Source organism: Pollutimonas rozaliensis (genome assembly GCF_048751585.1).
GTDB lineage: Bacteria > Pseudomonadota > Gammaproteobacteria > Burkholderiales > Burkholderiaceae_B.
This window is the reverse complement of record NZ_JAZHOB010000003.1, coordinates 228,820-284,989: the sequence shown is the minus strand read 5'-3', so window position 1 is coordinate 284,989 and position 56,170 is coordinate 228,820. Positions and strand designations below refer to the sequence as shown.

The 56,170-nt window shown below is 61.4% G+C and carries 52 protein-coding genes (2 of these 52 running past the window's edge); 20 read left to right on the top strand and 32 right to left on the bottom strand.

The genetic code is table 11. The features are described from left to right. On the bottom strand, positions 1–1,009 hold the 5' portion of the coding sequence (locus V0R37_RS07280; protein WP_420373890.1) for a mechanosensitive ion channel family protein. The gene continues 299 nt to the left of window position 1, outside the view; 1,009 of the gene's 1,308 nt are visible here — the first part of the coding sequence; it begins with the start codon at positions 1,007–1,009; the stop codon falls past the left edge of the window. A 75-nt stretch (positions 1,010–1,084) separates the two neighbouring features. Between V0R37_RS07280 and argH the strand changes: the two genes are divergently transcribed. Further along, positions 1,085–2,509: an argininosuccinate lyase gene (gene argH / locus V0R37_RS07275; protein WP_420373889.1), complete on the top strand. Its 1,425-nt coding sequence runs from the start codon at positions 1,085–1,087 to the stop codon at positions 2,507–2,509. Between the two features lie 809 nt (positions 2,510–3,318). Here argH and rlmD read toward each other — a convergent pair. From rlmD to surE, 6 genes are all read right to left on the bottom strand, one after another. Then, positions 3,319–4,632, bottom strand: coding sequence for a 23S rRNA (uracil(1939)-C(5))-methyltransferase RlmD (gene rlmD / locus V0R37_RS07270; protein WP_420373888.1), 1,314 nt, complete (start codon positions 4,630–4,632; stop codon positions 3,319–3,321). 158 nt (positions 4,633–4,790) lie between these two features. After that, on the bottom strand, positions 4,791–5,408 hold the full coding sequence (locus tag V0R37_RS07265; RefSeq protein WP_420373887.1) for a hypothetical protein: 618 nt from the start codon (positions 5,406–5,408) through the stop codon (positions 4,791–4,793). A 111-nt stretch (positions 5,409–5,519) separates the two neighbouring features. After that, complete coding sequence (locus V0R37_RS07260) at positions 5,520–6,308, bottom strand: 3'-5' exonuclease (protein WP_420373886.1); 789 nt, start codon at positions 6,306–6,308, stop codon at positions 5,520–5,522. Next, positions 6,305–7,087, bottom strand: a complete 783-nt coding sequence (locus V0R37_RS07255; protein WP_420373885.1) for a peptidoglycan DD-metalloendopeptidase family protein — start codon at positions 7,085–7,087, stop codon at positions 6,305–6,307. Before V0R37_RS07255 ends, V0R37_RS07260 begins: the two co-directional genes overlap by 4 nt. Positions 7,088–7,104: 17 nt before the next feature. Further along, positions 7,105–7,923: a protein-L-isoaspartate(D-aspartate) O-methyltransferase gene (locus V0R37_RS07250; RefSeq protein ID WP_420373884.1), complete on the bottom strand. Its 819-nt coding sequence runs from the start codon at positions 7,921–7,923 to the stop codon at positions 7,105–7,107. Next, positions 7,908–8,666: a 5'/3'-nucleotidase SurE gene (gene surE / locus V0R37_RS07245; RefSeq protein WP_420373883.1), complete on the bottom strand. Its 759-nt coding sequence runs from the start codon at positions 8,664–8,666 to the stop codon at positions 7,908–7,910. The genes V0R37_RS07250 and surE overlap by 16 nt, the downstream gene beginning before the upstream one ends. Positions 8,667–8,774: 108 nt before the next feature. Between surE and plsY the strand changes: the two genes are divergently transcribed. Next, complete coding sequence (gene plsY / locus V0R37_RS07240; RefSeq protein WP_420373882.1) at positions 8,775–9,416, top strand: glycerol-3-phosphate 1-O-acyltransferase PlsY; 642 nt, start codon at positions 8,775–8,777, stop codon at positions 9,414–9,416. Here plsY and tsaD read toward each other — a convergent pair. Further along, the gene (tsaD, locus tag V0R37_RS07235) at positions 9,413–10,459 is read right to left on the bottom strand and encodes a tRNA (adenosine(37)-N6)-threonylcarbamoyltransferase complex transferase subunit TsaD (protein ID WP_420373881.1); all 1,047 of its coding nucleotides are present in this window, start codon (positions 10,457–10,459) and stop codon (positions 9,413–9,415) included. The genes plsY and tsaD overlap by 4 nt on opposite strands. 94 nt (positions 10,460–10,553) lie before the next feature. Here tsaD and V0R37_RS07230 point away from each other — a divergent pair, with 94 nt between their 5' ends. Together V0R37_RS07230 and trxA are read left to right on the top strand one after the other, a co-directional pair. Beyond that, entirely contained in the window at positions 10,554–11,846 is a 1,293-nt protein-coding gene (locus V0R37_RS07230; protein WP_420373880.1) for an NCS2 family permease, read from the top strand. A 281-nt stretch (positions 11,847–12,127) separates the two neighbouring features. Next, positions 12,128–12,499, top strand: a complete 372-nt coding sequence (trxA, locus tag V0R37_RS07225) for a thioredoxin (RefSeq protein WP_420373879.1) — start codon at positions 12,128–12,130, stop codon at positions 12,497–12,499. Between the two features lie 49 nt (positions 12,500–12,548). On the opposite strand, the gene V0R37_RS07220 is transcribed toward trxA, so the two are convergent. The 5 genes from V0R37_RS07220 to V0R37_RS07200 form a co-directional block, all read right to left on the bottom strand. After that, the gene (locus V0R37_RS07220; RefSeq protein ID WP_420373878.1) at positions 12,549–13,145 is read right to left on the bottom strand and encodes an IMPACT family protein; all 597 of its coding nucleotides are present in this window, start codon (positions 13,143–13,145) and stop codon (positions 12,549–12,551) included. Positions 13,146–13,157: 12 nt separating this feature from the next. Continuing rightward, complete coding sequence (locus V0R37_RS07215; RefSeq protein WP_420373877.1) at positions 13,158–14,759, bottom strand: ABC-F family ATPase; 1,602 nt, start codon at positions 14,757–14,759, stop codon at positions 13,158–13,160. Positions 14,760–14,816: 57 nt separating this feature from the next. Beyond that, positions 14,817–15,773, bottom strand: coding sequence for an LD-carboxypeptidase (locus V0R37_RS07210; RefSeq protein ID WP_420373876.1), 957 nt, complete (start codon positions 15,771–15,773; stop codon positions 14,817–14,819). A gap of 70 nt (positions 15,774–15,843) precedes the next feature. After that, positions 15,844–16,356: a tRNA adenosine(34) deaminase TadA gene (tadA, locus tag V0R37_RS07205; protein ID WP_420374041.1), complete on the bottom strand. Its 513-nt coding sequence runs from the start codon at positions 16,354–16,356 to the stop codon at positions 15,844–15,846. A gap of 16 nt (positions 16,357–16,372) precedes the next feature. After that, positions 16,373–17,221: an HAD family hydrolase gene (locus tag V0R37_RS07200; RefSeq protein WP_420373875.1), complete on the bottom strand. Its 849-nt coding sequence runs from the start codon at positions 17,219–17,221 to the stop codon at positions 16,373–16,375. 197 nt (positions 17,222–17,418) lie between these two features. On the opposite strand from V0R37_RS07200, the gene V0R37_RS07195 reads away from it, so the two are divergent. Then, positions 17,419–18,255 carry a universal stress protein gene (locus V0R37_RS07195; RefSeq protein ID WP_420373874.1) on the top strand — a complete coding sequence of 279 codons (837 nt, stop codon included), beginning with the start codon at positions 17,419–17,421 and terminating at the stop codon, positions 18,253–18,255. On the opposite strand, the gene V0R37_RS07190 is transcribed toward V0R37_RS07195, so the two are convergent. Next, on the bottom strand, positions 18,223–19,719 hold the full coding sequence (locus V0R37_RS07190; protein WP_420373873.1) for an NAD(P)H-hydrate dehydratase: 1,497 nt from the start codon (positions 19,717–19,719) through the stop codon (positions 18,223–18,225). The two genes, V0R37_RS07195 and V0R37_RS07190, sit on opposite strands and share 33 nt — an antisense overlap. A gap of 99 nt (positions 19,720–19,818) precedes the next feature. Here V0R37_RS07190 and V0R37_RS07185 point away from each other — a divergent pair, with 99 nt between their 5' ends. Further along, complete coding sequence (locus V0R37_RS07185; RefSeq protein WP_420373872.1) at positions 19,819–20,745, top strand: ABC transporter ATP-binding protein; 927 nt, start codon at positions 19,819–19,821, stop codon at positions 20,743–20,745. Next, on the top strand, positions 20,745–21,506 hold the full coding sequence (locus V0R37_RS07180) for an ABC transporter permease (protein ID WP_420373871.1): 762 nt from the start codon (positions 20,745–20,747) through the stop codon (positions 21,504–21,506). Before V0R37_RS07185 ends, V0R37_RS07180 begins: the two co-directional genes overlap by 1 nt. A gap of 59 nt (positions 21,507–21,565) precedes the next feature. Here the strand turns inward: V0R37_RS07180 and V0R37_RS07175 are convergent, their stop codons facing one another. The 4 genes from V0R37_RS07175 to V0R37_RS07160 all read right to left on the bottom strand — a co-directional run bounded on the left by V0R37_RS07175 (position 21,566) and on the right by V0R37_RS07160 (position 25,033). After that, positions 21,566–22,048, bottom strand: coding sequence for a YajQ family cyclic di-GMP-binding protein (locus tag V0R37_RS07175; RefSeq protein WP_420373870.1), 483 nt, complete (start codon positions 22,046–22,048; stop codon positions 21,566–21,568). A 92-nt stretch (positions 22,049–22,140) separates the two neighbouring features. Then, complete coding sequence (locus tag V0R37_RS07170) at positions 22,141–23,802, bottom strand: acyl-CoA synthetase (protein WP_420373869.1); 1,662 nt, start codon at positions 23,800–23,802, stop codon at positions 22,141–22,143. A gap of 155 nt (positions 23,803–23,957) precedes the next feature. Next, entirely contained in the window at positions 23,958–24,683 is a 726-nt protein-coding gene (locus V0R37_RS07165; protein WP_420373868.1) for an LrgB family protein, read from the bottom strand. Then, the gene (locus tag V0R37_RS07160; protein WP_420374040.1) at positions 24,680–25,033 is read right to left on the bottom strand and encodes a CidA/LrgA family protein; all 354 of its coding nucleotides are present in this window, start codon (positions 25,031–25,033) and stop codon (positions 24,680–24,682) included. The genes V0R37_RS07165 and V0R37_RS07160 overlap by 4 nt, the downstream gene beginning before the upstream one ends. A 136-nt stretch (positions 25,034–25,169) precedes the next feature. On the opposite strand from V0R37_RS07160, the gene V0R37_RS07155 reads away from it, so the two are divergent. After that, the gene (locus V0R37_RS07155) at positions 25,170–26,387 is read left to right on the top strand and encodes an MFS transporter (RefSeq protein WP_420373867.1); all 1,218 of its coding nucleotides are present in this window, start codon (positions 25,170–25,172) and stop codon (positions 26,385–26,387) included. Here the strand turns inward: V0R37_RS07155 and V0R37_RS07150 are convergent. Then, on the bottom strand, positions 26,292–27,272 hold the full coding sequence (locus V0R37_RS07150) for a DMT family transporter (protein ID WP_420373866.1): 981 nt from the start codon (positions 27,270–27,272) through the stop codon (positions 26,292–26,294). The genes V0R37_RS07155 and V0R37_RS07150 overlap by 96 nt on opposite strands. 133 nt (positions 27,273–27,405) lie before the next feature. Between V0R37_RS07150 and V0R37_RS07145 the strand changes: the two genes are divergently transcribed. Together V0R37_RS07145 and V0R37_RS07140 are read left to right on the top strand one after the other, a co-directional pair. Then, complete coding sequence (locus tag V0R37_RS07145; protein WP_420373865.1) at positions 27,406–27,858, top strand: Lrp/AsnC family transcriptional regulator; 453 nt, start codon at positions 27,406–27,408, stop codon at positions 27,856–27,858. Between the two features lie 155 nt (positions 27,859–28,013). After that, a complete protein-coding gene (locus V0R37_RS07140) occupies positions 28,014–28,745 on the top strand; it encodes a hypothetical protein (protein ID WP_420373864.1) in 732 nt (243 codons plus the stop codon). Positions 28,746–28,767: 22 nt separating this feature from the next. Here the strand turns inward: V0R37_RS07140 and V0R37_RS07135 are convergent, their stop codons facing one another. After that, the gene (locus V0R37_RS07135; protein WP_420373863.1) at positions 28,768–29,448 is read right to left on the bottom strand and encodes a type 1 glutamine amidotransferase domain-containing protein; all 681 of its coding nucleotides are present in this window, start codon (positions 29,446–29,448) and stop codon (positions 28,768–28,770) included. 119 nt (positions 29,449–29,567) lie between these two features. Here V0R37_RS07135 and V0R37_RS07130 point away from each other — a divergent pair, with 119 nt between their 5' ends. Together V0R37_RS07130 and V0R37_RS07125 are read left to right on the top strand one after the other, a co-directional pair. Then, complete coding sequence (locus V0R37_RS07130; protein ID WP_420373862.1) at positions 29,568–30,440, top strand: DUF72 domain-containing protein; 873 nt, start codon at positions 29,568–29,570, stop codon at positions 30,438–30,440. 72 nt (positions 30,441–30,512) lie between these two features. After that, on the top strand, positions 30,513–31,358 hold the full coding sequence (locus V0R37_RS07125; protein ID WP_420373861.1) for an aldo/keto reductase: 846 nt from the start codon (positions 30,513–30,515) through the stop codon (positions 31,356–31,358). Between the two features lie 6 nt (positions 31,359–31,364). Here V0R37_RS07125 and V0R37_RS07120 read toward each other — a convergent pair whose 3' ends face one another. The 6 genes from V0R37_RS07120 to V0R37_RS07095 all read right to left on the bottom strand — a co-directional run bounded on the left by V0R37_RS07120 (position 31,365) and on the right by V0R37_RS07095 (position 39,238). Then, entirely contained in the window at positions 31,365–32,834 is a 1,470-nt protein-coding gene (locus tag V0R37_RS07120) for a M20 family metallopeptidase (protein WP_420373860.1), read from the bottom strand. A 106-nt stretch (positions 32,835–32,940) separates the two neighbouring features. After that, positions 32,941–34,143, bottom strand: a complete 1,203-nt coding sequence (locus V0R37_RS07115; protein ID WP_420373859.1) for a PepSY-associated TM helix domain-containing protein — start codon at positions 34,141–34,143, stop codon at positions 32,941–32,943. A gap of 14 nt (positions 34,144–34,157) precedes the next feature. Beyond that, positions 34,158–36,647: a TonB-dependent siderophore receptor gene (locus tag V0R37_RS07110; RefSeq protein WP_420373858.1), complete on the bottom strand. Its 2,490-nt coding sequence runs from the start codon at positions 36,645–36,647 to the stop codon at positions 34,158–34,160. Between the two features lie 127 nt (positions 36,648–36,774). Beyond that, positions 36,775–37,752 carry a FecR domain-containing protein gene (locus tag V0R37_RS07105; protein ID WP_420373857.1) on the bottom strand — a complete coding sequence of 326 codons (978 nt, stop codon included), beginning with the start codon at positions 37,750–37,752 and terminating at the stop codon, positions 36,775–36,777. Then, the gene (locus tag V0R37_RS07100) at positions 37,749–38,276 is read right to left on the bottom strand and encodes a sigma-70 family RNA polymerase sigma factor (protein WP_420373856.1); all 528 of its coding nucleotides are present in this window, start codon (positions 38,274–38,276) and stop codon (positions 37,749–37,751) included. The genes V0R37_RS07105 and V0R37_RS07100 overlap by 4 nt, the downstream gene beginning before the upstream one ends. Before the next feature lie 185 nt (positions 38,277–38,461). Next, positions 38,462–39,238, bottom strand: coding sequence for a transporter substrate-binding domain-containing protein (locus tag V0R37_RS07095; protein ID WP_420373855.1), 777 nt, complete (start codon positions 39,236–39,238; stop codon positions 38,462–38,464). A gap of 334 nt (positions 39,239–39,572) precedes the next feature. Here V0R37_RS07095 and V0R37_RS07090 point away from each other — a divergent pair, with 334 nt between their 5' ends. The 3 genes from V0R37_RS07090 to V0R37_RS07080 all read left to right on the top strand — a co-directional run bounded on the left by V0R37_RS07090 (position 39,573) and on the right by V0R37_RS07080 (position 42,773). After that, positions 39,573–40,463 (top strand): NAD(P)-dependent oxidoreductase, encoded by an 891-nt coding sequence (locus V0R37_RS07090; protein ID WP_420373854.1) that lies wholly within the window; start codon positions 39,573–39,575, stop codon positions 40,461–40,463. A gap of 88 nt (positions 40,464–40,551) precedes the next feature. Beyond that, positions 40,552–41,517 (top strand): Bug family tripartite tricarboxylate transporter substrate binding protein, encoded by a 966-nt coding sequence (locus tag V0R37_RS07085; protein WP_420373853.1) that lies wholly within the window; start codon positions 40,552–40,554, stop codon positions 41,515–41,517. A 23-nt stretch (positions 41,518–41,540) separates the two neighbouring features. Further along, positions 41,541–42,773: an alpha-hydroxy acid oxidase gene (locus V0R37_RS07080; RefSeq protein ID WP_420373852.1), complete on the top strand. Its 1,233-nt coding sequence runs from the start codon at positions 41,541–41,543 to the stop codon at positions 42,771–42,773. 24 nt (positions 42,774–42,797) lie between these two features. Here the strand turns inward: V0R37_RS07080 and V0R37_RS07075 are convergent, their stop codons facing one another. From V0R37_RS07075 to V0R37_RS07050, 6 genes are all read right to left on the bottom strand, one after another. Further along, entirely contained in the window at positions 42,798–44,210 is a 1,413-nt protein-coding gene (locus V0R37_RS07075; RefSeq protein WP_420373851.1) for an FAD-binding oxidoreductase, read from the bottom strand. Positions 44,211–44,212: 2 nt separating this feature from the next. Next, positions 44,213–45,181, bottom strand: a complete 969-nt coding sequence (locus V0R37_RS07070; protein WP_420373850.1) for a 2-hydroxyacid dehydrogenase — start codon at positions 45,179–45,181, stop codon at positions 44,213–44,215. A gap of 2 nt (positions 45,182–45,183) precedes the next feature. After that, on the bottom strand, positions 45,184–45,846 hold the full coding sequence (locus V0R37_RS07065) for an RraA family protein (RefSeq protein WP_420373849.1): 663 nt from the start codon (positions 45,844–45,846) through the stop codon (positions 45,184–45,186). Between the two features lie 45 nt (positions 45,847–45,891). Continuing rightward, positions 45,892–46,860 carry a Bug family tripartite tricarboxylate transporter substrate binding protein gene (locus tag V0R37_RS07060; protein ID WP_420373848.1) on the bottom strand — a complete coding sequence of 323 codons (969 nt, stop codon included), beginning with the start codon at positions 46,858–46,860 and terminating at the stop codon, positions 45,892–45,894. A gap of 110 nt (positions 46,861–46,970) precedes the next feature. Then, positions 46,971–47,930, bottom strand: coding sequence for a tripartite tricarboxylate transporter substrate binding protein (locus tag V0R37_RS07055; protein WP_420373847.1), 960 nt, complete (start codon positions 47,928–47,930; stop codon positions 46,971–46,973). A 10-nt stretch (positions 47,931–47,940) separates the two neighbouring features. After that, positions 47,941–49,413, bottom strand: a complete 1,473-nt coding sequence (locus V0R37_RS07050) for an aldehyde dehydrogenase (protein WP_420373846.1) — start codon at positions 49,411–49,413, stop codon at positions 47,941–47,943. A gap of 104 nt (positions 49,414–49,517) precedes the next feature. Between V0R37_RS07050 and V0R37_RS07045 the strand changes: the two genes are divergently transcribed. From V0R37_RS07045 to V0R37_RS07025, 5 genes are all read left to right on the top strand, one after another. After that, positions 49,518–50,435, top strand: a complete 918-nt coding sequence (locus V0R37_RS07045; protein ID WP_420373845.1) for a LysR family transcriptional regulator — start codon at positions 49,518–49,520, stop codon at positions 50,433–50,435. A gap of 158 nt (positions 50,436–50,593) precedes the next feature. Beyond that, positions 50,594–52,702 carry a hydantoinase/oxoprolinase family protein gene (locus V0R37_RS07040; protein ID WP_420373844.1) on the top strand — a complete coding sequence of 703 codons (2,109 nt, stop codon included), beginning with the start codon at positions 50,594–50,596 and terminating at the stop codon, positions 52,700–52,702. A gap of 7 nt (positions 52,703–52,709) precedes the next feature. Beyond that, positions 52,710–54,368: a hydantoinase B/oxoprolinase family protein gene (locus tag V0R37_RS07035; RefSeq protein WP_420373843.1), complete on the top strand. Its 1,659-nt coding sequence runs from the start codon at positions 52,710–52,712 to the stop codon at positions 54,366–54,368. A 48-nt stretch (positions 54,369–54,416) separates the two neighbouring features. Next, positions 54,417–55,394 (top strand): Bug family tripartite tricarboxylate transporter substrate binding protein, encoded by a 978-nt coding sequence (locus V0R37_RS07030; RefSeq protein WP_420373842.1) that lies wholly within the window; start codon positions 54,417–54,419, stop codon positions 55,392–55,394. A 139-nt stretch (positions 55,395–55,533) separates the two neighbouring features. Continuing rightward, positions 55,534–56,170, top strand: the 5' portion of a protein-coding gene (locus tag V0R37_RS07025; protein ID WP_420373841.1) for a LysR family transcriptional regulator. Its footprint extends 335 nt past the window's final position; the window shows 637 of its 972 coding nt (coding positions 1–637); it begins with the start codon at positions 55,534–55,536; its stop codon lies beyond the right edge, outside the window.

Below are 56,170 nucleotides of genomic sequence, written 5' to 3'. Positions count from 1 at the left end.
AGGCCCTGAAAGTGCCCAGATTGGTCAGGCGCCTGCGGTTGCCCTCCAGATCGGCCAGCGGACCCAGGGCGCGATTGCTCTCGTCCAGTTCCTGCTGCTTGCCGTCCAGGTAATCCCTTAACAAGGCAAAGCGCCTTAACGAGGCGATTTCGTCCTCGCGCAGAAAGCGGACGGTACTGGCATCGATGCGCAAGGTGCGCTTGATGCGGCGCCCGCCCGATTCGAACATGTAGCGCCAGTTGCGGTAGCTCTCGGAAAACAGCTTGTAGGTGGGGACGGTCGTAACCGTCTTGTCCCAGTTCTGCACCTTGACCGTATGCAGGGCGATGTCGATGACGAAGCCGTCGGCCCCCGCCTGCGGCATTTCGATCCAGTCGCCGATGCGCAGCATGTCGTTGGAGGTCATTTGCGTGCTGGCCACCAGCGACAGCAAGGTGTCCTTGAACACCAACAGCAGCACGGCCGACAGCGCACCCAAGCCGGAGAGCATAAGCAGCGGCGAGCGATCGGCCAGTATCGATACGACCAGTATCAGGCAGATGGCCCAGAAAATGATCTTGCCCAGCTCCACATAACCCTTGATGGAGCGTGTTTGCGCGCGAACGCTTGCCGCGTGAATGTCCTGCCAGGCGGACAGCACGCCATTGAGCGCCATGAAAAAGAAAACGATGCCGCCTGACAGGAAGATGCGCGCCATCAGGCCGGCGTATCGTTCATCGATGGGAAGCAGGCCGATATTGGACATGATGACCAGCAAGGGAACCGCATAGCTCAGGTTGCGGAACACCCGCCGGCGCGACAGCGCCACCGACCAGTCGTCGTGCCCGACCGCCGTCAGGGTGCGCCGGGCAATGGTGGTCAGGACCCGCGATGTGACCCAGCCGGCCACGATTACCAGCGCGGCCAGGACGGCCAGACCCAGCGCCACTTGTCCCCAAAGGGTGTCGGGCAGGTGGTGGCCTATCCAGTTATCGCCCATCCATTGGGCCAGCAGAGTCGGTTCTTGCATCGGTCAAGCTTTACCTGTCGTGATTCCGGGGCCATCTAATATAACGTAAGCGTCCTCCTTTATAATCGTGCCACTATGCCTAAAAATACTTCTCCCGAACATCAGGACCAGTTTGCGAACAAGGCCCAGGCCTGGTCCGCCCGTTTTTCCGAGCCCGTGTCCGACCTGGTCAAGCGCTATACCGCGTCGGTCGATTTCGACCAGCGCATGGCCGTTTTCGACATCCAGGGCTCGTTGGCCCATGCCGATATGCTGGAATCCATAGGCATCATCAGCAACGATGACAGGACCGCCATCGAAAAGGGGATGGCGCGCATCCTGGAAGAAATCAGCGCGGGCGCATTCACTTGGTCGCTGGACCTTGAGGACGTGCACCTGAACATCGAAAAGCGCCTGGTGGAACTCATCGGCGACGCCGGCAAGCGGCTGCATACCGGCCGTTCGCGCAACGATCAGGTCGCAACCGACATCCGCCTGTGGCTGCGCAACGAGATCGACATCGCCGTCGATCTGCTGCGCCAGTTGCGGGCCAGGCTGGCCGAACTGGCGCTCGAGCACGCATCGACCATATTGCCGGGCTTCACCCACCTGCAGGTCGCGCAGCCCGTGACCTTCGGCCACCACCTGCTGGCTTATGCTGAAATGTTCGGCCGCGACGCCGAACGCCTTATTGACTGCCGCAAGCGTGTCAACCGCCTTCCCTTGGGCGCGGCCGCGCTGGCCGGCACGTCCTACCCGATCGATCGCGAGCGCGTGGCGCGCACGCTGGGCTTCGACGAGGTCTGCCGCAATTCGCTGGACGCCGTGTCCGACCGAGACTTCGCCATCGAATTCTGCGCGGCCGCGGCCCTGATCATGACGCATATCTCGCGCCTATCCGAAGAACTGGTGCTATGGATGAGCCCGCGCGTGGGCTTCATCGACCTGGCCGACCGCTTCTGCACCGGCAGTTCCATCATGCCGCAAAAGAAGAACCCCGACGTGCCGGAACTGGCGCGCGGAAAGACCGGCCGCGTCAACGGCCACCTGATCGCCCTGCTTACCCTGATGAAAGGCCAGCCCCTGGCCTACAACAAAGACAATCAGGAAGACAAGGAAGGCCTGTTCGATTCGGCCGACACCATACGCGACACCCTGACCATTTTCGTGGACATGGTGGGCGGCATACGCGTCAAGGCCGACGCCATGCGCGCCGCCGCATTGCAGGGCTTTGCCACCGCCACCGATCTGGCCGACTACCTGGTCAAAAAAGGCGTGCCCTTCCGCGATGCGCACGAAACCGTGGCTCATGCCGTGCGCGCCTGCGAAGGCCGCGGCTGCGACCTGGCCGACCTGTCGCTGGAAGACCTGAAAGGCTTTCATCCTTTGATCGAGCAGGATATCTACCAGGTGCTGACCCTGGAAGGCTCCGTGGCCGCCCGCAAGCATATAGGCGGAACGGCACCGGAGCGGGTCAAGCTGGAAGCCCAGCGGGTTCTGAACGACACGGCCGAAGGCTAGCGTATTTTCTATTTTCGGCTCAGGTGTTTGCTGGCTTCATGGTCTGTAGGCGTGTGGCTTTAGCTTGTACAACCGCTTATACAACCGACGCAGCCGGTGGGCCGGGGCCGTGCTCGGATCGCTGCGCCCCTTCGGGGTCCCCTTGCAGCCGCTTTGCGCCGGGGTCGGGCGCGAACTCGCCAGCCATCAGCCGCCTGGGGGCTGATGGCTGGCTCAAACATACGCGCCCTCTTACGCCCCCAGCGCAAAACGGCTGCGGCGGCTTGCTCAAACCTCGCCCAGCCCCGGCCCACCGGCTGCGCCTTGGCAGCATAGTTAATGATGAGCTCCGTCAGAGCTATAGACACTGTTGGAGATGAATCATCTGCTGAGATCGGAAGGTTTCGGCCCCGCGCGGCAGGCGCGCGGGGCCGGGACGGCGCAAGAGCCATTCCAGCAGCACAGAGCGCCGCATAAAAAGGCCAAGCACCCAAACCGCCCCGGCGGCGCCGCTAACGTAAAACACTGCAGCGGGTCGGGTGGCTGGGGCCGGACGCGGCGACTTTCGGGGCCGAGCAAGCCGTCGGCGAACGCAGCCCGAAGGGGCGCAGGAGCCAGGCGCAGCGGTGTTCGGCGCGCAGGGCGCCGAACCGGCCACGAGGAGCAAGGCCGGTTCACGCCACCCGGCACGCGTCAGAGAATACCTTACACAGAGCTTGTCCCATACCACACGGATCTTGAATCACCACTGGGTATCGCCCCGGCAGAACCAGCAAGCACGTAAGCACCTGAACCAAAAAGGCGCTAAGCGCCGCGCAAACCTGGCGTAATCAGGCATCAAACACGGCTATCGATTCCACATGCCCGGTATGCGGGAACATGTTGATCACCCCGGCGCTCAGCAGCTTATAGCCTCCCTCGTGCACCAGGATGCCGGCATCGCGCGCCAGCGTGGCCGGGCTGCAGGAAACGTAGACGATACGCTGCGGCCTTTCCGCCGGCGCCAGCGCCGCCAGCGCCCGCGCCACCGATTCGGCGCCTTCGCGCGGCGGATCGATCAGCACGCGATCAAAGCGCCCCAGATCGCGCAGCCATTGAACATCCACCTCGAACAGGTTCAGGGTGGCAAAGCGAGTCTTGTCCTGCAGGCCGTGCCGGCGGGCGGCCTCCATGGCCCTTTCGGTCAGTATGCCGCTGCCTTCTATGCCCACCACACTGGCGGCGTGGACGGCCAAGGGCAAGGTGAAATTTCCCAATCCGCAAAACAGATCGGCCACGCGATCGGCGGGCTGAACGTCCAGCAGGCCGATGGCCTTGGAAATCAGTGTGCGGTTGATGGCGTGATTGACCTGGGTAAAGTCGGTCGGGCGGTAAGGCATGCGCAAGCCGAACTCCGGCAAGGTGTAGGCCAAGGCATCCACGTCGGCGGCATCCAGCGGATGCACCGTTTCGGGACCCTTGGATTGCAGCCACCATGTCACATTATGATGGGCGCCGAATTCCCTTAGCAGTACGATGTCGGCCGGACTCAGCGCTTCCATGTGGCGCAGCAACAAGGCCGTGGTCCGGTCGCCGACCGCCACTTCTATCTGGGGAAACCGATCGGGACGCGAGAGCGAACCGATCAGCTCACGCAAAGGCAGCAGCATGTCCGAGACATGCGGCGGCAATACCTTGCATTCCTTGATGTCGGCCACATAGCTGCCTCGGCGCTCGCGAAAACCCACCAGGGCTCCGCCTTTTTTCGCGACGTAGCGTACCGACAGGCGGGCACGATAGCGATAGCCGAAGGCCGGGCCATGCAAAGGCGGCAGCACCATGGCGGGTTGAACCTTGCCGATATGCCCAAGCGCGTCCTCCAGGACCCGCTGTTTTACCGCCACCTGCGCGGACGGCTCCAGATGCTGCATGGCGCAGCCTCCGCATACCCCAAAATACGGACAGGGCGGCTCCACCCGCTGCGATGAAGGCTTGAGTATCCGCTCCATCCTGGCCGTATCGAAGCTGGCCTTTTGCTTCACGACACGGGCGAGCACCTTTTCGCCCGGCAGCGCCCCTTCAACAAACACCACCTTGCCCTCGCGCCGCGCGATGCCGCGCGCCTCAAGGTCGAGAGACTCTATATCGAATACTTCAAGCGTCATTATCCGGAAATCCAAGAAAGCAGGACCGAATTTTACCCGGATGCGCGCGCAGCGTCCTTGACCGTGAATAGCCTGGATCAGCGGGTGCCATCCCGCTCTGGCGGGGTGGCCGGAACAAGCAAAAAAACCGGCCCCAAGGCCGGCCGAACCGCTCTTGTTTATGAAGAAGCCTTTTCAACGGCGGGTGCCGCCTGTTCGCGATGCTGCTTGCGCTTCTCGGCGCGTTTGGCGAATTTTTCGGCGCGTTCGCTGAAATGGGCGGCCACTTTCTGTTGCTGCGAGGCATCGAGCGCATCCCACACAGCCAACCATTTTTCATCGATGCCGCGACGCTGCGCATGGGCTCGTTCCTGCCCTTCCTCGGTCTGCTTCAAGGCCGCGCGAGGATCGATCTTCCCGGCCTTGGCTTGCTCGGCCCTGGCCTTCATGGCCGACTTGAACGCGGCGCGCCGTTCGGCACGCGCCTGCTTCTGCCCGGCCTGCGCGGCTTCCAGCGCGGCGGTCTGTTTGTCGTTCAAGGCCAGCGATTGCACGAAATCCTTGCCCAGGGGGCCATAGCCGGGCACCCACATGGCCGCATCCCGCTGATGGCGATGCATAGACTTGTGATGCTTGCCCATATGAGCGCTTGGCGCCGCGGTCGAACTTTCCTGGGCGGCGGCGGCACCCGTCGCGGCTGGGGCGGAACCGGCGGCCGCATAGGATGCGCCGCAAACAGCCAGGGCGGCGCTTATGGCTGCCAGCTTCAGGGATACGGAGAGTTTCGAGGTTTGCATGAGGGAAGATTCCTTTAAAACTGTTAGGAGCCTTCATTGTGCGGGCGAACCCGTTTCCAGCCTATTTCAGCGCAACCCGATTCTTTTCAGTCGGTTTCAGAACGTTTGGCGCTACTGGGCGGTATCGTCCCAGGCGGCCATGTATTCCTTCCAATGCGCATCGGGGCTGGCCTGCAGGGTATCGCGCACCAGTTGCACCTCGGCGTCGTAGGCAATGCGGTCCAGCTCGCCTTTCAGGTAGCGGAAGCGGCAATACACCAGCCAGGTGTTCACCACGTCTGTTTCGCAGTAGGCGCGCACCTCGTCGGCCTTGCCCTCGGACCAGGCTTTCCATACCTGGCTGCCGTCCATGCCCAGCTTGCCCGGAAAACCGCAAAGCTTGGCAAGTTCGTCCAGCGGCGCATTGGCCCGGCCGTTGTACTTGGCCAGCAGGTCCATCAGATCGATATGGCGATTGTGATAGCGGCTGATGTAGTTGTTGTACTTGAAATCCCGGTCGTCTTCGCCGGTGTCCCAATAGCGCGGGGCCGGAACGGCGTGGATCAGGCTGCGGTAATGCAGCACGGGCAGGTCGAAGCCCGACCCGTTCCAGCTGACCAGCCTGGGCGTATAGCGTTCTATGGTCTTGAAGAAACCCGCCAGCAGCGCGGCCTCGGGATCGTCGGCGCTGCCCAGCGTCTTGACCCGAAAGCCCTGGTCGTCGCGGAACACGCAGCCCACAACCGCCACCTTGTGCAAATGCAGCGGAAGGAAATCGTTGCCGTGCGATTCCCGCCGGGCAGCCAGCGCGGCTTCAATGACCTGGGTATCGGACAGGCCCGCATCCCATTGGGGATTCAGCCGGCGCAAGCCCTGCGCATCGGGTATGGTCTCCAGGTCAAAGACCAGCGTGGGCGTCATCGGGCGGGCAGATAGGACAAGGGGTTGACCGGCGTGCCCCGGCGGCGGATTTCAAAGTGCAGGCGCGGCGAACTGGTGTCGGTCTGGCCGATAGCGGCAATCTTTGCGCCCTTTTTGATCTGCTCCCCGGTTTTCACCAGCAGGGTCTGATTGTGGGCATAGGCGGTGATGAAGCCGTCGCTGTGTCCCAGCAGAATAAGGTTGCCCAGTCCGCGAACGCCGTTGCCGGCGTACATGACCTTGCCGTCGGCCGCCGCGAGCACCGGATCGCCGGTTGCGCCGGCGATATCGATGCCCTTGGTATTGGCGTTGAAGCTCTGGATGATTTTTCCGGTGGCGGGCCAGGACCAGTTGATTACGTGAGCATCGCTGGCGCGGACATTGGTGGTCGGTTCGACCGGCTTGACCGGCGTGACGGGAACCGGCGTGGCGACCGCCGGCGCGGGCGCGGGTCCCGACGAATCCAGACGCAGCACCTGGCCGATGCGCAGTTGGCTGGGATCGCTGATGTTGTTCAGGCGGCTAAGCTCGGACACCTCGATATTGTTGGCCTGGGCGATTTTATAGAGCGTGTCGCCCGCCTTGACGACATAGGTGCCGCTGGCGGCCGGCGCAACGGCGCCGCCCGACATGTCGGTAACGGGCGCCTGCGTGGTCCTGGAGGCGCATCCAGCCAGAATGCTGGTCGCGATGACGGCGCCCAGCAACAAATACCGGGATGTGCGTTTAGGGTGTTCAAGTGTCAGAGTAGCGGTAGACCGAAACGTCCCTGCGTGCATGTGGCTCTCCTGAATGCTTAAGACTGGGTTCCTGGCCGGAGCGGGACAAAGCGGACCGATTCGAGCTCTTCGCGGTGCCATGTGGCCGCACCGGTACGCTCGATAAGAATCAGGCGCTGCGCCGTTGTCCCCTCCGGGGCGATCAAACGACCCCCAATGGCTAACTGTTCCAGCAAAGCCTGGGGAATTTTAATACCGGCCGCCGCGATGACAATTGCATCGAAAGGCGCTATTCCGGGCAATCCTGCCATGCCATCGCCAAAAGTCAGGCGGACACGGCCTATAAGCTTTTGCGCCCTGAGGTGCTCGCGCGCGAGCTCGTACAGTCCGCGTATACGCTCGACGGCGTGAACCTCCTTGATGAACTGGGCAAGCACCGCCGCCTGATAGCCGCAGCCGGCGCCAACTTCCAGTACTTTAACCGGAACACGATTTTCGCACACGGCGGAAATCATGCGGGCCACGACCCAGGGCTGGGAAATGGTCTGGCTATGCCCGATGGGCAGGGCCGCGTCTTCGTAGGCCCGGCTGGCAAGGCCTTCGTCGACGAACATATGCCGCGGCACGGCCATCATGGCATCCAGGACTCGTTCGTCCTGAATGCCCTGGTTGCGCAGGCGCTGGATCATCATGCCGCGCGAACGCTCGGAGTTCAAGCCCAAATTAACCGTTGTTGATCTATGGTGTCCAACCAGCGGCGCATTGGACGCGGGGTTGCCGGGACCAAAAACACGGGTGTTGCTGTTGGCCGCCGAAACCCCGCCTCCGAGGCTGGACCGGCCGAAGCGGTTGGTGGTGCCGCTGGCAAAAGGGAAAGGGGCTACCGGCTTGCGCATAGCGGCCCCGCCCAGTCCCTGACCTGGCTCAGTTGCTCGTGATGGGTCAAGTCGAACCGCAAAGGCGTGATCGATACCGCATGCTGCTCTATGGCGCCGAAGTCGGTGTCCGGCGCGGAATCGGATACCCTGCCCACCGGGCCTATCCAGTACACCGGATCGCCATAAGGCGTGCTGCTTTTGACGACAGGCTCGGAAGGATGCCGCTTGCCAAGCCGGGTGACACGCATTTCCTGTATGGTTTCAAACGGCACGGCCGGAATATTGACGTTCAGCAGGACCGGGCTGGCCAGCGGATTGAGCGTTTGCTGCTCGACGATGGTTCGCGCGATACGCGCGGCGGCATCGATATGCTGCCAGCCTTTTTCGGTCTGGGAGAAGGCGATGGCCGGTATCCCGAACAGATAGCCTTCGGTGGCGGCCGCGACCGTTCCCGAGTACAGGGTGTCCTCGCCCATGTTGGCCCCGTTGTTGATGCCCGAAATCACCAGGTCGGGGCGGAAATCCAGCAAGCCGGTCAGGGCTATGTGCACGCAATCGGATGGCGTCCCATTAACATAATAGAAACCGTTATTGGCCTGCCGCACCGACAGCGGACGATTCAGGGTAAGCGAATTCGATGAGCCGCTGCAGTTGGTTTCAGGGGCCACGACCGTGAGGTCGCCCAACCCCTTGACAGCCTGCACAAGGGCTTCCAGCCCAGGGGCGTTGTAGCCATCGTCGTTGGATACCAGTATGCGCATTGCCTTCCATGAAAATTCAACCGAACGTAGCGAATTGTACCCGGTCGTTTTGTTGTTTTGGGCGACACTGGGTAGAATCGCCGCACAAGCCATCGGAGTCATTGAATTATGTCAGTTGCCACCTCTATCGTCGCGTCTTTGGGCCTGGTGCTCGGATCCTACTTGCTGGGTTCCGTGCCGTTTGCCGTCGTCGTCAGCCGGGCCATGGGCCTGGCGGACCCGCGCAGCTTCGGCTCAAGGAATCCCGGCGCCACCAACGTGTTGCGCACCGGCAACAAGACGGCCGCCGCACTGACGCTGCTGGGCGATGCCGCCAAGGGCTGGCTGGCTGTCTTCGCCGCCGCCTACCTGGCGCAACGCATGGGTCTGCCCACCGGCGTGGTGGCGGCATGCGCCGTGGCCGCCTTCCTGGGCCATGTCTATCCTGTATTCCTGGGCTTCAAGGGCGGCAAGGGTGTCGCCACCGCCATGGGGGTGGTGCTGGCGGTGAATCCGTGGCTGGCCCTGGCAACCGTCGGCACCTGGCTGATCGTGGCCTATGCCTTCCGGTATTCATCCTTGGCATCCATCGTCGCCGCCATCTTCGCTCCGCTGTACTACCTGCTGGGCGGCAACGTGGCATGGGAACTGGACAAGGCCATGGCCTTGGCGATAGTAGTCATATCGGTCGTGCTGCTGTTCAGGCATCAAGCCAATATCAGCCGCCTCATGAGAGGCAAGGAAAGCCGCATCGGCGCCAAGAAAAGCTAGGCAGCAGGGGCGCAAACATCCTGCAGGTCCCAGCGCGGCTTGACCGTAAAGGCATGTCCGGTGTCGTTCAAGTCGGCCAGGCCGGCATTTACGCGCTGCGCGCCCGCATAGGCGATCATGGCGCCGTTGTCCGTGCACAGGTCCAGCGGCGGAAAGAAGACCTCGCCGCCCAGCTTGGCCATGGCTTGCAGCAGCCGTTCGCGCAGATGCCGGTTGGCGCCCACGCCGCCGGCCACCACCAGGCGTTTCAAGCCGGTCTGTTTCATGGCCTTGATGGCCTTGGCGGCCAGCACATCGACAATCGCCGCCTCGGTGGATGCGGCCAGGTCGGCGCGCTGGCTTTCGGTGATCCCTCCCGGCGCTTTCTCGAGCGCCTTCAAGCGTGTCAGCACTGCCGTCTTCAGGCCGCTGAAGCTGAAATCGAGATCGCGGCTGTGCAGCATGGGGCGCGGCAGGTCGAAGCCGGCGGGATCGCCCGATTCGGCCAGCCGGGACAGGGCCGGACCGCCCGGATAACCCAGGCCCATGAGCTTGGCGGTTTTATCGAAGGCCTCGCCCGCCGCGTCGTCCAGCGTCTCGCCCAATAGCCGGTAATCGCCCACGCCGCCCACGCGCATGATCTGGGTATGGCCGCCCGAAACCAGCAGGGCCACGAAAGGAAAATCGGGCTGCGGCGCAGCCAGCAGCGGCGACAGCAGATGCCCTTCAAGGTGATGGATGGCGATGGCGGGCAGGCCGCGCGCCCAGGCGAAGGACTGGGCAACGCTGGCTCCGACCAGCAAGGCGCCCGCCAGGCCGGGACCGGCCGTATACGCCACGGCGTCGATCTGTTCGATGGCCAGGCCGGCCTTGTCCAGGACTTCGCGCGTCAGCGGAAGAATGCGCCGGATATGATCGCGCGACGCCAGTTCGGGCACGACTCCGCCGTATTCCTGGTGCATGGCGATCTGGCTATGCAGGGCGTGGGCCAGCAAGCCCTTTTCAGTGCAGACCAGGGCCACGCCTGTTTCGTCGCAGGAACTTTCAAAACCAATAATAATCATGAGTGCTAGTTTACCGCCGGTAAACGGACTTAGAATTCAGGCTTCATTATCGTTTATCCGTCGAACTCGAACCATCACTCTCCTGGGGAAGGAAATGCTCGAACGATTATTCCAATTGCGCGAACACGGGACATCGGTCCGCAACGAAATCCTGGCCGGCATCACGACCTTTCTGACGATGTCCTACATTATTTTCGTCAATCCGGAAATCCTGTCGAGCACGGGCATGGACAAGAGCGCCGTTTTCGTCGCCACCTGCCTGGCGGCGGCTCTCGGTACGCTGATCATGGCTTTCATGGCCAACTGGCCGATAGGCCTGGCGCCCGGCATGGGCCTGAACGCCTTCTTCGCCTTCACCGTCGTAGGCGCCATGGGCTATAGCTGGCAGCAGGCATTGGGCGCCGTGTTCATTTCGGGCGTGATCTTCGTGGCGCTGACCCTTACCGGCATCCGCTCCTGGCTGATCGCAGGCATACCTCATTCGCTACGCTCGGCCATCGCCGCGGGCATAGGGCTCTTCCTGGCCATCATCGCGCTGGGCGGCTCCGGCATTGTGGTGGCCAACCCGGCCACCAAGGTGGCCCTGGGCGACCTGACATCCGCGCCCGCCCTGTTCGCGATACTGGGTTTCTTCATCATTGCCGCCCTGGACGCCTTGAAGGTCAGGGGCGCAATCCTGATCGGCATCCTGATCGTCACCGTCCTGTCCATGCTGACCGGCAATAGCCAGTTCTACGGCGTATTCTCGGTGCCGCCCAGCCTGGCGCCCACCTTTTTCCAACTGGACATCATGGGCGCCCTGCACACCGGCTTCATCCATGTCATCTTGGTGCTCGTTCTGGTCGAGGTCTTCGATGCCACCGGCACCATGATAGGCGTGGCCACCCGCGCCAATCTGATCCAGGAAGGCAAGCCGAACCGCCTGGGACGCGCCCTGCTGGCCGACAGCTCGGCCATCGTCGCCGGTTCCTTCCTGGGCACCAGCAGCACGACGGCCTATATCGAAAGCGCCGCCGGCGTGCAGGCGGGCGGACGCACCGGCCTGACCGCGCTGACCATAGCCGTGCTGTTCCTGCTGGCGCTGTTCCTGGCTCCGCTGGCTGGGTCGGTGCCGGCCTACGCCACCGCTCCGGCCCTGCTGTACGTGGCTGGATTGATGCTGCGCGAGATCACCCAGATCGACTGGAGCGACATCACCGAAGCCACCCCGGCCGCCCTGGCTGCGATGATCATGCCCTTCACCTATTCCATCGCCAACGGCCTGGCCTTCGGATTCATCAGCTATGTCGTGCTGAAAGCCATCACCGGCAAGTTCCGCCATATCCATCCGGCCACCCTGCTGGTGGCCGCCCTGTTCGTGATCAAGTACGCCTTCTTCCCTGAGTAGTGATGTTGCCCCCACGCCGCGCGGGCTCGCCCGCTTGCTGCCCCCAAGGGGACTCTTTTGCCTTGGGGCGGCCCGGCGGCAAAAAGGTTGCCCCCACGCCGCGCGGGCTCGCCCGCTTGCTGCCCCCCAAGGGGGCTCTTTTGCCTTGGGGCGGCCCGGCGGCAAAAGGTCGCCCCCACGTCCGCGCAAGCGGCCGGAAATGGCGTTACACTGGAATCTCGTCATCAACATTCAGTTAGAACAAGCGGCTGCCCTAGCCGCTTTTTTATTTAGGGGGTTCTATGAGCACCATCGATTTGAACAAAGATACCTTTCAGACGGCCATACAGGAAAGCAAGCCGCTGATCGTGGACTTTTGGGCGCCATGGTGCGGGCCATGCCGGAATTTCGCGCCCATCTTCGACGATGCGGCCGCGCAGCACGACGACGTGACCTTCGCCAAGGTGAATACCGAGGACGAGCAGGAGCTGGCCGCCGGACTGGGCATACGCTCCATCCCGACCCTGATGGTGTTCCGCGAGCGCGTGCTGCTGTTTTCCCAGCCCGGCGCGCTTTCCGCCAGTCAACTGCAGGAATTGATCACACAGGTCAAGGAAGTCGACATGGAGCAGGTCCACGCCGAAATCGCGGCCCAGCAGAACGGCCAGGCCTAGGCCGGTCGGTTCAAGGCGGGACGCCTGTCCCGCCCCGCCGCGCCTGGCTTCAATCGGATGCCGACGAAGGCGCCCATAGCGCCTGCCCGCGCGTCAGGTCGGTAACCAGCGCGGCCAATTCCCGTTCGCGGCTTCTGGGCAGGGCCAGGCGCCAGGTCACCCCCACGCCATCGAAGGATTCGGCGACGATGCGCACATCGAACGCGGCAAAGCGGGACTGCACCAAAGCCAGGTCCGTGAAGCCGCAGCGGCATTCCACAAACACTTCGTCCACCCATTCCGTCTTGTCAGCCAGCCGCAGACACTGCGCCGCCACGCCGCCGTAGGCGCGGATAAGGCCGCCGGGTCCCAGCTTGATGCCGCCGAACCAGCGCAGCACCAGCACCGCGACACAGTCGCAGCGCTGGCCTTCGATAGCCTGGAGTATGGGGCGCCCCGCGGTACCGCCGGGTTCGCCGTCGTCATTGAAACGGTACTCGCTACCTATTCGGTAGGCCCAGCAGTTGTGCGTGGCATCGGGCGAGCTGTTCCCGGCAAAAAACCGCAAGGCCTCGTCAGGATTCCGGACGGGAGCGGCCAGGGCCGAGAACCGGCTTTTCCTGATGTCCTCCTGGTAGGATGCCGGACCCGTCAAGACAAAAGACATGGCTCCCGTAGATCAGGCTTCTATGCCGCGCGACGACAAGTAATCGTCGTAATTGCCTTGGTAGTCCAGGATTTCGCCATCGGGCATGATTTCGATCACCCGCGTGGCCAGGCCCGATACGAATTCGCGGTCATGCGACACGAAGATCAAGGTGCCGGCATACAGTTCCAGGGCGAACTGCAAGGACTCGATGGATTCCATGTCCAGGTGGTTGGTGGGCTCGTCCAGCAGCATCACGTTGTGGCGGCCCAGCATCAGGCGGCCGAAACTCATGCGGTTCTTTTCACCGCCCGACAGCACCCGTACTTCCTTGCCGATGTCGTCGCCCGAAAACAGCAGCCGCCCCAGCACCGACCGCATGGCCTGGTCGTCGTCGCCGGCCTGGCGATAATCGGCCAGCCAGTCGAACAGGTTCTTGTCCGATTGGAACTGCTCGGAGACGTCCTGCGGCATATAGCCCAGATCGGCGCTGTCGGACCATTTGACCGTTCCCGTATCGGGCGCCAGATCGCCGGCCAGCATGCGCAATAGCGTCGTTTTACCCACGCCGTTCGCGCCGATGATCGCCACTTTCTGGCCGGCCTCTATCATGGCCGAGAAAGGCTTGATGACCGGCCTGTCGAAGGATTTGCTGATCGACTCGATGGTGACGGCCAGACGGTGCAAGACCTTGTTCTGCTCGAAGCGAATGTAGGGATTCACGCGGGAAGAAGGCTTGACTTCGACGGCGCCGGCCTTGATGCGATCGATCTGCTTCAGGCGCGAGGTTGCCTGGCGGGCCTTGGACTTGTTGGCCGCGAAGCGGCGCACGAAGTCCTGCAGCTCGGCAACCCTTTCCTTGGCCTTGGCGTTGGCCGCGCTCTGGCGCTCGCGCGCCTGGGTGGAGGCCAGCATGTAGTCGTCGTAATTACCCGGATAGACGCGCAATTCGCGGTAATCCAGGTCGGCCATATGGGTGCACACCTGATTCAGGAAGTGCCGGTCGTGGCTGATGATGATCATCGTGCTTTGGTAGCTGTTAAGCACATCCTCGAGCCAGCGTATGGTGTTGATGTCCAGGTTGTTGGTGGGCTCGTCCAGCAGCAGCACGTCGGGATTGGAAAACAGGGCCTGGGCCAGCAACACGCGCAACTTCCAGCCCGGTGCGATCTCCCGCATGGGCAATTGGTGCTGCTCGACGGGAATTTCCAGTCCCAGCAGCAGCTCGCCCGCGCGGGCCTCGGCGGTATAGCCGTCGTACTCCGAGAACTTGGCTTCCAGGTTGGCCGCATGCATGTAGTCGTCTTCGGTGGCGTCCGGGTTTGCATAGATGGCATCCCTTTCCGACATCACCTGCCACATTTCCTCGTGGCCCATCATGACGACATCCAGCACGCGGATGTCTTCATATGCAAACTGGTCCTGGCGCAGTTTTCCCAGGCGCACGCCTGGATCCAGCGACACATTGCCGGCGCTCGACTCGAGGTCGCCGCCGATGATCTTCATGAAGGTCGATTTGCCCGAGCCGTTGGCCCCTATTAGGCCATATCGGTTGCCGTCGCCGAACTTGACGCTGACATTCTCGAATAGAGGCTTGGCGCCGAACTGGATAGTTAAATTTGCGGTGGAGATCACTGGGTGGTTTTCGCGTAGTAATTAGTGAGAACAACCCAGTAGTTTAACAAGCCGGACTCAAAAATGCTCTTCAAGCACCAAGTGCGCCATGCCCTGCTCCGTGGCAATCCCCACTTTCCTGCCCACGGGCAGCGTGGCCTTCACCTTGACGTGGCCATAAGGCAGGCCGGTCACCACCGGCACCTTCACGTGGGCGCGCAGCCAGGCCACGACACTGGGCAGGTCGTAGCCATTGTCGTTCTTGCCCAGCCTATAGTCGGTAAAGCGCCCCAGCACGATGGCCTTTTGGCGGGCCAGGATGCCGGCATGCCACAACTGGGTCAGCATGCGCTCGATGCGGAAGGGATGCTCGGCAACGTCTTCCAGGAACAGGATGCCGCCTCTGACCTTGGGCATGTAGGGAGTTCCCACCAGCGAGGCGACCATAGCCAGGTTGCCCCCCCACAGCACGCCGCGCGCATCGACGGCATCGCAATCGGCCGACTCGAAGCTGAGTATCTCCAGTTCGCCGCGCATGCTTTCGGCGAACAGCGCCGCCGTCAGGTCGTCCATCTTGGCTGCGCCGAAATCGAATACCGCCGTCGGGCCGGCGTAACTGCAAGCCCCTGTTTGCGCCAGCAGCGCCAGGTTGAATGCGGTGAAATCGCTTTGCCCGATAAATGTCTTGCCGCTGTCGGCCACCGCCCGCCAATCAATGAAAGGCAGCAGGCGGCTAAGGCCGTAGCCTCCGCGTGTCGCCATGACGATGGGGTGCTTTTGCTTGAGGGCGCGGGTAATGGCGGCCAGGCGCTGTTTGTCGGTTCCGGCGAAACGCTCGTGCACCGCCAGCGCCGTGCGATCGATGGCGGTCTTGAAGCCCAACTCGGCCAACCGGACGGTGGCCCGCTCCAGTGCTTGCGGATCAGCCACGGCGCCCGATGGCGAGATCAGGTAAATGCCGCCAGGCGCCGCCTGCCCATGGCTCGCATGAGGGTGGTCGTGATCGTGATCGTGGTCGTGCGCGGCCTGCGTCATGGTTTTGCCTGTGGTCGATGGAATGAATAAGAAAAATTGACGGATATAGTAATACAAGCGCCCCGGCGCCTTAGCCCGCGCTTTTCGCCTTGGCGCGCCGCTCGCGAAAGAATCGGCGCAGCATGTCGCCGCACTCATCGGCCAGAACCCCGCCCGTAACCGTAGTCCTGTGGTTCAGTTGCGGGCTGGCGTGAACGCTCAGCACGCTGCCGCAAGCGCCGGTCTTGGGATCGGTCGCGCCATAGACCACCCGATCCAGACGCGCATGCAGCATGGCGCCCATGCACATGGCGCAAGGCTCCAGGGTAACGAACAGGCTTGCGCCGGGCAGCCGGTAATTCTTCATGAAGGCGGCGGCCTGCCGCAAGGTGACGATTTCGGCGTGGCTGCTGGGGTCATGGTCGGTGATGCTGCGGTTGTAACCCAGGCCTATCACCCGCCCTCCCGCATCCAGGACCACGGCGCCCACCGGAACTTCGCCGGCCGCATAGGCCAGTTCCGCCTGCTGCAGCGCCAGCCGCATGGCCGCCTCGTCGGACAGGGAGGCCTGCGCTAAGGGCGCTGTTGAGCCCTGTTTTTCCATCCCGCTCATGGCCGCCTTACCCCCGATAAATACGGTTGTTCAGGGAAATGCGGCCCGCCAGGCTCTCGACGGCCTCCTCCAGCCATTGGTAGAGCTCCGCCTGCTCGTCGTAGCGCGCCTGGTTCAAGTTGGATACCCGTCCTTCCTGGATAAAGCCCCAGGCCCGGCTGCGCTTATCCCGATGCTTGGGATCCCATACGCCGAATGCCACGCCGCCTGAACGCCGTATCAGCGAAAAACAGGGAATGTCGGTATAGCCGTCGCCCACGAATATCATCTGCTCGAACGGCACGCGCAGTTTTTCCTGGGGTATTTTTTTATTGACTTCAAAGGGCTTGTTGCGCGAGGAGGTCCCGACGATGCCTTTCTGTATATGGAACAGATAGCGCGTCTTATCGGTGAAGCTGACCACCCGTTTCGGGAAATGGATGCCGCCGGCGGCGTCGTAAATGAACTCCGAAGCCCAGATATCGGTAAATTCCTGTGCAATCGGGGTATGCCGCACGACGTCGCCTATACCGCTGGAAATCAGATAGAACTCCAATTGCACCTGCGGATGCTGCTCCTTGACCATGGCGCGCAAGCGGCTGAATAAAGTATTCACCCCATCGTGCAGCGGCAGGCGGCCGCCCCATTGCTCCAGGCGTTCGCGCGTGATGGCGCCGTGCATGCCCGACTTGGACAGCTCTATCATCTGGTACAGGTAGGCCGGCACGGGGTCCCAATCATGCTGGAACAGCAAGGGTCCAACCTGGTCCTTCCAGAACCGCTCGACGTCGACGCCAATGTCGGCGAGAAAGCCGGTGGTGCTGTCAGGCGCCAGCGTATCGTCGAAATCGAATATCAGGGCAATAACATCGGACATGCAAGGTTCTCGCGGCATGGGCCGAAAGTCATCGTCCATCCGGCCCTGTAATGAACATCGGGAGTTTAACGCGATTAAGCCATTTCACCGGCCGCAAGCAGCCGGCCGGGCTATTCAATTGCACATCAACCCGCGTATCATGCATGTAGCGGAGTCTTGCAAGCAGTAACCGGCCCACTCTCCCCAGGAGGTTCATCATGCTTGGACGCATCGCCATCCATCTCGGCCACGACGACGGCCTGCCGCGCCGCCTGCGCGCCGCCCTGCAACTGGCCGCCGAACACAAGGCCGAGCTCATCGGCGTCTATCCCCCCGAAACCGGGCCGCATTATTACTCCGAGACATCCGCCCTGCCCGATGAAATGAAAAGGCTGGCGGACAACCGGTTTGCGCAAGAGCGAGAATCGGTAAAAAAGACGTTTCTCGAGCAAACCGCCACTGCGGGCGTACGCGGGCAATGGCGCGCGCCCCAAGGCAGCCCCGAGGAAATCCTGGCCCTGCATGCGCGCTATTGCGATCTGATGATCATGAGCAAGGCCGACAACAAAGACTCCACGGCCTCGCTCATGCCCAATCTGGCCGAGGCCGTCATCATGGCCGCCGGCAAACCCGTGCTGATGATACCGGCGGTGGGCGAAGTACACCCCATAGGCCGGCGGGTGCTATTTTGCTGGGATCATCGCCGCGAAGCCGCAAGGGCGTTCTCGGATGCCGCTCCGCTCTTGCGTGCCTGTTCCCGGTTGACGGTACTGACTGTGGATCCGCGTTCCGACTACCTTCGCGGCAAAGACGTACGCGAAAACGACTTGGCCGACTACTGCGCGGCGCTGGGCTACCCCAAGCCGCGTGCCATCATCAAGGAAAGCGAAGACTACGGCGTGGGAAACATCATCCTGAACACCGCCACCGACGAGGACAGCGACCTGATCGTCATGGGCGCCTACGGCCATAGCCGCATGCGGCAATGGATCATGGGAGGCGCCTCGCGCACTTTGCTCAATTCAATGACGGTGCCTGTCCTGATGTCTCATTAGCCCTTGCAGGCGCCTTAGCACCCGGGGCACTTTATGCTGCAGGTCCTCGGACACCAGCCCCGGCCCGAACAAGGCGGCGGCTTCGCCGTGCACCCACACCGCGGCCGCGGCCGCATCGAAGGCATCCATGCCCTGGGCCAATAGGCCCGCGATCAGGCCGGCCAGTACATCGCCGGTGCCTCCCGTGGCCAATTGCGGCGGCGCGTTGCTATTGATGATCGCCCGGCCATCGGCTGCGGCAATGACGGTGTCGGCTCCCTTCAGCACCACCACTGCCCCGCTTTGCGCCGCCGCATGGCGGGCGCGCTGAAGCTTGTCGCCGCCGGCCGAAAAGATGCGGTTGAACTCGCCATCGTGGGGAGTAAGCACGCAAGGCCCCTGTATGGCATCGAACATGGACTGCGGATCGGACCCGAAAACGCTGATGGCGTCGGCATCGAGCACCACGGCACGCTTGCTGGCCAGCGCCTGAAGGGCATGCCGCTGGGTCACATCGGAAACCCCCGCGCCCGGCCCCACGACGACCGCATTGATGCGGGCATCGGCCAGGATGTCATCCAGCGCACCCGACTCGCGCATAGGGTGGACCATCACACTGGTCAATGCGGCGGCATATATATGCCAGACAGTGGCGGGGGCCGCCACTGTCACCAGCCCCGCCCCCATGCGCGCGCAAGCCTGAGCGGTAAGGCGCGCCGCGCCGGTCATGATGCGGCCGCCCACCACCAGCGCATGTCCGCGCAGATACTTGTGTCCATCCAGGCTGGGCCAGGGAAAGGAATGCAGCCATAGATCAGGCGCATTCTCGAAGGTATCGGGACCGATCCGGTCGAGCACTGCGGCCGGTATGCCGATATCGGCCACCAGCACGTGGCCGCACAGGCTTTTGCCCGGCATCAGGATGTGCCCAGGCTTTTTCCTGAAGAAGGTCACTGTCAGCTCGGCGGTCGCGGCATGGCCCAGGATGGCTCCGCTGGCGCCGTCCAGGCCGCTGGGCATGTCAATGGCGCAAACGGGGATGTCGCTGTGCTTGACGGCGGCGATGAATTCGGCGGCCGAGCCGTCCAGCGGCCGCGACAGGCCCGCGCCAAACAGGGCATCCACCACCAATCCGGCGCCTTCCAGCAGGCTGACGGACAAAGGCTCGAACGGACCATCCCACAGCCCGGCATGGTAGGCGGCATCGCCCGTAGAGGGCTCCTTGCCGTCCAGCACGGCCACCGTAACCGGCCACCCGGCGCCACGCAAATGACGTGCCGCAACAAAACCGTCGCCGCCGTTATTGCCCGGCCCGCAGGCGATCAGCACCGGACGCTTGCTCCAGCGCGCCGCGACGGCGTTGGCCACGGCGGCGCCGGCCGCTTCCATCAGCGCAGTGCCGGTAATGCCGCCTTGGATCGCCGCCTGATCGGCCAAGGCCATCTGGCCGGGCGTCAATAATGCCGTGTATCCGATGAAGCTCATGTCGTGGCTGCCTTTTTGGAACACATTTGGTTGCGCAACACGGCTACAAGCCGTGTTTATGATTATGGTATTGTGCCGCAGTGACGTTGGAAAATCATCATGCCCCCCATTATTTCCGTATCGAAGCTGGACAAGATTTACCCCTCGGGCTTCCAGGCGCTGAAGAATATCAACCTGGATATTCACCGGGGCGAAATATTCGCCCTGCTGGGCCCTAACGGCGCCGGCAAGACAACGCTGATCAGCATCATCTGCGGCCTGGTCAGACCCAGCGCCGGAACGGTCATGGCCGACGGCCACGACATCGTTCGGGACTATCGCGCGGCCCGGTCCAAAATAGGGCTGGTGCCGCAAGAATTGACGACTGACGCCTTCGAAACCGTATGGGCGACAGTCAGTTTCAGCCGCGGCCTGTTCGGCAAGCCCGCCAATCCGGCGCATATCGAACGGATACTGCGGGCGCTGTCGCTCTGGAACAAGAAAGACAACAAGCTCATCACGCTCTCGGGCGGCATGAAACGGCGCGTACTGATCGCCAAGGCGCTGTCCCACGAGCCGCAAATCCTTTTCCTTGACGAACCCACCGCGGGTGTGGACGTGTCCTTGCGCAAAGAGATGTGGCAGGTGGTCAGGTCGCTGCGCGACACCGGCGTCACCGTTATCCTGACCACCCACTACATCGAAGAGGCGGAGGAAATGGCCGACCGCGTCGGCGTGATCAACAACGGCGAAATCATCCTGATCGAGAACAAGGCCGAGTTGATGCGCAAGCTGGGCAAGAAGCAGCTGACGCTGCAACTGCTGCAGCCTTTGCAGGCGCTCCCGCCGATTCTTGAACCATACCAGTTGGAGCTCTCGAGCGAAGGCGATGAAATCGTCTACACCTACGACACCCAGCGCCGCCACAACGACATTACCGATCTGTTCACAGACCTGGGCCGTGCCGGCATTGCCTTCAAGGATTTGCAGACCAAGCAAAGCTCGCTGGAAGAAATTTTCGTAAAGCTGGTACGGAGCCCCACTTGATGAACATCCATGCAATCCGCGCGATCTATGCATTCGAAATGGCCCGCACCTGGCGCACCCTGCTGCAAAGCATTATCGCCCCGGTCATTTCAACTTCGCTGTATTTCGTCGTGTTCGGCGCCGCCATCGGGCATCGCATAACGGAGATCGACGGCATCAGCTACGGCGCCTTCATCGTGCCGGGCCTGATCATGCTGTCCCTGCTCACGCAAAGCATCTCCAATGCCTCATTCGGCATCTATTTTCCGAAGTTCACCGGAACCATCTACGAATTGCTGTCGGCTCCGGTTTCGTACTTCGAGATCACCCTGAGCTATGTGGGAGCCGCCGCGACCAAATCGATAATACTGGCGGCCATCATTCTGCTGACCGCCGGCTTCTTCGTTCCGCTGCAAATCGACCATCCCGGGTGGATGCTGCTTTTCCTGGTGCTGACCTCGGTCACGTTCAGCCTGTTCGGCTTCATCATCGGTATTTGGGCCGACGGCTTCGAAAAGCTGCAACTGGTGCCACTGCTTATCGTGACGCCCCTGACTTTCCTGGGCGGAAGCTTCTATTCCATCAACATGCTGCCGCCCTTCTGGCAGACGGTCACGCTGTTCAATCCGGTGGTCTATCTGATCAGCGGCTTCCGCTGGAGCTTCTACGGCATCGCCGATGTCAACGTATACATCAGCCTGGGCATGACGCTGTTCTTCCTGGCGCTATGCCTGGTCATCGTCGCGTGGATATTCAAGTCGGGATACCGGCTGAAGAACTAAGGCGGCCTAGCGCCGCCCGTTTCGCAGATACGGGGAACGTGCGCAGGCCCGCTTGACCGCTAATCGCGGAAGTTGTCGAACTGCAGCGGCAGATCGACTTCGGTCTTGCGCAGCAAGGCTATGGCCGCCTGCAGGTCGTCGCGCTTCTTGCCGCTGATGCGCAGCTTCTCGCCATTGATCTGCGCCTCGACTTTCATCTTGGCCGCCTTGAGCTCGGCGATCAGTTTCTTGGACACCGCCTGTTCTATGCCCTGCTTGATGGTAACTTTGCGGCGCGCGCCGCCCAGGTTCTCCAGCGGGTCGCCGACATCCATGCAGCGGACATCGATGCTGCGGGCCGACAGGCGGCCGCGCAGGATGTCCAGCATCTGGTTCAGTTGAAAAACGCTGGGCGCCGATTGCGTCACCACAAAACCATCGAGTTCGAACTTGGCATCGCTGCCCTTGAAATCGAAGCGGGTGGACAATTCGCGATTGGCCTGGTCGACCGCATTGCTCAGTTCATGCTTGTCGACTTCGGAAACGACATCGAAAGAAGGCATACAACAAATCCTGTTAGTGAATCTACCGCAAGTGTACTAAAAGCGGGCTGGCGGGAACATCGCAGGCCCGCCCGCCCATGGCGGACAAGACGTCAGCTTGCCGTGGCCGTTTCCAGCGCCTCGGCCTGCTTGCGCAGCTCGAATTTCTGGATCTTGCCCGTTGATGTCTTGGGCAATTCGCAAAATATCACCGTACGGGGAATCTTGAAGCCCGCCATGTGCTTTTTGCAATGCTCGATGATCGAATCCGCCGTAACCTCGGCACCGTCCTTGAGTTCGACAAAAGCGCAGGGAGTTTCGCCCCAGCGGGCGTCGGGCCGCGCCACCACGGCGGCCGCCAGGATGGCCGGATGGCGATACAGGACGTCCTCCACCTCGATGGACGATATGTTCTCGCCACCCGAAATAATGATGTCCTTGCTGCGATCCTTGATCTTTATATAACCGTCGGGGTCCATGACGGCCAGGTCGCCGCTATGGAACCAGCCGCCGGCCAGCGCCTCTTGCGTGGCCTTGGGATTCTTCAGGTAACCCTTCATGGTGATGTTGCCGCGGAACATGATTTCGCCCATGGTCTGGCCGTCGGCCGGCACCGGCTGCATGGTTTCCGGATCCATGACACTGATGCCGCGCTCCAGATGATACGTGACGCCCTGTCGCGCGTTCAGCCGGGCGCGCTCGCCGATATCCAGCTCGTCCCAGGCATCGTGCTTGGCGCAGACCGTGGCCGGGCCGTAGACTTCGGTCAGGCCGTATACGTGAAGCAGGTCGAAACCCATGCGCTCCATTCCTTCTATCATGGACGCGGGCGGCGCGGCGCCGGCCACCATGGCTTTTACGCCCGGCGGCACGCCTTGCTTCATGCCGTCGGGAGCATTGACCAGAAGGCTGTGCACGATGGGCGCGCCGCAATAATGCGTGACGCCATGCTCGCGTATGAAGTCGAAGATGGTTTGCGCATCGACCTTGCGCAGGCAGACGTTGACACCCGCGCGCGCCGCCACCGCCCAGGGAAAGCACCAGCCGTTGCAATGAAACATGGGCAAGGTCCATAAATAGACGGCATGCTTGGGCATGTCCCATTCCAGAATGTTGGAAATGGCGGCCGCCGCGGCTCCGCGGTGGTGATACACCACGCCTTTGGGATTGCCCGTCGTGCCGCTGGTGTAGTTCAGCGCGATGGCGTCCCACTCGTCGGCGGGAAGATCCCAGTCGAATTCAGGATCGCCCCCGGCCAGGAAGTCTTCGTAACCTTGCTCGCCTATGGGCTGATTGGCGCCGGTATAAAGGGGGTCGGCCACATCGATGACCCGAATGGGCGCCGTGGATTTGCGCAAGGCCAGGGCGCGATCCATGATCGGGGCGAATTCGGTATCGACAATCACCACTTTGGCTTCGCCATGATCCAGCATGAAGGCGACCATCTGCGGGTCCAGGCGCGTATTCAGGGCGTTAAGAACCGCGCCCAGCATGGGAATGCCGAAATGCGCCTCGACCATCGGCGGCGTATTGGGCAGCATGACGGCCACGGTGTCGCCTTTGCGGATGCCGCTGCGCGCCAGCGCGCTGGCAAGCCGGCGGCAGCGGCTGTAAAGCTCGCTCCAGCTGCGCCGCAGGGCTTGCGGTCCCGAACCGTGGACGACCGCCAGACGTTGCGGATACACCTGGGCGGAACGCTCTATAAAAGAAAGCGGCGACATGGCTGCGTAATTGGCCGGCGTCTGCGGCAGATCGTGGTCGTAAATACTGGACATGCTGGTCTCCTTTGATTATTTTTTCGCGCTGCCATCAAGACGATGATACAACCGCCCGCGGCCCCTTGCCGGCCTGGCCTGTCGGCGCGGCCGCGCGTAAACGCCGGCGCAACAGGCGGGCCGGCGTTTCCTGTAACAAAATCATAGCCCTAGGCTTAAAAAAGCGCCAGCAGCGCAAACAGCAATGGCACGACGATTGCCGTGGCGATGCCATTCAGGCCCATGCCCAGCGCGGCAAAGGCGCCCGCTGTTTCATTGATCTGGAATGCGCGCGCCACTCCGATGGCATGCGCGCTCAAGCCCAACGCAAAACCCTGGACAGCGGGGTCGTTCACGCGCAAGGCCCTGAGCAAAAAGCCGGCCATAATGGCGCCAGCGATTCCTGTGATGGCCACCGCTATCGTCGTCAGGGAAGGCAAGCCGCCATTCAACCCGGCCACTTCCATGGCTATCGGCATGGTGGCGGACTTTGGGGCGACCGATGCCTGCGTGGCGAAGGAGGCGCCCAACGCCCACGCTATGCCGACGGCCGACACCACCGCCGTGGCGCATCCGGCCAGCAAGGCCACAGCCACGGGAAGCAGCATGCGCTTGAGGCGGCCCAGCTGGCCATATAGCGGAATGGCCAGGGCCACGGTGGCCGGTCCAATCAGGAACTGTAAAAACCAGGTATGCCTGGCATAGACCGGATACGGCGTGCCGGTCGCGGCCAGGAAGGCGACGACCGCGATGACCGCCGTCAGCACCGGCAGCAGCAAGGGATGGCCGCCGGCGCGCTGATGGATCGTGACGGCCAGAAGGTAGGCCAGCAATGTGAAGCAGAGCCAGAACAGGGGGGAATCGGCCAGATGCGCCCATATCGCCAGAAGATTCGCGCTCATGAACCCGACGCCTTTGCGCGTTTCAGCATCCACCGAAATGTCAATGCCGTCACGGCAAGGGTCAGCGCCACACCGGCAACGCAGGCCAGCAGGAAAGGAATCCATTCCCGTTCCAGCGTGCCGAAATATACCGTGATGCCCGCCACCGCCGGAATGAAAAGCAGCATCAGGTGCTTGAGCATGTGATGGCAGGCATCGCGCAGGCCCGCGGGAACCCGGCCGTATGCCATCAGGGCGGCCAGCATCAGCAGCATGCCCAGCAAAGGTCCGGGCAGCGGCAAGCCGGTCAGGCGGGCCAGCGCCTCGCCGGCGATCTGCATAAGGAAAAGCACGGCAACGGCAAGCAACACAGGCATAAGGGCAGCAAGACAAGAGGTTAAGCCGGCGATAAAGGGCGCTTATCGCTAAAGGGCCCCGGAACACTAGCATACGGGAATGCCAATAGCCAAATTTCGATTATTATCGCCATAAAAAACCAGGAACCTTATGCGGATCGATCGGCGCGCAGTCACCGTTACCAGCTTGGGCCTTACCCAGACGCTAGCCTGGGCTTCTTCCTACTACCTGCCCGCCATGCTTGCCGGCTCCATGGCCCACGAACTCGACCTGTCCGTCCAGACCGTATTCGCCGCTTTTTCAGCCGCTCTGGTCCTGGCCGCGCTGCTTGGCCCCCTGGCCGGACGCTGCATCGACCACTACGGCGGCCGTCCCGTCCTGCTGGCCAGCAACCTTATCTTCGCCGCCGGACTGTCATGCCTGGCCTGGTCCCCCAACCTTCCCCTGTTTTTTGCCGGATGGCTGCTGATAGGCGCGGGCATGGGTATCGGCTTGTACGAAGCGGCCTTTTCCACGGTGGTCAAGCTCTATGGCGAACAGGCGCGCAATGCCATAACCGGGATCACGCTGTTTGCGGGTTTCGCCAGCACCGTGGGCTGGCCGCTTTCGGCCTGGCTGGAAGTCGAATTCGGCTGGAGGACGGCCTGCCTGGTCTGGGCGGCGCTGCATCTTTTCGCAGGCATGCCGCTCAATGCCTCGTTGCCGAAGGCGGCCGAAGATCGGCCGGAACCCGAGCCGGCCGTTTCCAGCCGGGCCGATACCGGCATGCGGCCCGGCTCAGCCCCCAGCCGGCCCGAGCCGCCGCGGCATGCCAGCCTGCTGCTTGCCCTGGTCTTTGCCATAACCTGGTTCATCAGCACGGCCATGGCGGCGCACTTGCCGCAACTGCTGCAGGCCAGCGGCCTGACTCTTGCGGCGGCCGTGGCCGTATCGGCATTAGTGGGGCCTGCCCAAGTCGCGGCGCGCCTGATGGAATTCGGCCTGCTGCGCAAAATGCATCCGCTGATTTCCGCTCAATTGGCCGCACTTGCGCATCCGGCCGGGGCAGCCTGCCTGATGATAGCCGGAGCGCCCGCCGCCGCCCTGTTTACGGTGCTGCATGGCGCAGGCAACGGTATTCTTACCATTGCCAAAGGCACCCTGCCTTTGGTCATATTCGGGCCGCTGGGCTATGGATTGCGCCAGGGGCTGCTGATGGTGCCCGCCCGCATCGCGCAAGCGTCGGCGCCTTTTCTGTTCGGCATACTGATAGACCGCTGGGGCGTGGCCTCTTTATGGATGTCCAGCCTGTTGGGATTGATCGCTTGCCTGGCCCTGCTGGGGCTGGGCCGCGGCATGCGCGCCGCGCAGCGGCCGGCATCCAGTTGATCGCAAGGATGGCAGGGTCCAGCCCTGCTGCATGGCAGCCGCGGCCAGCAGGATTGCCGCCACACCCAGCCACTGCAGCCATTCAAGCCGGTGCCCGAACGCGAACCAGTCCACCATGATGGCGACAATGGGATAAATGAAGGACAAGGCGCCGGTTATGGCTGTCGGCAGCTTTTGAATGGCTCCATAAAGCAGGACGTACATCATTCCAGTATGCACCACGCCCAGCGTCGACAGGGTCAACCAGACCGGTGGGGCCTGCTGCGCCACGGCGGCCACATGCGCAAAGGGGGCCAGCAGTGCCACGCCGGTGCACACCTGTATAAGCGCGATCAAATGCGGCGGCGTTCCGGTAAGCCGTTTGACCAGCAATGCGGCGATGGCATAAAGGAAAGCGGCGCCCAGTGCCAGGACAATTCCAAGCAGGTAGGCGTCGCCGCTGCCATACGCCGGCGCGCCATGCTGCTGCGTGATGGCCAGCATCCCCGCAAAAGCCAGGACCAGCCATACCATCTTGTCCAGGCTTATGCGTTCGCCCAGAAACAATGCGCCCAGCGCCACAAGCATGAAAGGCTGGGTGTTGTAGACCGCGGTGGCTATGCCTATGGAGGCGCGCGAATAGGCGGCGAACAGCAATACCCAGTTTCCCACGATGGCCACTCCGCTGATCACCGCCCAGCCGAAGCGTGTCCATGTCAGCAAGCCCGGGCGCAGGAAGCCCATGAGCGCGCAGATCGCCAGCAACGTGGCCGCGCCGATCGCGCAACGCCAGAACACGACGTCCAGCACCGGCTGCCCCGATACCAGAACGAACCAGCCTATGGTTCCCGAAATGAGCATGGCGCCAGCCATCTCCAGGGAACCGCGTTTCACTTGATTATCCATTTGCCGAACTCCTGTTTCGCATGGGTCAAATTGTGACGTTTTCCGCTGCTATCCACCATGGAAAAAAGAAGGCAAAATATACTGGTTCCCTATTTTTTGAAGGGACATAAAAATACTTTCCTGATTAAAAGCCATGCCAGACGAAATCGACCGTATCCTGATCAATGCCCTAATGGAAGACTCCCGCCTCTCGCTGAAAGCGCTGTCGCGCGCCAGCGGGCTGTCCTCGCCCAGTGTCGCCGAAAGGCTGCGCCGCCTGGAGGAGCGCGGGGTGCTCACCGGCTACACCGTGAATGTCGACCCGAAATCGTTCGGCTATATGCTGCAAGCGATCGTGCGGGTGCGCCCTCTTCCGGGCCAGATGCATGCCATAGAGCGCCTGATACAAGGCACCCCGGAATTCACTGAATGCGACAAGGTGACCGGCGAGGATTGTTTCGTGGCACGCCTGAATGTCCAATCCATGGAACAGTTGGACGCCATCCTGGACAAGCTGGCCGACCAGGCCGAAACCAATACCGCCATTGTCAAGGCAAGTCCCGTGAAGCGGCGCCTTCCGCCGCTGATATTGGCCGGCCAATCATAGGTGCGCCGGCATGCGGACGCATGGCGTCGTCCCCGCGGCCAGCCGCTCCGGAGCGGACGTTGCGGTAAAGATTATCTGATAAAGTCTAGGTCGGGAGGAGGCCCGGAACCGCTGGGGCGCCGCAATACAAAACCAAGAAAACGGATAACGATGGAATGAACGGCGCTCGTAGGGCAAGCATAATTCTCGTGGCCTGCATGGCTGGCGCGGCGCTCATGGGCTGTGTCTCGATGGGCGGTACGGAAGGCGCCCGGCCGCGCACAGAAGAAATGTCCTTCGACCAACTGGCGCAAACCGACTTCAATCGCACGGTGACCATCGCCATGCGCGACAACCTGGACAGCCTGTCGCGCCTGCTCGAAAAGTTGTATCGGCGCAATCCGGCCGAATGGCGCAAGACCGGGGCGATCAGCCTGGAAGCCGCCGTGCAGCAGGGGCGGCAAGCCATACAAACCGGTCAGGCGCCCGCGGAACTTGCTTCATTGCATGACGTGGAAATACTGGCGGTCGCCCTTGATCCGGCCTATCGCGGCGATCGCGTGGGCGCCTTCATTTTCGGCATGGCCAACATGATTATCGGCGCCCATGGCGGCAAGACGCGCTTTTACGTATCGGACGCGCTGGATGCCCAATATGTGTACAACGCCGCCCGCAATGTCGAAGTGGCCGCCTGGCTGCTGGCCAGCCGACGCGATGCGGCGGGCCAGCCCCTGCTGCTCGCCAACGAAATGTCCAGCGTAGCCGCCAACCTGAGTTTCGAACGCGAGTTCGGACAACTGGTCGGCCGCCTGGACCTGGTGGCCAACCTGCTGGACGAGAATTTGCGGCGCGTGGGCATCAATTACATGCAAGGCCTGCTGTTCTTCAACTTCCTTCCGGTGCGCTAAGGGCCGGACCGGGCAAACCCGTTCAGTCCCGCAACAGCCGGACCAGGGCCTTGGCCGCCGCCTCGGACGAGGCGGGATTCTGGCCAGTGACAAGGCGGCCATCGATCACTACGTAGCTATCCCAATCGGGCCCTTTCTCGTAGATGCCGCCCAGACGGCGGAACTCGTCCTCGATGGAAAACGGCACCACGGCGCTGAGCTTGACGGCGGCCTCCTCGGTATTGCTGAATCCGGTAACGCTGCGGCCCTGGACCAGGGGAGTGCCGTCCTCGCCTCGCGCATGGCGCAAGGCGGCCGGACCATGACACACCAGGCCCATAGGCTTGGCGGCGCGCTCAAAGGCCTCCAGCAGGGAAATCGAATTGCCGTCCTCGGCCAGATCCCACAGCGGCCCGTGGCCGCCCGGAAAAAAAACGGCATCGAAATCGGCTTCATGCATATCGGCCAGGACCCTGGTATGCGCCAGCGCCCGCCTTGCCTGCTCATCGCTGTGGAAGCGCCGGGTCGATGCCGTCTGGGCGTCCGGCGCCTCGCTTTTGGGATCGAGGGGCGGCTGCCCTCCCTTGGGGGAGGCAAGAGTCACCGTAGCGCCCGCATCCTTGAATATATAGTACGGAGCGGCAAATTCCTCCAGCCAGAAACCGGTCTTCTCGCCGGTATTGCCGAGGCGGTCGTGCGAAGTCAGCACCATCAGGATGTTCATGTAAATACTCCGTGTCGTTGGGGCCGCAATACGCCGGGCCTGGATATTGCTATCCGAGTGCCGGCAGCTTCATTTCTTTTAGCATAGCTTCGTGACACCCGCACAACGGCATGTAACCTATGGCTCATATTCGTATCGGCATCTCGGGCTGGCGCTATGCGGGATGGCGCAAGGTCTTTTATCCCGACAAGCTGGCGCAGTCGCGCGAACTGGAGTTCGCCTCCCGGCGCATGCAGACCATCGAGGTCAATGGCTCGCATTACGCCCTGCAAACCCCGCATAGCTATGCCAATTGGTACGAGGCCACGCCCAAGGATTTCGTCTTCAGCGTCAAAAGTCCGCGCTACCTGACTCATATGTTGCGCTTCCGGGATGAAAAAAAGAGCACGATCGCCCTGGCCAACTTCTTCGCCTCGGGGATTTTCCGGCTGCGTGAAAAACTGGGACCCATTCTGTGGCAGTTTCCGCCCAGTTTCAAGTTCGACGCCGCAGCCTTCGAGATCATTCTGGCCGCCTTGCCGCCGGACACGCATCAGGCGGCGGCGCTGGCCCGCAAGCATGACAGGCATGTAAAGGAAACAGATCTGGAGCCGGGCAGGAAAAGGCGCTTGCGGCACGCCATCGAAATACGCCACCCAAGTTTTTGCGATGCGGCCTTCATCAAGCTGCTGCGCCGGTACCGCGCGGCCCTGGTGGTATCGGACTCTGTCGCCGATTGGCCCTATGCGGAAGATGTGACATCCGATTTCGTTTACCTGCGTCTGCACGGCACTGAAACCCTGTATGGCGGCGAATATAAAGACGCGGCCCTGGACCGATGGGCAAAGCGGATCGCCGCATGGGCGTCCGGACGCGAGCCGGATGATGCCCGGCGCATCCATACCAGGTCCCGGCCTCGCGCCGGACGCGATGTATTCTGCTACTTTGACAACGATCAGAAGGTCCAGGCTCCCGTCGATGCTCGCCGGCTTATGCAACGGCTTGAGCGATAATGGGCCGGGCGGAAGGCGATGTTCGGACGGCGAAAACCGAGGCTGGGATAGTACACAAAAAGGACGGGCACCATGAAGAAGAACATCTTCGGCGCGACGAGACGCAACGTCGCCGCCATCGGCCAGGGAAGCTGGTACATCGACATTGCCGATCGCAGGCTTGCCGTGGACGCCTTGCAACTCGGGCTGGATCTTGGCATGGACCACATCGATACGGCCGAGATGTATGGCTCCGGCGCTGCGGAGAAGGTTATCGGCGAAGCCATACGGGGCCGGCGCGACCAGGTATTCCTGGTGTCAAAAGTGCTGCCCGGAAATGCGTCGCGGCGCGGCACGATCAGCGCCTGCGAGCGATCGCTCCGGCATCTTGGCACCGACAGGCTGGACTGCTATCTGCTCCATTGGCGCGGATCCTATCCCTTGGAGGAAACCTTCGCCGCCTTCGAGCAATTGCAGCGCGACGGCAAGATACTTTCATACGGGGTCAGCAACTTCGACGCCGACGACCTGCAGGACGCGCTGGACGCGGCGGGGCCGGGCCGCCTGGCTTGCAACCAGGTGCTTTATCATCTGAACGAGCGCGCCATAGAGCATTCGGTCCTGCCGTTTTGCCGGCAGCACGATATGGCTCTGGTCGCCTACAGCCCTTTCGGGCACGACGATTTCCCCAAGCCCGGTACGGACGGACGGCGCGTTCTGGACAGCATCGCGCAGGCGCACGATGCCACGGCACACCAGATCGCCCTGGCTTTCCTTACCCGCGATGCGTCGGTATTCGCCATCCCCAAATCGGCCCGGGCCGCCCATGCTCAGGCCAATGCGCAGGCGGGAAGCATCGTGCTGGCGGATGAAGAGATCGCGCGCATCGATGCCGCATTCCCCCGTGGCGCGGAACCGCGTCATTTGCCGGTGATCTGAACGATACTAGACCGGCAGGGCCGCGATGGTCTGGGCAACCGCCGCGGTCAGCTTCTTGCCGTAGGGCACATGCAGAAACTCGTTGGGGCCGTGCGCATTCGATTGCGGACCCAGCACGCCGCACACCATGAATTGCGATCGCGGAAATCCCTGCTGCAGCAGGCTCATCAGCGGTATGGTCCCGCCCTGCCCGATATAGCCGCAAGGAGCGTCATAGTATTGCCGGGAAGCATCATCCAGCGCCTGGCTCAACCAGCCGGCCGACTCCGGCGCGTTCCATCCCGTGGCCGCGCCCTGGTCGGGCTTGAAAACCACCTTGGCGTTGTAGGGCGCGTCGGCTTCCAGCAACGCTTTGAGCTCCCGCGCGGCGGCCGCCGCATCGATAAGCGGCGGCAAGCGCAGGGAGAGCTTGAAGGCCGTGCGCGGACGCAGGACATTGCCGGCGCTGGTCAGGGGCGGCAGACCTTCCGCGCCGGTCACCGACAGCGTCGGCCGCCAAGTGCGGTTCAACAGGGCTTCCTGGGGCTCCGTCGTCATGGGCAACACAAAGCCCCCGTCCGCGCCGCAACTCCAGGGAAAACGGCGCCAGACCTCGTCACCCAGGATGCGCGCGGTCGCCCGGACCTGTTCGACGCGATCCGCCGGAATCTCGCAGTGAAAGCTTTGCGGCAGCAGCCGGCCCGTGGCGCTGTCCTCCAGGCGGTCCAGCACATGCCGCAAGATACGGAAGCTGGACGGCACCACCCCGCTGGAGTCGCCGGAGTGAACGCCCTCGTCCAGCACCTGCACCTCCAGCGTACCGGCCACCAGGCCACGCAAGGACGTCGTCATCCATAGCTGATCGTAATTGCCGGCGCCGGAATCCAGGCAGACCACCAGTGCCACCCTGCCCATGCGATCGCGCAGGGCGTCCACATAAGGCAGCAAATCGTAGCTGCCCGATTCCTCGCAGGTTTCTATCAAACCCACGCAGCGCGGCCTGGGAATGCCCTGCTTGTCCAGCGCCATGATCGCGGTCAGCGAGGCATAGACGGCATAGCCGTCATCGGCTCCGCCGCGGCCATAGAGCTTGCCGTTCTCATACTTCGGCGTCCAGGGTCCCAGGTCGGAGCGCCAGCCCGAGAATTCAGGCTGCTTGTCCAGGTGGCCGTACATCAGCACTGTATCGCCGCTGTCCTTGCGTGTGGCCGGCGCCTCGAAATAGATGACCGGAGTGCGCCCCGGCAGGCGCACCACCTCCAGGATCAGCCCCTTCACCTTTTGCGACTCCACCCATAGCGCGGCATCGCGCACCACCCGGTCGATATGGCCGTTCTCGGCCCAATCGGCATCGAAGGCCGGGCTCTTGGCGGGCACCGCGATGTAGTCGGTCAGCGCCGGAATGATCTCGCGATCCCATTTTTCATCCACGAAGGCCCGCAAAGCTTCGGGATCCAGGGCGGGCGGCAGCGCATCATCGGGTATACGGGCGTTCATGGCAGGTCCTCCATAAAGAGTATCCCGAAGATTTTACGCTTTAAGATGGAAGCTTCGCCGTAAGCCCGCATCACGCATATTGGCTGTGCCCTTAAGCCCGCCGCTTTCATCGGCGTCTTGCCCATAGATATACGCCTGCGCCGCACAGCAAAGCAATGCCCAAACCCGACAGGCACACCCAAATGCGTCCAAGCGTGCTCAGAACCTTGCCCGAGTGTATCGGGTACTGCCAGATAAGGAAACGATCCGCCGAGCTGCCGCTGTGATATCCGTACAGGCTGCGTGGCGCGCCCGACTGGTCATCGATATAGACCTGCTCGTAACGCAGCCGTCCGGCACGCTCGCGAAATTCCCGCTCTTTGAACGCCACCCGATAGACGCCCAACCGGGACACATGGCCGATGTACCACGGTTCGAATGAGCTTGCCGCTCTCGGCAAGGCGGCTCGGGCGAGTCGCAAGGCGTCCTTGGCCGACAAGATTGGCTGTTCAGCAACCTTGATGGCCTCGGGCAGCATGGCCAAAGGATGTGGCGTTACCGGACTGAACAAGCCGACCAGCGGTTTGACGACCTCGTTGCTCAGGCTCAGCGACACCCCGGTACATCCGAGGAATATCGCCGCGGCCGCCGTCCACAATCCCGTTGCGCGATGCAGGTCGAAGGCCAGACGCGCACCCCGCACTCCCCGCTTGATGCGCCAGGAGGGCCACCAACGCCTCCCAAAACGGCTGGACGTATGCCTGGCAACCCCGCTTCCGTCCACACGCACGCCTCCCCGGGCGGGCAAGCTCAAATAAATCCCCATTAACGACAACGCTAGCCATCCAAGCGCCACGCTGCCCAGCAGCCAACTGCCCCATCGCCCAGGCAGGAGCATCGTACGATGCAGCCGGTTAAGCATAGGCAAAAGATGCTTTCGGTCCAAACGCGTCTCGCCCCACTGACGCCGGCCTAATACCCGGCCTGTCGTCGGGTCTATGAACAGCCGATCGAAACCCAGCGAACGGTCCGCCTGTATATCGGTCCGATCGCGACGCTGCGCCACCTGGACCTCGATCGATCGCCCCGGCCGGGCATCGAGGGGCAGCAAGGTCACGCGCAGCCGCGGATCGTCCTTCTCAATGCCCGAAACAAGCCGATCCGGAGCAAGCGCCTTGCCATCCGAGCCCGTATTGAACAGCTCCGGATTCAGCCACGCATCGAGCTCATGCTCGAACGCGATGACACTACCGCTTAGCGAAATGACGAACAGAAACAGGGCGAGCGACAACCCCAACCAACGATGTAGGCGGCGCCAGAGGCTCCTCACTTACCGAGTCCCATTTACCAGCGATGGGTATAGCTGATGCTCAATACGGCGCCGGCAGCCGGCAGCCGGCTGGTGTTGTTGCTGTTGCGCAGCAATTGGCTGTACAGCGGATAATAGGATCGATTTAAAAGGTTCTGGATCCCAAACACAACATTGTTCTTCTTGTTGATTTTCCAACGACTGATCACATCGACAGTGGTATAGCCAGTGGTGTTCCGCCGGCCGAAGCCGGTCACGCCGTCCAGGCGGTAGTCTTTCGATGCAAAATACGTGGCCTGCACACGATGGCTCCATCGCTGACTAGGTTTATATTCGGCATAAGCGGTCAGTTTCAGAGGCGGAATACGGAACCCGGTCATGTCCCGGTAATCGCTATTGCTCTGCAGCTTTTCCTGGCCTTTCATCCAAGTGAAGGTGCCGCCCAGCGCCCACTCTTCGTTGTCGCTGAAATAGTCCACTCCGCCTTCTATGCCGTAAATGCGCTCCTTGGTGCGCAGGAGGCTCAGGCCGTTGTTCAAGCTCTGCACCGCTCCCAAATCAGACTGAGACTGGAACACACTCAGGTTCGCCGAGATATTGGAAAAATCGCCGCGCCAGCCGAGCTCGACCGTATCGGTCTTGATGGGCTGTAAATTGGAGCTGGAAATATTGAAGGCCGGCGTGGCGTTGCGTACCTGAACCCCCACATCGGGCAATTCGAAACCTTGGCTGTACGAAGCGTAGATCTCATGATTCTTGGTGGGCGAAAAGACCACTCCTGCATTATAGGTCCATGCCCCATAGCGCACCGTGCCACCCGCCACATCCCGCGGAACGGCCGCACGCAGTTGTGACAGAGGCGTAAAATCATCGAAGCTGGCGTTCGCGCGATCATAGCGCACGCCCCCGTTGACGGCCCATTGTTCGTTGAAACGATGCTCCAACTGAGCAAAGGCGCCAGCGCTGCGAGTGGTGACCGGCGGCATATAGATCAATGTGCCGCTCTTGCGGAAGCGCAGGCCGCCGCTTGCATCATATTCATTGGGATCAAAAACATCCAACGGCATCTCAGTACGCTCCTGATTGACGTCGACGCCCCAGGTCAGTTGGGTATTTTTGTCGGAACTCAACGGTGTCTTGATGGTCAGACGCCCACCCAGCACCTTCGACTTTTGCATCACTTGATCCACGTTGGCGCCGCGAACGGAGACGCCGCGCGCATCGAAAGGCGCAAAGCGGGTGAAGAAATCACGATAGTAGAGCTGCGCGATCAAGGTGCTACCCGCCACATCACGATTCTGGTAATCCAGATTGAACAAGGAGTTCTTTACACGATTTTGTTCGTCCAGATCCAGGCCCCTGATAGGCCGTGCAGCGGCACTGCCCGGTGCCAGCCTGGCTACCGACGGATCCGATCCGTAATCCGTGTCCTGCTTGGCGTCATAATGGCTCGCAGAAAATTGCAGCCTTTGGTCAGCGTCGATTTGCAGGCCAATCTTGCCCGATACGTTATAGATATTTGAATCGAACAGATCGCCCTGGCTGGGCTCGGGCGCGATACGATCTCCATGTCCATCGAATGAGCCGCCTACATGGCGCGCCCCCAGGCTAAACGAGTAATCGATCTTCTCGCCGCCGCCAGATAGATAATGCTGTATCTCGCCGCCCAATCCCGAGGCGCCCAAGCGAGACAACGGCGTCAGAGCCGAGACCGTGGTTTCTGCGCGCGCTTCCCCATCAGGCTGACGGGTACGGATGGATACAATGCCGCCAGCCGCCCCGCTTCCGTATATAGCGCTGCTGCCACGCAATACTTCGATCTGTTCGATATCAGCGGGATTGATATTGGCAAGATTGCGCGACGAGTCGCGATTGGTGTTGAGCGGGATGCCATCCACCAGCACCAGCATGTTGCGGCCACGCAAAGTCTGGCCGTAGTCGGTAATCGTATGACTGGAATCAGCCATGCCCGGCACGACCTTGCTCAAAAGTGTCGCGACGCTGTCCGATCCCGTACGCAATGTGTCCAATTGCTCATGCTCGAGGGTCGTGATCTGTTGCGTAGGCGACATCAAATTGCTTTCCGTGCGGGCCGCCACCGTGATCGCGGACAATTCCGCCACAGCGGAAGGAGCCGTGTCCAGCGTGAAGCCGCCGTCACGAAGTCTCCGAATGCGCAGGCCGCTACCGGCGAGCAAGCGATCGAATCCCTCTTCCACGGAAAACGTACCGGCCAGGCCTTGCGTCGCCAGGCCGCGCGTTGCGTTCATATCCATGCTCAGATTGACCCCGGCTTGGCCAGCAAAGCTCAAAAGAGCCGGCCCTAATGGTCCCGCGGCCACGCTGTAAGCCTTGCGCTCCTGGGCGCCCGCAACGACATCGCTTGCCCAAGCCTGCGGTCCGGTAAGGCCGGCAGCGGCCAAGCTTACTACGCACAAGATGCCCCTTAAAGCGCGCGCTGCTTGGCGCCGCGAGCCCTCCGGTCGCGGAAGAATTTGGTGTGGGACGGATATCCGGTCGGTCATTGGGGAGTTCCTTGTCGCTAGTCAGTCAGTTGAGGCTTAACCTATATGACAGGCGAGACGCAAAAACCGGACATGGGCGGGTAAAAATAATTTCCAGCACAAAGATTGGCGGATGGGGTCGTTTCGCTTACTTGGCGGTGATGGTTACCCAGTAACGGCTACGGTAATCAATCCGTAACGGCAATGTTTGCGCAAGTACATCAAGAACGCGATCTGTATCGTGAAGCTGGAACGAGCCCGACACGAGGATATCAGCCGCGGAAGGATCGTATCTGAGCACGCCGAGGCGATAACGCGCCAGTTCAGCGACGAAGTCGGCCAGGCTCATTTGCTGGGCATACAGGACGCCGCGCACCCACTCGCCCTCGCCGGCTCGAGCCGGCTCCCGGACCCCGATAGAGCTGGAAGTGAAAGCAATCCGCTGCCCGGCAGGCACCGTAAGCATTGCCTCGGGCGTCCGCATGGGTCTGGCCTGAACCGCGCCAGCCAATACCGTCAGGCTGGTCATCCTGTCATCCAGGCGCACAATGAACCGGGTACCCAGCGCCTGTAGACTGCCCTGCGCGGTCTGAATGATGAAGGGACGGCTGCGGCCCGGCTGGGGGTCGGGTGCGGTCTGGACCAGGATCTCGCCGGAGCGCTGCCAAATCACACGCTGCGAGGCATTGAACACGACATCGACCGCGGTCGCGGTATTCATGCTCAATTGGCTGCCATCGGCAAGTTTGATCTCTCGCCGCTCGCCGGTTCCCGTGCGGTACCGGGCGCCCAGCATTTGCCATGGCACCGCGCGATAGCCTAGCAAGACGGCCGAAGGCGTCACGATCATAGCGGCAAGCGTTTTAAACAATGCACGGCGATTTCCCACTACACGGCGCCGATCGAGTACCGGCATGCCCAGCGCCGGCGGCACCGAACCGAACTTGAGACTCAGTTGCTCCGCGCTTTGCCATACACGTTGATGCTCGGGGCTTTGACTGCGCCAGTGTTCGCAACGTTGCGCGTCAGCCTCTGTGAAGTTACCCGAATGCATCAGGACAAGCCACTGCGCGGCTTCGTCCACCAAACGGGGATCGGCTGGAGCACAGGCTTGCGGAATGCTCATGCCGCCTGCGCCAGCATCAATTTCAGGCACTGCGTGAATCCCTGCGCCATATAGCGCGTGACAGTGCGCACGCTGACTTGCAGGCGCGCGGCAATATCAGCGTAGGCCACGCCCTCGAGCTGAGACATCAGAAAAGCGGTGCGCACCTTGGCGGGCAATGCATCAAGTAGCGTATCCAGTTCCTGCAAAGTCTCCAGCAGGATGGCGCGCTCCTCGACCGACGGCGTCAAGGCCTCGGGCAGCGCCATAAGCGAGGCCAGGTACGCACGCTCGATCGACTGGCGCTCGTAGTGATTTATCAGCAGGCGCTTGGCCACGGTGGTCAGATAAGCCCGCGGCTCGCACAGTACTGGTATCGCGTCCGCCCGATAACCTATCAATACACGCATGAACGTGTCTTGGGCGATATCGGCCGCGTCGAAACTGTTGCCCAATCGTGTACGCAGCCAGCTGCACAACCAGCCATGATGATCGCTGTAGAGAGTGTGAATCTCTCGTTGCAGGGTTGGCTCGCCGCCTGCCATGAATGCCTCGTCCGGTCGATTATCGATGCTTTAAAAAATTACGAATCTTAATAACAATCGTTCGCATTATAACATTTAATAACCGAAACACGGACATTTGCCTCCAATCCTTGAAGGACTTGCCTAACCGCTGGTCGCATCAGACGTGGCGCCGCGAAAACCCGTCGTGGCGAGGCCACCTCTTCCTACTTGAGCCAGCGGTCTTCGGCCTGCTCAAGGACGTCGCGTTCATCGGCAAGGTCCCAGGCAAATTGCATGATCCGCAGATAATCGGCATCGTCTATCGGCAGCAGGAAGCCCAGCTCGTTCTTGGGCGTCAAGGGATGGTCGACGAATATGGCGGCAAGACGAGGATCGGTCTTGCTGTAGTGCAAGGCTTCGTATGTCTCGGTAATCATGACGTCGCCCTTGCCCCCGGCGATCAAAGCCGGGATTTCCGCGTTCTTGTCATGGGTGCTGACTTGCGCCTGCTTCAGGTTTTCGAGCACGAAGGCCTCATTGGTGCCGCCCGGATTCTTGATCACGCGGACGGAAGATTGATTCAGGTCGCTGACGGACTTGTACTTGGACGCCTCATCCTTGCGAACCAGGGCAACCTTGCCGAAAGGCGCATAGCCGGGCAGCATGGCCGCCTGCCGGATACGGGCGGCATTGCGGGTGATTCCCCCCACCGCGACATCGAACTTGTCGCCCAGCAAATCTTTCATCAGGTTGGGCCAGGACGTCTGCACGTATTCAACCTTTACGCCCAGTCCTTTGGCCATGGCTTCAATGACGTCGATATCGTGACCCTCGTAACCGCCCTTGTCTGTTTTGATGGCAAAAGGCCTGTAGTCGCCCGGCGTGCCGACACGGATAACCTTGCTGTCCATGATGCGGTCCAGGCGGGGACCGGCTTGCGCCGTCGCCGCAAGCGTCGCCGCCATGGCCAGGCCCAGGAAAAAACGGAAAAATTGTCTCATGGCCAACCTCTTTTTTAATTTCAAATTGAATGGTAAATCAGTGGGCATTGCGCTCCGGCGCATCTGCAATGCAACTATACCCTTAGGTCGACATCCGCCCAGCCGGATTGCGGCGACCGGAAAAACAGAAAAGGGCCGCATAGGCTATAGCTAATAATAAGCAATTAATTTCTATTTGTGCCTATATAAGATCTACGGCAGTATTCCATATCGGCGACAGGTGCCAATTGGGTGAGCCAGGAACACTCATCAATCCAGGCGGTCTTTGGGATCGCCCTGGGCGCCGGCAAAGCCTAAAAAATTCCTCTCTCGCATTATTCACGGAATATTCTCTATGAGCAGCAAACAAGTCGCCGTATATGGATTAGGAAACATGGGTTTCCTCATCGCTGAACGGGTCGCCAAACACTTCCCGACCAAAGTCGCCGACCTTGACACCACCCGCGTTCAGCTCGCTTGCGACGGCTTCGCCGCACAGCCGCTGAATGAAACTGAAGATCTGTCGCAACTCAAGGTCGTCGTATTGTGCTTGCCCAGCCCGGCCGCTTCCGAGCATGTGCTCAAGCAGATCGCTCCCCGCCTGCCATCCGACGCGGTCATTGTTGAAACCAGCACCGTCAATCCCGACGACATCAAGGCCAGCCAGAAAATCCTGGCTCCATTCGGCCTGCCTCTGGTGGATGCCTCCATCCTGGCGGGCGTGAGCCAGATGAAGGCCGGCAGCGCCACCTTGCTGCTCGGGGGGGACGAAGCCGATATCGCATCGGCACAGGACGTCCTGGACGCGATCGCCGAAAAGCAAATCTACTTCGGCCCTTCAGGCGCGGGGGCAGCGGCAAAGGTCATCAATAACGCGGTGGCGCACGCTGTCATGGTGGTCGTGGCGGAGGCCGGCTCGCTGGCCACCGCCGCCGGCGTCAGCTGCGACAAGCTGATCTCCTTGCTGGCCGATCCGCAGATGGGCCTGCACCGTCCTTTGACTCACCGCTATGCTGAACGCATCGTCAATGGCGACTATGCCGGCGGCATGCCGCTGGACGCGGCACGCAAGGATTCCACGCTGGCGCTGGAGCTTGCGCAATCATTGGGCGTGCCGCTATTCGCCATCCAGGGTTCGCACACCATATACGAGATCGCATCGGCCGCCGGTTACGGCCGCGACGATTACGCCGCGATCGCCAAAGTATGGGCGGATTGGGGCAAGCCGGCGGTCCCCGCCAAGTAGGCTAGCCAGCCCCAAAAGCCGTACGCGGCCAATAACGAAATCAAAAACATAAACCGGATCAAGAGTGATCCACGTCGGAGGAGACCCCATGAATATTCTTAAGATCGGCCTGTCCGTGGCCCTGAGCCTTTCCGCAATCGCGCCGGCCTGGTCCGCGGACAACTACCCGAGCCGCTCAGTGCGGCTCATCGTCCCCTTTCCGGCCGGAAGCACGACCGATACGATGGCACGGTTCCTCAGTGAACAGGTAGGCTCCGAACTCGGGCAGCCTTTGGTCGTTGAAAACAAGGCCGGTGCTCAAGGAAGCATTGCCGCGGCGGAAGTAAGCCGCGCCAGGCCGGATGGCTATACCTTGCTTGTGGGCACCAACTCCACTCAATCGGCCAATGTGCATCTGTTCAAGAAACTGCCGTACGACCCGGTCAAGGACTTCACGGCGATCACCCAATTCACCATGAACCCGCTCGTCCTCGTGGTACGCCCCGACCTGCCGGTCAAGGACCTGGGTGAATTCCTCGAGTACGCGAAGGCGCATCCCGGAACACTGAACTATGGGGTCGGCAACACCGGCAGCCTGGCTGCCGTCCAGATGATGAAGGGCATGACCGGAATCGAAGCCATGGACATTCAGTACTCCGGAACGCCTCAAGCCATCACCGATTTGATCGCCGGCCGGCTGGACTTCATGATCACCGATATTTCAGTAACGCGCCCCTATATTGAAACAGGCAAGCTCCGTGCGCTGGCCGTGACGCCTCTGAAGCCGACAGAGGCTCTGCCCGACGTGCCGACTTTCGACACGTCCGGATTGAAAGGCTACGAATTCGTGGCGTGGGGCGGCTTGTTCGCGCCCGCGGGCACCGACCCCGCCATTGTGGCCAAGATCAACAAGGCGTTCACCAAAGCGCTGAACAGCCCGGAAGCGGCCGCATTCCTGGGAAAGCAAGGGCTTGAGCCAGCTCCGAGAACTCCTGAAGACTTCACTGGATACGTAGCGGCGCAAACGATTATGTGGGGCAAATTGCTGGCTGACGCGGGCCAACCCAAAAAGTAAGCACCAACGGATCCGCAGCGCCCATGACTACCCCGACAATCCATACCGCCACGCCTGCCCTGCCCGCATCCTCGTCCCCTGGCGCATCTCGCCTGACGCAGAGCCGCTTGCAGAAGGCCTACTCCATCGAAGACCTGCGCCGCCGGGCCGCCCGGACCCTGCCGCGGGCGGTGTTCGACTTCTATGACGGAGGCGCCGAAAACGAGCGGACGCTTCGCGCCAACGCGACCAGCTTCGATGGACTGCACATCGTTCCGCGCTACCTTGTGGACGTTTCCGAAATCGACACGCGCATCGACCTGCTGGGCAGGCCAGCGTCCCTTCCCCTGGCCGTCGCGCCCACGGGCGCCATCGGATATGGCTGGCCTTTTGGCGACGTGGCAATCGCCCGGGCCGCGGGCGCCGCTGGCATTCCCTACGCGCTGCCCACGTCGTCCACCTCGTCAATTGAGCGTGTTGCGCGGGAAGCGCCGAACACCCGGCTTTGGTTCCAGTCCTACATGCTGCGCAAGCGCGAGTTCACCATGGGACTGATAGAGCGTGCCAGGAACGCCGGCTATGAAGCGCTGATCATCACCATCGATATGCCGACGGGCGGAAAGCGCGAACGGGACATGCGCAACGACTTCGGCCTGCCATTCAGGTTCACCCCGCGCAATGTCCTGGATTTTGCCAGCAGGCCGGGATGGGTCTTGCGGCTGCTTCGCCATGGAATGCCTACGCTGGAAAACATGATCGGGTTCGTGCCCAACACCGTCGACAGCTCCACAATAGCGTCGTCGGTCGGGAAAAATTACGACCCTGCCTTCAACTGGGACGACCTGGCACGGATACGCGACTATTGGCCCCGGCGGCTGATCGTGAAGGGCATCATGCACCCGCTGGACGCCCGGCGCGCCGCGGATATCGGATGCGATGCGATCATCGTATCGAACCACGGCGGACGCCAGCTCGACGGCGCGCCCGCAAGCCTTCAGGCGCTGCCCGCCATCGTGCGCGAGGTCGGCTCGGCGCTGGAAGTCATCATGGACGGCGGCATCCGTCGCGGCAGCGACGTTGTAAAAGCCATGGCGCTTGGAGCCAAAGCGGTGATGGTCGGCCGGCCCATGCTTTATGGCGTCAGCGTCGGCGGACAGGACGGCGCGGAACGCGCCCTGTTCCTGCTGCGGGAAGAATTGATACGCACCATGCGGCTAAGCGGCCTGGCTTCGACGTCTGAAATCAGTAAGCATATCCTGCTGAACGCCGGGGCATAGCCGTGCCGCGCAAAAGCCCGCGATTCAAGCCAGCAACTTCCCGGGGTTCATAATGCCCAATGGATCCAGCGCCTGCTTGATGCGGACCATCAAGGCAAGCTCGACAGGGTCCTTATAGCGGCGGAGGTCTTCGACACGCCGCTGGCCTATGCCCTGCTCCGCGCTGATGGAGCCGCCACGGGCGACCACCTGATCATGGACCAGCGCTTGCGCCTGCGCTTCCAATTGCTCGAACCGCGCCTTGGAAAGCGTGGCGGGCGCCAGCATGTTGTAGTGCAGATTACCGTCGCCAAGGTGGCCGAAAACCATCATGCGCAGCCCCGTATAACGCGCCAGCAGCATCGCATCGACATCTCTTACAAAATCGGCAAGCCTGGATGTCGGCAAGGAGATATCGTGCTTGATGCACTTGCCCTCCGCCGCCAGCGCCAGAGTGATGCTTTCCCGCAGATGCCAGAAAGCGGCGCCCTGCGACTCTGATGCCGCCACAGCGGCATCGATGATTTCCGATGCCTCCATGGCATCCGACAACACCAGCTCGAAGCCGTCCCGCCTATGCTCGCCGCCCTCTGAATCCGATAATTCCAGCAAGGCAAACCATTCAGGCGCCGGCCGCTGGCAATTTATGGGCATGCGCTGCTCTGGAAATGTCTTGACGACAAGGCTCAGGCATTGCTCCGACATCACCTCAAAGCCCGTCAGTGCGGCGCCAAACGCCTTCTTGACCCGGTTCAACACCAGGGTGGCGCTTTCGAAATCCGGCAGTGCGATAAACGCAGTATGCTGAGTTTGAGGAAGGGGAAAAAGCTTCAGCGTCGCGGCGGTGATGATGCCAAGCGTCCCTTCACTGCCTATAAACAAATCTCTAAGATCGTAGCCGGTGTTGTCCTTGCGCAGTCCCCGCAATCCGTGCCAGACCTCGCCCTGGGGCGTGACGACTTCCAGCCCAAGCGCCAGCTCCCTTGCATTGCCGTAGCGCAGCACCTGGGTGCCGCCCGCGTTGGTCGCCAGATTCCCGCCGATAAAGCAACTGCCTTCGGCCCCCAAGGAAAGCGGAAACAACTTTCCCGCCTCCCGGGCCGCCTGCTGGACTGCCGCCAGGATACAACCCGCCTCGACAGTCATGGTTTCATTGTCGACGTCGATATCGCGGATACGGTTCATCCGCTGCATGTTCACGACCACGGCGGTGCCGGATCGATCCGGCGTGGCGCCGGCAACCTGCCCGGTATTCCCCCCTTGGGGAACAATAGGGGCGCGATATTTCGCGCATAGCTTGACAACGGCAGCCACCTCGTCCGTGCTGGCCGGCCTGACAACCGCCACCGCGCAGCCGGTTGAATACCGGCGCCAATCGGTCAGGTAGGGCTGCGCGTCGGCATCCGTCAATACGTTGGACGGGCCCAGGCATTCAATCAGGGATTGCAGCAGCGTCATGGTCAATCGCGGGTTTCGGCAACCGGCGTCAACAGACGGCCGGTCTCCATGTAGGACACAACATTGTCGAAGACCAACTGAGCCATATCGGCCCGGGTGTCATGGGTGGCGCTGCCCACATGCGGCATCAGCGCAAGCTGATCCATGCTCTTGAATGCCTCCGGCATTTTGGGCTCATGCTCCAGCACATCCAGCCCGGCGCCGCCCAGCCTGCCTTCCCGCAGGGCGGACTCCAACGCCTGCTCGTCGATGACGCTTCCGCGCGCGATATTGACGACGAACCCTTTAGGCCCCAGGGCATCCAGCACTTCGGCATTCACCAGATGACGGGTGCTTTCGCCGCCGGGGCAGGCGACAACAAGAAAATCCGCCCATTGAGCCAATTCGACAAGCGAAGCCATGTATTGATATGGCGATTCGGGCCGCTCGCGGCGATTGTTGTAGCGGACTTCCATACTGAAGCCCGTGCCGCGTTGCGCAATCGCGGCGCCGATGCGGCCCATGCCAAGAATGCCCAGCCTCTTGCCCGACACCCGGGTGGAAAGCGGAAAGGCGCCTATTGTCTTCCAAAGGCCTCCTTTCACATAACGATCGCCTGTCGCCGTTTGCCTTGCCACGGTCAGCAGCAAGGCCCACGCCAGGTCGGCAACGCAATCGTCCAGCACCTCGGGCGTATTGCTGATCTTGACTCCATGCTCGACCGCCGCCGAAACGTCCAGGGTTTCGTAGCCCACCCCCCAACTGCAGACGGCCTGCAAGCTGGGCATGAGCGCGATCTGCTCTCGCGACAGGCCTTTACGCACCGACGTGACCGCCACCCGGGCGGATGCGCCAAGAGCGGATAAAGCTTCTTGGGGAGATGCCGACTGCCACAGGGGCAACACGCGAAAGCGTTTCGCCAGTTGATCGTCGAAGGCATCGCCCAAGGATGCCAGTTGAATGACCTCGCAGTTGTCCGTTCTGCTGTCCATGCTTACTTGGCTGGAATATAGTTGGCCGCGGCCGCCGACTCGGCAAAAGACAAGCCGTTGCGTATGCCCTGCTCGACTTGTTCGTCGGTCGCCAAGGCCTCTTGCGCCGCGGCCAGCACCTCGTCAAGCCGGGCATGCGGAATAACCACCAAGCCCGTGTCATCGCCGACGACCAGGTCGCCCTCATGGACACAGACGCCGCCTATGGATATCGGCCCGCCCATTTCCTGCAGCTTGAGCCGTCCTTTGCCGGTCAGGGGCGTGACATGGCGGCTGGCCAGCCACAAGCCTGTTGCCTGAATTTCATCGACGTCGCGGCAGGCTCCGTCGATAACGACGGCGGTGGCATTGCGCTTGGACGCCGCCATGGAGGCGATGCCTCCAAAGGTGGAAATGGCGGTGCCGCCGGCATCCACCATGACCACTTTCCCCGGCCCTGTCGCGGCGACCAGGCGGCCGACCGAAAAATCCGACCGGTCGAAGTCGCCCAGTTGGCCCCATACGTGCCTGGCGGTGACGGCAAAGCCGGCAATTCGTCCAGTACCACCGCGTCGATGTATGCCTTGCGTTACGCCGTCGATGCCCAGCGTGTCCATGGCGTCGGCCCAGGTGCTCGTGGCAATGGCCGCACACTGATCCAGCAATGCGCTTTTATCTTCATTCATGACTGTTGTCCGGGGAAAATCGGGTTCTATTGATAGTGATTAAGCTTAGTCGACGCTGGCGCCAGAGATCTTGACGGCTTCCGCCCAGTTCGCGGCTTCTTTATTGATAAAGGCCTGGAATTCCTCGGGCGAACTATTGTTGACATCGCCACCCATGGACACCAGCTTCTTCGTCATTTCAGGTGTGCCTACAATTTCGGAAACGTCCTGATAGATCTTCTGACGCAGCTCGTCCGGAATGCTGGCCGGCGCGAACAAGCCGAACCAGGTTGCCGCTTCAAAACCCGGCATCCCGGCTTCGGCAAAGGTGGGCACATCGGCGATGGCATCAACCCGCTTGTTGTGCGCAAGCGCAATCGGCTTCAGCTTGCCGGCCTGGATGTTGGACACCGCCGCCGACAGCGTGACGAACGCCATCTGCACCTGGCCGCCGATCAGGTCGGTAATCATGGGCGCGTCGCCGCGATATGGAATATGGACCAAATCCAGGTTCTGCTTGGCCTTGAACAGTTCGCCGGTAAGGTGTTGCGGCGTTCCGTTACCGGTCGACGCGATTGTCATGCCCTCTTTCGTTGCCTTGACCGCGGCAATCAGCTCCGGCAGGGTATTGGGCTTGAGCGATGGCGTGGTCACCAATACCAGGGGAATGGTGGAAACCAGCGTGATCGGCTTGAAATCCTTGATGGGATCATAGTTCAGTTTCTTGTACAGGCTTGCGCTGATGGTGTGCGCGGCCGTAGTCATGTACAAGGTATAGCCATCGCCTTTCTCACGCGTGAGCGCCTCGGCGGCAACGGTCGTGCCCGCGCCCGGCTGATTACGCACGACGACAGGCTGGTTCCATTTGGCGGGCAGCTGCTGAGCGATCAACCGTGCGATGACGTCGGTCGCGCCGCCCGCGGGGTAAGGCACGACGATAGTCACCGGCTTCTCGGGAAAAGCGGCCTGCGCCATGCCGCTGGCGGCAAGCCCGCCAATCAGAAGAGCGCTGGCAACATGCTTGATAACTTTCATTTGTATCTCCGTTTTATTGTGAGCCGCCAATGTGCGGCGTAAGTATCCAACCTTCGGGCTGGGCTGTGGATCTGTCGCGTCGTATCGATAAAGGATGAGTTCAATGCCGCTTATTCAACCCATTTCTGCCTGGCCCATAAGGCCTGGAACTGTTCGTTGGCGTCCTTCAGGCGCGCCTGCCACTTGTCTCCAGGCAGGTAGTCCATCTCGGTAAACTGCTTCTCCATCTGGTCCTGGAAGGAGGGATCGTTGGCGACCTTGTCCAGGGCATCCATCAGCTTGGCCTGAACGTCGGCCGGCAGCGCTTTGGGGGCGACCACGCCGCGCTCCGATGCAAAGACAAGGTCTATGCCCTGCTCCTTGAACGTCGGCACATCGGGCGCCAGCGGCGATCGTTTTTCGCTGGCCTGGCCCAGAATGCGTATCGTCTTGCCGTTGTAAGGCATGGCCTCGCCCAGATTCATGCCGCCGATGTCGGTATGCCCGCCCATGACGGCGTTGCGCAGCGGTCCGGCGCCGTTGAACGGCACATGATTCAAGTCCGCTTTGCCGGTCTGCTCGAACAAGACCATGGCCAGGTGGTCGTCGGTGCCGACTCCGGTTGAGCCGTAGCTGATTTCGCCTGGCTTGGCCTGCGCGGCCTTGATGAGATCCGCCATGGTTTTATATGGCGCATCGATACCGACGCTGAAGGCGCTGGGATCGCGCACCAGGGTTGCCAGATAAGTGAAGTCCCGCGCGGTGAAGCCGGCATTCCTTTCGATGGGAAGCGTAAGCAAGCCCGGCATGTTGGTCATGCCGAGCGTGTAGCCATCGGGCTTGGCCCGCGCCACATAGCTCAAGCCAATAGCCCCCGAGGCGCCGGGCTTGTTGACGACCATGACCGTCCCGCCCAGCTCCTTTTCCAGGTAGCTGGCCAAAGTGCGCGCTGTAATATCAGTGCCGCCGCCGGGAGCGAAACCGACGATGAGTTCAATCGGACGATCGGGCCAGGCGAAGGACGGCGCAGCCGCCAGGGACGATGCCAAGCCCAATGCAAGGCTTGCAACCAAAGAATTTACCTTGAACATATTGTGTCTCCTAAAGCGATAATGGTTTTTCGTGCATGCCCCAGTACAGACTCTTTACCTGACTGTACAAACGCAAGCCGTGCAATCCTTTTTCCCGCCCGATGCCGCTGTCCTTGAAACCGCCAAACGGCGTCGCGATATGCGATTGCTTATAAGTGTTGATCCATACCGACCCGGCATCCAGCTCGCGCGCAACACGCCATGCGCGGGCGTAGTCGCCGGTCCACATGCCGGCGGCCAGGCCGAACACGGTGTCATTGCCTTGTGTAATCACATCGGCCTCGTCCTCGAAGGGCAACGCGACCAGCACCGGACCGAAAATTTCTTCCTGACAAGCCCGAGCCTTGTTGCTCAAGCCGTCGATCACCGTGGGCATGTAGAACCAGCCGTTGGCCAGTTCCGGCGCCTCGGGAAGGCCGCCGCCGATCAGAACCTTGCCGCCCTCCTGGCGTGCCAAGTCAACGTAAGCCGCGACTTTATCGCGATGCGCGCGGGAAACCAGCGGCCCCATTTCCGTGCCGGGATCATCGGGCATGCCGACACGGATAGCGCGAGTGCGCTCGACCAGGGCTTCGATGAATCGCGGATAAATGCTTTTTTGAACGAACAGGCGCGAACCCGCCACGCAGCTTTGCCCGGCCGATCCGAAGATGCCGGACGCGACGCCCGCGACCGCCTTGTCGAAGTCCGCGTCCTCGAAAACGATATGAGGCGACTTGCCGCCCAGCTCAAGGCCCACGGGAATCAAGCGCTGGCCCGCAATGGAGCCGATGACGCGGCCTGTCTCCGTGCCTCCGGTAAACGAGACCATGCGGACGCCCGGATGCTTGACCAGTGCGGCGCCCACGTCCTCGCCCAGTCCTGGCAGCACGGTCAGCAAACCTTGCGGCAGGCCGGCTTCGGCGCAGATTCGAGCCAGCTCGATGGCAAGCTGCGGCGTTTCCTCGGATGGCTTAATCAGTACCGCATTGCCGGCCGCCAGAGCCGGGGCCGCCTTCTGCGCTTCGTTCATGATCGGCGAATTCCATGGCGTAATGCAGGCCACGACACCGAAAGGCTCCGCCAAAGCCAAGGAAAAATACTCACCGCGCGGAGAAGTGACTTCGTTCTGCCAGGTCTCGCACACCGCGGCATAGTATCGGAAATGGCCGGCTGCGCTGGTGACCATGTTGACGCACTCTTTCAGCGGCTTTCCGCTGTCGGCCATCTGCAAACGCGCCAGCGCATCTTTTTCAAGCAGGATGCGGCGTCCGATTTCATATAGCGTCGTCGCGCGCTGATCGGGACGCAGCCTGCGCCAGGGCTGGTTGCGGAAGGCATCCCAGGCAACGGCCACCGCATTGTCCACATCCTCGGGCGTGGCGCGGGCCACCTTGCCGGCGATCGAGCCGTCGGCCGGATTGATGGAAACGATGACATGCTCGCCATCCTGGCCGCTGCGCCAGGCATCGCCTACCTGAAAGGATTTGATCTGTGTGTCCATAAGTACCTGTTTGCTCTATAGCCCGCGAAAGAATATCCCGCATCTTGAGCCAAAGTACTCATAGGCACAAATAGATATTTATGTAAAAATATTAGCCTATGGCTATGAATATCAAATATCGCTCGGTGAAGGCGTTTTTGCTGGCGGCGGAAACCGGATCCTTCACGCATGGCGCCGATAGGCTGGGAGTGACCCAGCCCTCATTCACTTCCCTGATCCAGGACCTGGAATCGATTCTTGAAGTGAAGTTGTTCGAACGCACCACCCGCAGCATCCAGCTCACTGAGGCGGGCAAGGACTTCTTGCAGCGTGCCCAGCGGCCCATTGCCGACCTGGAGGAAGCTTATCTAAGCATGCTGGATCTGGCCCGTGTCGAACGCGGCGCCATCGTCCTGGGCGCCTTGCCTTCCGTCGCCCTGACGCTCATCCCCGCCACGCTGGGAGCCCTCAGGCGGCTGCACCCTTCCCTGCAGATCCGGGTGGTCGAAGCGCACAACGATGAATTGATCTCCATGCTTCGCACGAATCAGATTGAATTCGCCCTGGCCACAGTGGTCAATGCCGTACCGGATCTGCATTTCGAGCCATTGCTGCGCGACTCGTTTTTTTCGGTCTACTCGCCCAAGCATCCGGTCGCTGTCCTCAAGCGGCTTGGCTGGGATGACTTGTTTCCTTTGGACCTGATCCTGCTGTCGCAAGGCTCCAGCGCCCGCGCCCAGTTCGACAGGGCAATGGGAAACAGCATCGCGGCGGCCGGGCTGCGCTATGACGTGACGCATATGACGACTGCCGTACAGCTGGTCAGGCAAGGGCTTGGCGTGGCGCTGCTGCCCCGACTGGCCCTGCCGGCTTTGCATATTGAAGGATTGCTGAGCCGCCCCGTCCAGGATGAAACCGCGCATCGCACCATAGGCATTCTCCGGCGCAAGGACCGCCACCCGTCGCCAGCGGCCGAGGCGTTCTGGAAACAGCTGCAGAAGGTGGCGCGGGTGACCGAGAAGTCGCTGCCGCCTTTGCCTTGATTCCGCTTCCCGGCCCGCGAAAACCTCAAAAACCGGAACAGAACGAGTCCTCGGGTTAACGCCAATATATGGATGAATCCGAATAATCATTATTTATTTCCCATTGGAGCTTAAAGATCGCCGTCGCTATCATTTCTGTCATACCTTAAATCTAGAGGATGGACAGCGTGAAGAAGTGGGCGATAGGACTCGATATCGGCGGAACATTTACGGATGTGGTCGCCCTGGATTACGGCAGCGGACGCCTATGCAGCCTGAAAGTGCTGACGACGCATGGGGATCCGGCGGAAGGCGTGGTCAACGGCATCAGCCAGCTAATCAAGACGCATGACATCAAGCCGGCCGAAGTCGCGCGCATCGTGCACGCAACGACGCTCTTCACCAATGCCTTGATAGAAAGGCAGGGATGCCCCACCGGGCTGCTGACAACCGAAGGCTTCTCGGATGTGGCTGAGATCGGGAACGAGCGCAAATACGATCTGTACGATCTGAACATCGAACGCGCACCCTCTTTAGTGGAGCGCCGGATGCGCGGCGAGATCAGCGCGCGGACGGATGCCGCGGGCCTGGAATTGATGCCGGTCGATGCGGACCAGACGCGGAATGTCGTTGGACGCCTGGTGGAAGCAGGCGCCAGATCGATCGCCGTATGCCTGCTCCACTCTTATGCCTCGGCGGCGCATGAGCAACAAGTGCGCGACATCATCGCGCCGGCCTTCCCTGGCCTTGACATTACCCTCTCCAGCGACGTGGCCCCGGTTGCGCGCGAATACGAACGTATCTCCACCACCTTGGCCAATGCCTACATCAAGCCGCTAGCCAATCAATACCTGCACCGGCTGGAAGACAGGCTTGCGGAACTGGGCCTGCCTGGCGGCGTGCTTATGATGCTGTCCAACGGAGGATTGACCCATATTGCCGAGGCCAAGGCCACGCCCATCCAATTGCTGGAGTCCGGCCCCGCGGCTGGCGCTATTTCCGCCGCACACTATAGCTTGCGCGACCAGCAGCCCGATTTGCTTGCCTTCGATATGGGCGGCACCACGGCCAAACTATGCCTGGTGGAAAATGGGAAGCCTTCGATCACTTTCGGTTTCGAAGCTGCGCGCCAGAAGCGCTTTGCGGAAGGCAGCGGCTTGCCTATTCTGATTACCACCATCGACCTTATAGAAATTGGGGCTGGCGGCGGCAGCATTGCGCACAAGGACCTGCTGGGACTGCTGAAGGTGGGCCCCAGCAGCGCAGGGTCCGAGCCCGGCCCCGCCTGCTATGGCCAAGGCGGCGCACAGCCCACCGTGACCGATGCCAACCTGCTGCTCGGGTACTTGAATCCCGCATACTTTGCGGGCGGTGCGATCAAGCTGGACGTCGATGCGGCAAGGGCTGCCATCGAACAGGTCGCCGGGCTGCTGGGCCGCGATGCGATGGAAGTTGCCTGGGGCATACACGATATCGTCGCTGAAAACATGGCAAGCGCCGCGCGCGTGCATATTGCTGAACGCGGGCGTGATCCACGAGGCTTTGTCCTGCTGTGCACCGGAGGCGGCGGGCCGCTGCACTCCTACGCCGTTGCGCAGAAGATCGGGGTGAAGACCATTATCTGCCCGCCAGCCGCGGGCGTCGCATCCGCCTTTGGACTCCTGGTCGCACCGGCTCGGGCTGACCGTTCTCGCACGGTCAGGGTACGGCCCGCAACGGATTCGTTGCAAACGCTCGAATCGGCCTATGCGGATCTCGAACGCCAGGCGCGCGATTCGCTGGAGCCGCTGTCCGAGGCCTTCGGTCCGATTGGCCTGAGCCGCCAGGCGGACGGCCGCTACGTAGGTCAAGGATTCACCCTGGCCGTGCACTTGCCGGCGGGCCCATACGACGGTACGGATGGCCGCAAGCCGGAACAGATACGCAAGGAACTGCTGGCGGCATTCGAGTCGGGCTACCGCGAAAAATTCGGACGCACGCCGCCGGACGTGCCTATCGAACTGGTCAATCTGCGCGTGACTGGGGAATCGCCTCCGCGCCAGGAATTTACGGAAGAAACTCTGCACCCAGGCTCCGCGCCTCCGGAAAAAGGCAGGCGGAAAGTCTATTTCTCCGAGGCTGGCGCTTACGTGGACACACCGGTGTACGAACGGCAGCTTCTGCGGGCAGGCTTTCAGGCCGCGGGGCCCATGCTGATCGAGGATGCGGGGTCGACCCTGGTCGTCGGGCCCAAAGGCCGTGTCGAGCAGCTGGGTACGGGCAATCTCGTGATTACGATTGGGGAGTAACAGGAAAATGAGCACCATAAAGCAACGTCAAGGGCGTGATGCCGCAAGCGATCCGATTTTCCTCGAGGTCTTCTGGACTCGGGTGCGTTCCGTCGTCAATGAGGCGGCCAAACTCATCGTGCGCACCTCTTTTTCCACTCTTTCGACGGAAGCCAACGACTTCGCCGTCGTCATGACGGACACGGCAGGCCGAGAGCTTGCGGAGAACGCAGGCAGCATTCCCTCCTTTATCGGCACCTTGCCTGCCACTGTGCGCGACGCCATCGGCCATTTTGGCCTGGACGGCATGCGTCCGGGCGATGTGTACATCACGAACAACCCATGGAAAGGGACCGGGCATTTGAACGATGTCACCCTGGTCAAACCAATATTCCACGGCGGCAAGCTGGTGGCCTTCGCGGCCACGGCCGCTCACGTTCCCGATATCGGAGGCAAGATCCGGTCGGTCGATGCGCGCGAACTGTTCGAAGAAGGCTTCCATATCCCGCTCATGCACCTCATCCGCGCGGGAGAGGTCGACGAAACCCTATTTCTGCTCTTGAAGACCAACGTGCGCACCCCCGAGCAAACCGCCGGCGATATCTGGGCGCAAGTGGGCGCGGTGGAACTGATCGCCCGCCGCCTGGACGAGATTCTGTCCGAATACCGGCTGGACAGCATCGACAACTTGGCCGAATCGCTCTTTGCGCGCAGCGAGGCGGCCATGCGCGAGGCGATTTCGGAATTGCCCGACGGCGAATACCGGTACGAAATGGAGACGGACGGCTTCGATGAGCGTTTCCATTACGCGGTGACGATAAAGATCAGGGACGACGAGATCGAATGCGATTTCAACGGAACGTCGGATCAGCAGCCGCGTGGCATCAATTGCGTAATGGCCTATACCAGTGCCATGACATGTTACGCAATCAAAAGCCTGTTGTTGCCGCAGTTGGCAAATAACGCGGGCCTGTTTCGCCCCATAAGCGCGGTCGCCCCGGAGGGCTCGCTGCTCAATCCGAAGTTCCCGGCCGCGGTAGGGGGCCGCGCCTGCACAGGACACTACGTTCCCGTCGTAATTTTCGGCGCCATGTATCAAGTGTTGCCCAAGAAAGTCATGGCAGGGGTCGGTTCACCATTGTGGATTGCCAACCTCAGCGGCACTCGCGACGATGGAAAGCCGTTCGCCACCGTGCTCTTCTTCAACGGCGGCATGGGGGCCACTTCGATCAAGGATGGCGCATCCACAATGTCATGGCCCAGCAACATATCGTCCACGCCCGTCGAGATTGCCGAACGCGAGGCGCCGCTGCGCTTTATCAACAAGATGCTCCGGCCGGACTCGGGAGGAACAGGGCAGTTTCGCGGCGGCCTGGGCCAGGACATCCGCTTCGTCAGTGTGCACAGCAAACCAATGTCTATCGTATTTCTTACCGAGCGGCTCAAGGTTGCGGCACCGGGCATCGGCGGCGGCTCAAACGGGGCACTGGGTGCCGTCCTGATCAATGATGTGGCGGTTGATAGCCGCTCGCCACACGTGCTGATGCCCGGCGACGAGGTAATACTGCGCACGCCGGGCGGCGGCGGCTACGGCCCGCAAGCACAGCGCAACGATGCGCTCGTGCTTAGGGATATAGCGCAAGGGTACGTCAAGGCTCCGCATAGCGATCAAGCCTGCGGCGCATAAAAATGCTTCCTGATTTTCCAGAGACACATAACCAGCCAAGGAGACAAAATGAAAAAACTTAATTTAGGTATAGGCTTGCTATTAGCCACCCTTCCACTGAGCATGGCTGTCGCAGCCGATGCTCCGGCCGATTACCCTAAAAAGGCCATAACCATCGTGGTGCCCTACCCGCCTGGAGGCTCGACCGATGCCCTGGGCCGTTTGCTCGGGGACAAGATTGGCGCGGCACTGGGTCAGTCCGTCATTGTGGAAAACAAGGCCGGCGCCAGCGGCAATATCGGGGCTGTCGCCGTCAAGAATGCCCCGTTCGACGGCTATACCCTGTTCCTGGGGACATCGACGGCGCTTTCGGTAAATCAAAGCCTCTACCCCGACTTGCCCTACAATCCGCAGAAAGACTTCGAGCCTATTATTCTGGCAACGTTCCTGCCCAGCATCGTCGCCGTACCAAGCAGCCTGCCGGTCAAGACATTGCCGGAACTGACGGCGTACATCAAAAGCCAGGGCGGGAAAGTGAACTACGCCTCCTCCAGCAACGGCACTCCCTCACACCTGGGAGCCGAGCTTTACAAGCGGATGGCAAATGTGGAAGCGGCGCATATTCCCTACAAGGGCGGCGCGCCGGCACTGGTCGATCTCGTTGCGGGGCGCACGAGTTTCATGTTCGCGATACTTCCCGAATCGATGCCCATGGTTAAGTCGGGCCAGCTTCGCGCTTTGGCTGTGACCACTGCGCAGCGGCTGCCCGCCTACAAGGATATTCCCACTGTGGCCGAATCGATTCCGGGCTATGAGCTTCTAGGCTGGTATGGTTTCCTGGCACCGAAGGGAACACCCAAACCCATAATCAAGAAGCTGAACGAGGCGTTCAACAAGGCCCTGCAGGACCCGGCCACCAAAGAGCGGCTCTCGACAATGGGTTTTGAGATTGCGGGAGGCTCCTCAGAGCGCTTGGGCGACATGATGCGCACTGAATCGGTCAAGTGGAAGAAAGTCATCGACGAGGCCGGCATCAAGCTCAACTGAGCGGCTATCGACGTTCTTCCTTAAGCTCCGCCATCCAGGGGCGCCCCGGCAGCCCTGGAACATGCCTCCTTGTTCCAGGGCTCGGCGCGACCCGCGATATCCACCCGCGACCGGGCCAATCGGACTCAAGGAAAAAATCATGAACAGACGGATATCTCTACGCCACCTGCGGTGCTTTGTCGCCGTAGCCGAAGCGGAATCCTTCACGGTGGCCGCATCCCGGCTTTTCCTGACGCAATCATCGTTGACAACCACCATTCAGCAATTTGAGGACGTGGTCGGCTTGAAGCTGTTCGATCGGAACACGCGGCGCGTAGTCATGACGCATGAAGCGCAGCGCTTCAAGATCGAGGCCGATTACATTCTCAGCCGTTTCGACAATGCCATAGGCGACCTGCAAGCTTTCGCGCAAGGGCGCCAGGGGCAAATAAGAATTGCGGCGTCCATATCCGTGATCGAACATTTTCTTGCCGACGCCGTTACCGATTTCAAGCTGGCGTATCCGAACATTGGTATCTCGCTGCGGGACGCCGGCGCGGAACTGGTTGAAAGCAAGCTGCTGGAAGGCGAAATCGATTTCGCCGTCACCAGCCCGCACAAAGGCCTGGACGAACTTTCGTATTCTCCCCTTTTCGCGGACGCCTATGGCGTCGTGTGCGCCAGCCCACACCCCTACTCCAGGCACGACGCGCCTTTGGATTGGGCGGAACTCGATCCAGAGAGCTATATCCGCTTCACGTCCGACACCGGAATCGGCTCGTTTTTGGAAGCCAAGT

What these genes read in the sequence shown, in the direction of transcription:
- V0R37_RS07255 (WP_420373885.1), bottom strand. Translation starts at nt 7,087, where the DNA reads ATGCACGCAGGGACGTTTCGGTCTACCGCTACTCTGACACTTGAACAC.
- V0R37_RS07055 (WP_420373847.1), bottom strand. Translation starts at nt 47,930, where the DNA reads ATGTTCAAGGTAAATTCTTTGGTTGCAAGCCTTGCATTGGGCTTGGCA.
- V0R37_RS07150 (WP_420373866.1), bottom strand. Translation starts at nt 27,272, where the DNA reads ATGGATAATCAAGTGAAACGCGGTTCCCTGGAGATGGCTGGCGCCATG.
- V0R37_RS07140 (WP_420373864.1), top strand. Translation starts at nt 28,014, where the DNA reads ATGAACGGCGCTCGTAGGGCAAGCATAATTCTCGTGGCCTGCATGGCT.
- argH (WP_420373889.1), top strand. Translation starts at nt 1,085, where the DNA reads ATGCCTAAAAATACTTCTCCCGAACATCAGGACCAGTTTGCGAACAAG.
- V0R37_RS07170 (WP_420373869.1), bottom strand. Translation starts at nt 23,802, where the DNA reads ATGTCCAGTATTTACGACCACGATCTGCCGCAGACGCCGGCCAATTAC.
- V0R37_RS07040 (WP_420373844.1), top strand. Translation starts at nt 50,594, where the DNA reads ATGGACAGCGTGAAGAAGTGGGCGATAGGACTCGATATCGGCGGAACA.
- V0R37_RS07130 (WP_420373862.1), top strand. Translation starts at nt 29,568, where the DNA reads ATGGCTCATATTCGTATCGGCATCTCGGGCTGGCGCTATGCGGGATGG.
- V0R37_RS07045 (WP_420373845.1), top strand. Translation starts at nt 49,518, where the DNA reads ATGAATATCAAATATCGCTCGGTGAAGGCGTTTTTGCTGGCGGCGGAA.
- V0R37_RS07210 (WP_420373876.1), bottom strand. Translation starts at nt 15,773, where the DNA reads ATGACGCAGGCCGCGCACGACCACGATCACGATCACGACCACCCTCAT.
- V0R37_RS07080 (WP_420373852.1), top strand. Translation starts at nt 41,541, where the DNA reads ATGACTACCCCGACAATCCATACCGCCACGCCTGCCCTGCCCGCATCC.
- V0R37_RS07085 (WP_420373853.1), top strand. Translation starts at nt 40,552, where the DNA reads ATGAATATTCTTAAGATCGGCCTGTCCGTGGCCCTGAGCCTTTCCGCA.
- rlmD (WP_420373888.1), bottom strand. Translation starts at nt 4,632, where the DNA reads ATGACGCTTGAAGTATTCGATATAGAGTCTCTCGACCTTGAGGCGCGC.
- V0R37_RS07050 (WP_420373846.1), bottom strand. Translation starts at nt 49,413, where the DNA reads ATGGACACACAGATCAAATCCTTTCAGGTAGGCGATGCCTGGCGCAGC.
- V0R37_RS07190 (WP_420373873.1), bottom strand. Translation starts at nt 19,719, where the DNA reads ATGAGCTTCATCGGATACACGGCATTATTGACGCCCGGCCAGATGGCC.
- V0R37_RS07220 (WP_420373878.1), bottom strand. Translation starts at nt 13,145, where the DNA reads ATGTCTTTTGTCTTGACGGGTCCGGCATCCTACCAGGAGGACATCAGG.
- V0R37_RS07230 (WP_420373880.1), top strand. Translation starts at nt 10,554, where the DNA reads ATGCTCGAACGATTATTCCAATTGCGCGAACACGGGACATCGGTCCGC.
- V0R37_RS07180 (WP_420373871.1), top strand. Translation starts at nt 20,745, where the DNA reads ATGAACATCCATGCAATCCGCGCGATCTATGCATTCGAAATGGCCCGC.
- V0R37_RS07060 (WP_420373848.1), bottom strand. Translation starts at nt 46,860, where the DNA reads ATGAAAGTTATCAAGCATGTTGCCAGCGCTCTTCTGATTGGCGGGCTT.
- V0R37_RS07105 (WP_420373857.1), bottom strand. Translation starts at nt 37,752, where the DNA reads ATGAGCATTCCGCAAGCCTGTGCTCCAGCCGATCCCCGTTTGGTGGAC.
- V0R37_RS07035 (WP_420373843.1), top strand. Translation starts at nt 52,710, where the DNA reads ATGAGCACCATAAAGCAACGTCAAGGGCGTGATGCCGCAAGCGATCCG.
- V0R37_RS07065 (WP_420373849.1), bottom strand. Translation starts at nt 45,846, where the DNA reads ATGAATGAAGATAAAAGCGCATTGCTGGATCAGTGTGCGGCCATTGCC.
- V0R37_RS07110 (WP_420373858.1), bottom strand. Translation starts at nt 36,647, where the DNA reads ATGACCGACCGGATATCCGTCCCACACCAAATTCTTCCGCGACCGGAG.
- V0R37_RS07165 (WP_420373868.1), bottom strand. Translation starts at nt 24,683, where the DNA reads ATGAGCGCGAATCTTCTGGCGATATGGGCGCATCTGGCCGATTCCCCC.
- trxA (WP_420373879.1), top strand. Translation starts at nt 12,128, where the DNA reads ATGAGCACCATCGATTTGAACAAAGATACCTTTCAGACGGCCATACAG.
- V0R37_RS07185 (WP_420373872.1), top strand. Translation starts at nt 19,819, where the DNA reads ATGCCCCCCATTATTTCCGTATCGAAGCTGGACAAGATTTACCCCTCG.
- V0R37_RS07070 (WP_420373850.1), bottom strand. Translation starts at nt 45,181, where the DNA reads ATGGACAGCAGAACGGACAACTGCGAGGTCATTCAACTGGCATCCTTG.
- V0R37_RS07265 (WP_420373887.1), bottom strand. Translation starts at nt 5,408, where the DNA reads ATGCAAACCTCGAAACTCTCCGTATCCCTGAAGCTGGCAGCCATAAGC.
- V0R37_RS07030 (WP_420373842.1), top strand. Translation starts at nt 54,417, where the DNA reads ATGAAAAAACTTAATTTAGGTATAGGCTTGCTATTAGCCACCCTTCCA.
- V0R37_RS07250 (WP_420373884.1), bottom strand. Translation starts at nt 7,923, where the DNA reads ATGCGCAAGCCGGTAGCCCCTTTCCCTTTTGCCAGCGGCACCACCAAC.
- V0R37_RS07175 (WP_420373870.1), bottom strand. Translation starts at nt 22,048, where the DNA reads ATGCCTTCTTTCGATGTCGTTTCCGAAGTCGACAAGCATGAACTGAGC.
- V0R37_RS07120 (WP_420373860.1), bottom strand. Translation starts at nt 32,834, where the DNA reads ATGAACGCCCGTATACCCGATGATGCGCTGCCGCCCGCCCTGGATCCC.
- V0R37_RS07155 (WP_420373867.1), top strand. Translation starts at nt 25,170, where the DNA reads ATGCGGATCGATCGGCGCGCAGTCACCGTTACCAGCTTGGGCCTTACC.
- V0R37_RS07135 (WP_420373863.1), bottom strand. Translation starts at nt 29,448, where the DNA reads ATGAACATCCTGATGGTGCTGACTTCGCACGACCGCCTCGGCAATACC.
- V0R37_RS07195 (WP_420373874.1), top strand. Translation starts at nt 17,419, where the DNA reads ATGCTTGGACGCATCGCCATCCATCTCGGCCACGACGACGGCCTGCCG.
- V0R37_RS07145 (WP_420373865.1), top strand. Translation starts at nt 27,406, where the DNA reads ATGCCAGACGAAATCGACCGTATCCTGATCAATGCCCTAATGGAAGAC.
- tadA (WP_420374041.1), bottom strand. Translation starts at nt 16,356, where the DNA reads ATGGAAAAACAGGGCTCAACAGCGCCCTTAGCGCAGGCCTCCCTGTCC.
- V0R37_RS07090 (WP_420373854.1), top strand. Translation starts at nt 39,573, where the DNA reads ATGAGCAGCAAACAAGTCGCCGTATATGGATTAGGAAACATGGGTTTC.
- plsY (WP_420373882.1), top strand. Translation starts at nt 8,775, where the DNA reads ATGTCAGTTGCCACCTCTATCGTCGCGTCTTTGGGCCTGGTGCTCGGA.
- V0R37_RS07075 (WP_420373851.1), bottom strand. Translation starts at nt 44,210, where the DNA reads ATGACGCTGCTGCAATCCCTGATTGAATGCCTGGGCCCGTCCAACGTA.
- tsaD (WP_420373881.1), bottom strand. Translation starts at nt 10,459, where the DNA reads ATGATTATTATTGGTTTTGAAAGTTCCTGCGACGAAACAGGCGTGGCC.
- surE (WP_420373883.1), bottom strand. Translation starts at nt 8,666, where the DNA reads ATGCGCATACTGGTATCCAACGACGATGGCTACAACGCCCCTGGGCTG.
- V0R37_RS07125 (WP_420373861.1), top strand. Translation starts at nt 30,513, where the DNA reads ATGAAGAAGAACATCTTCGGCGCGACGAGACGCAACGTCGCCGCCATC.
- V0R37_RS07260 (WP_420373886.1), bottom strand. Translation starts at nt 6,308, where the DNA reads ATGACGCCCACGCTGGTCTTTGACCTGGAGACCATACCCGATGCGCAG.
- V0R37_RS07100 (WP_420373856.1), bottom strand. Translation starts at nt 38,276, where the DNA reads ATGGCAGGCGGCGAGCCAACCCTGCAACGAGAGATTCACACTCTCTAC.
- V0R37_RS07200 (WP_420373875.1), bottom strand. Translation starts at nt 17,221, where the DNA reads ATGTCCGATGTTATTGCCCTGATATTCGATTTCGACGATACGCTGGCG.
- V0R37_RS07095 (WP_420373855.1), bottom strand. Translation starts at nt 39,238, where the DNA reads ATGAGACAATTTTTCCGTTTTTTCCTGGGCCTGGCCATGGCGGCGACG.